Origin of the sequence: Gilliamella sp. B3783, assembly GCF_026536125.1 — a bacterium.
Classification (GTDB): Bacteria; Pseudomonadota; Gammaproteobacteria; order Enterobacterales; family Orbaceae; genus Gilliamella.
The window spans coordinates 1-57,671 of the sequence record NZ_JAFNOU010000008.1 but is presented as its reverse complement, the minus strand read 5'-3'; the positions used below and the strand labels follow the sequence as shown (position 1 = coordinate 57,671).

Annotated in this window: 49 protein-coding genes, 1 tRNA gene and 2 pseudogenes (1 of these 52 running past the window's edge); 27 read left to right on the top strand and 25 right to left on the bottom strand. The window is 35.8% G+C overall.

Annotated elements, in window-relative coordinates:
* The 3 genes in view from carA to J3U59_RS09185 are tightly spaced (at most 42 nt apart) and all read left to right on the top strand, a layout consistent with a single transcriptional unit that may run on beyond the window.
* Nucleotides 1-99 carry the 3' end of a glutamine-hydrolyzing carbamoyl-phosphate synthase small subunit gene (carA, locus tag J3U59_RS09195; RefSeq protein WP_267334011.1) on the top strand. The gene continues 1,062 nt to the left of window position 1, outside the view, so 99 of the gene's 1,161 nt are visible here — the last part of the coding sequence; the start codon falls outside the window, past its left edge; the stop codon is at nt 97-99.
* 1 nt (nt 100) lies between these two features.
* Entirely contained in the window at nt 101-3,316 is a 3,216-nt protein-coding gene (carB, locus tag J3U59_RS09190) for a carbamoyl-phosphate synthase large subunit (RefSeq protein ID WP_267334010.1), read from the top strand.
* Between the two features lie 42 nt (nt 3,317-3,358).
* Complete coding sequence (locus tag J3U59_RS09185; RefSeq protein WP_267334009.1) at nt 3,359-4,204, top strand: fumarylacetoacetate hydrolase family protein; 846 nt, start codon at nt 3,359-3,361, stop codon at nt 4,202-4,204.
* A 43-nt stretch (nt 4,205-4,247) separates the two neighbouring features.
* On the opposite strand, the gene J3U59_RS09180 is transcribed toward J3U59_RS09185, so the two are convergent.
* Nucleotides 4,248-4,745, bottom strand: coding sequence for an NADAR family protein (locus J3U59_RS09180; protein ID WP_267334008.1), 498 nt, complete (start codon nt 4,743-4,745; stop codon nt 4,248-4,250).
* 125 nt (nt 4,746-4,870) lie between these two features.
* Nucleotides 4,871-5,290 carry a GFA family protein gene (locus J3U59_RS09175; RefSeq protein WP_267334007.1) on the bottom strand — a complete coding sequence of 140 codons (420 nt, stop codon included), beginning with the start codon at nt 5,288-5,290 and terminating at the stop codon, nt 4,871-4,873.
* A gap of 219 nt (nt 5,291-5,509) precedes the next feature.
* Here J3U59_RS09175 and J3U59_RS09170 point away from each other — a divergent pair.
* Nucleotides 5,510-5,586, top strand: a tRNA-Met gene (locus J3U59_RS09170).
* Nucleotides 5,587-5,609: 23 nt separating this feature from the next.
* On the opposite strand, the gene metF is transcribed toward J3U59_RS09170, so the two are convergent.
* The 3 genes from metF to J3U59_RS09155 form a co-directional block, all read right to left on the bottom strand.
* Nucleotides 5,610-6,485, bottom strand: coding sequence for a methylenetetrahydrofolate reductase [NAD(P)H] (gene metF / locus J3U59_RS09165; protein ID WP_065633764.1), 876 nt, complete (start codon nt 6,483-6,485; stop codon nt 5,610-5,612).
* Between the two features lie 110 nt (nt 6,486-6,595).
* A complete protein-coding gene (gene metE / locus J3U59_RS09160) occupies nt 6,596-8,869 on the bottom strand; it encodes a 5-methyltetrahydropteroyltriglutamate--homocysteine S-methyltransferase (protein ID WP_267334006.1) in 2,274 nt (757 codons plus the stop codon).
* A gap of 188 nt (nt 8,870-9,057) precedes the next feature.
* Nucleotides 9,058-9,609, bottom strand: a complete 552-nt coding sequence (locus J3U59_RS09155) for a YagU family protein (protein ID WP_267334005.1) — start codon at nt 9,607-9,609, stop codon at nt 9,058-9,060.
* 407 nt (nt 9,610-10,016) lie between these two features.
* Between J3U59_RS09155 and J3U59_RS09150 the strand changes: the two genes are divergently transcribed.
* The 6 genes from J3U59_RS09150 (at nt 10,017) to J3U59_RS09125 (ending at nt 16,498) form a co-directional block, all read left to right on the top strand.
* The gene (locus J3U59_RS09150) at nt 10,017-11,369 is read left to right on the top strand and encodes an Nramp family divalent metal transporter (protein ID WP_267334004.1); all 1,353 of its coding nucleotides are present in this window, start codon (nt 10,017-10,019) and stop codon (nt 11,367-11,369) included.
* A 262-nt stretch (nt 11,370-11,631) separates the two neighbouring features.
* Entirely contained in the window at nt 11,632-13,293 is a 1,662-nt protein-coding gene (gene recN, locus J3U59_RS09145) for a DNA repair protein RecN (RefSeq protein ID WP_267334003.1), read from the top strand.
* Nucleotides 13,294-13,345: 52 nt separating this feature from the next.
* Complete coding sequence (gene coaBC, locus J3U59_RS09140; RefSeq protein ID WP_267334002.1) at nt 13,346-14,569, top strand: bifunctional phosphopantothenoylcysteine decarboxylase/phosphopantothenate--cysteine ligase CoaBC; 1,224 nt, start codon at nt 13,346-13,348, stop codon at nt 14,567-14,569.
* The gene (gene dut, locus J3U59_RS09135; protein WP_065633758.1) at nt 14,553-15,011 is read left to right on the top strand and encodes a dUTP diphosphatase; all 459 of its coding nucleotides are present in this window, start codon (nt 14,553-14,555) and stop codon (nt 15,009-15,011) included. The genes coaBC and dut overlap by 17 nt, the downstream gene beginning before the upstream one ends.
* Nucleotides 15,008-15,601 (top strand): nucleoid occlusion factor SlmA, encoded by a 594-nt coding sequence (gene slmA, locus J3U59_RS09130; protein WP_065633757.1) that lies wholly within the window; start codon nt 15,008-15,010, stop codon nt 15,599-15,601. The genes dut and slmA overlap by 4 nt, the downstream gene beginning before the upstream one ends.
* Nucleotides 15,602-15,661: 60 nt before the next feature.
* Complete coding sequence (locus tag J3U59_RS09125) at nt 15,662-16,498, top strand: mechanosensitive ion channel domain-containing protein (protein WP_267334001.1); 837 nt, start codon at nt 15,662-15,664, stop codon at nt 16,496-16,498.
* Between the two features lie 53 nt (nt 16,499-16,551).
* On the opposite strand, the gene cysE is transcribed toward J3U59_RS09125, so the two are convergent.
* Complete coding sequence (gene cysE / locus J3U59_RS09120) at nt 16,552-17,313, bottom strand: serine O-acetyltransferase (protein ID WP_065633811.1); 762 nt, start codon at nt 17,311-17,313, stop codon at nt 16,552-16,554.
* Between the two features lie 176 nt (nt 17,314-17,489).
* Nucleotides 17,490-18,731, bottom strand: a complete 1,242-nt coding sequence (locus tag J3U59_RS09115) for an oligosaccharide MFS transporter (protein ID WP_267334000.1) — start codon at nt 18,729-18,731, stop codon at nt 17,490-17,492.
* Between the two features lie 199 nt (nt 18,732-18,930).
* Between J3U59_RS09115 and J3U59_RS09110 the strand changes: the two genes are divergently transcribed.
* Entirely contained in the window at nt 18,931-19,935 is a 1,005-nt protein-coding gene (locus J3U59_RS09110; RefSeq protein ID WP_267333999.1) for a LacI family DNA-binding transcriptional regulator, read from the top strand.
* 47 nt (nt 19,936-19,982) lie between these two features.
* Here the strand turns inward: J3U59_RS09110 and J3U59_RS09105 are convergent, their stop codons facing one another.
* Nucleotides 19,983-21,452, bottom strand: coding sequence for a glycoside hydrolase family 32 protein (locus tag J3U59_RS09105; protein ID WP_267333998.1), 1,470 nt, complete (start codon nt 21,450-21,452; stop codon nt 19,983-19,985).
* 308 nt (nt 21,453-21,760) lie between these two features.
* On the opposite strand from J3U59_RS09105, the gene J3U59_RS09100 reads away from it, so the two are divergent.
* Both J3U59_RS09100 and J3U59_RS09095 read left to right on the top strand, forming a co-directional pair.
* On the top strand, nt 21,761-22,720 hold the full coding sequence (locus J3U59_RS09100; RefSeq protein ID WP_065633752.1) for an aminoimidazole riboside kinase: 960 nt from the start codon (nt 21,761-21,763) through the stop codon (nt 22,718-22,720).
* A 4-nt stretch (nt 22,721-22,724) separates the two neighbouring features.
* Entirely contained in the window at nt 22,725-23,279 is a 555-nt protein-coding gene (locus tag J3U59_RS09095; protein ID WP_267333997.1) for a sugar O-acetyltransferase, read from the top strand.
* A gap of 8 nt (nt 23,280-23,287) precedes the next feature.
* On the opposite strand, the gene ispC is transcribed toward J3U59_RS09095, so the two are convergent.
* From ispC to miaB, 12 genes are all read right to left on the bottom strand, one after another.
* Nucleotides 23,288-24,466, bottom strand: coding sequence for a 1-deoxy-D-xylulose-5-phosphate reductoisomerase (gene ispC, locus J3U59_RS09090; protein ID WP_416379603.1), 1,179 nt, complete (start codon nt 24,464-24,466; stop codon nt 23,288-23,290).
* Between the two features lie 2 nt (nt 24,467-24,468).
* The gene (gene deoR / locus J3U59_RS09085; protein ID WP_267333995.1) at nt 24,469-25,230 is read right to left on the bottom strand and encodes a DNA-binding transcriptional repressor DeoR; all 762 of its coding nucleotides are present in this window, start codon (nt 25,228-25,230) and stop codon (nt 24,469-24,471) included.
* 55 nt (nt 25,231-25,285) lie between these two features.
* On the bottom strand, nt 25,286-25,951 hold the full coding sequence (deoC, locus tag J3U59_RS09080; protein ID WP_267333994.1) for a deoxyribose-phosphate aldolase: 666 nt from the start codon (nt 25,949-25,951) through the stop codon (nt 25,286-25,288).
* Between the two features lie 599 nt (nt 25,952-26,550).
* A complete protein-coding gene (gene frr / locus J3U59_RS09075; protein ID WP_323849501.1) occupies nt 26,551-27,108 on the bottom strand; it encodes a ribosome recycling factor in 558 nt (185 codons plus the stop codon).
* A 29-nt stretch (nt 27,109-27,137) separates the two neighbouring features.
* Nucleotides 27,138-27,872, bottom strand: a complete 735-nt coding sequence (gene pyrH, locus J3U59_RS09070) for a UMP kinase (protein ID WP_065633747.1) — start codon at nt 27,870-27,872, stop codon at nt 27,138-27,140.
* Nucleotides 27,873-27,991: 119 nt separating this feature from the next.
* On the bottom strand, nt 27,992-28,852 hold the full coding sequence (tsf, locus tag J3U59_RS09065; RefSeq protein ID WP_065633746.1) for a translation elongation factor Ts: 861 nt from the start codon (nt 28,850-28,852) through the stop codon (nt 27,992-27,994).
* Between the two features lie 85 nt (nt 28,853-28,937).
* Nucleotides 28,938-29,675, bottom strand: a complete 738-nt coding sequence (rpsB, locus tag J3U59_RS09060; RefSeq protein WP_065633745.1) for a 30S ribosomal protein S2 — start codon at nt 29,673-29,675, stop codon at nt 28,938-28,940.
* A 1,058-nt stretch (nt 29,676-30,733) separates the two neighbouring features.
* Nucleotides 30,734-31,915, bottom strand: coding sequence for a serine hydrolase (locus tag J3U59_RS09055; RefSeq protein ID WP_065633743.1), 1,182 nt, complete (start codon nt 31,913-31,915; stop codon nt 30,734-30,736).
* A gap of 14 nt (nt 31,916-31,929) precedes the next feature.
* Nucleotides 31,930-33,036, bottom strand: coding sequence for a peptidoglycan glycosyltransferase MrdB (gene mrdB / locus J3U59_RS09050; protein ID WP_267333993.1), 1,107 nt, complete (start codon nt 33,034-33,036; stop codon nt 31,930-31,932).
* Between the two features lie 2 nt (nt 33,037-33,038).
* The gene (mrdA, locus tag J3U59_RS09045; protein ID WP_267333992.1) at nt 33,039-34,907 is read right to left on the bottom strand and encodes a penicillin-binding protein 2; all 1,869 of its coding nucleotides are present in this window, start codon (nt 34,905-34,907) and stop codon (nt 33,039-33,041) included.
* A gap of 87 nt (nt 34,908-34,994) precedes the next feature.
* Complete coding sequence (locus J3U59_RS09040; protein ID WP_267333991.1) at nt 34,995-36,017, bottom strand: PhoH family protein; 1,023 nt, start codon at nt 36,015-36,017, stop codon at nt 34,995-34,997.
* Between the two features lie 119 nt (nt 36,018-36,136).
* On the bottom strand, nt 36,137-37,564 hold the full coding sequence (gene miaB / locus J3U59_RS09035; RefSeq protein WP_267333990.1) for a tRNA (N6-isopentenyl adenosine(37)-C2)-methylthiotransferase MiaB: 1,428 nt from the start codon (nt 37,562-37,564) through the stop codon (nt 36,137-36,139).
* Between the two features lie 624 nt (nt 37,565-38,188).
* On the opposite strand from miaB, the gene J3U59_RS09030 reads away from it, so the two are divergent.
* Nucleotides 38,189-39,424 (top strand): N-acetylmuramoyl-L-alanine amidase, encoded by a 1,236-nt coding sequence (locus J3U59_RS09030; RefSeq protein ID WP_323849460.1) that lies wholly within the window; start codon nt 38,189-38,191, stop codon nt 39,422-39,424.
* A 21-nt stretch (nt 39,425-39,445) separates the two neighbouring features.
* Here J3U59_RS09030 and rsmG read toward each other — a convergent pair whose 3' ends face one another.
* Together rsmG and mnmG are read right to left on the bottom strand one after the other, a co-directional pair.
* Complete coding sequence (rsmG, locus tag J3U59_RS09025; protein WP_267333988.1) at nt 39,446-40,045, bottom strand: 16S rRNA (guanine(527)-N(7))-methyltransferase RsmG; 600 nt, start codon at nt 40,043-40,045, stop codon at nt 39,446-39,448.
* Nucleotides 40,023-41,915, bottom strand: coding sequence for a tRNA uridine-5-carboxymethylaminomethyl(34) synthesis enzyme MnmG (gene mnmG, locus J3U59_RS09020; RefSeq protein ID WP_267333987.1), 1,893 nt, complete (start codon nt 41,913-41,915; stop codon nt 40,023-40,025). Before mnmG ends, rsmG begins: the two co-directional genes overlap by 23 nt.
* A 576-nt stretch (nt 41,916-42,491) precedes the next feature.
* On the opposite strand from mnmG, the gene hda reads away from it, so the two are divergent.
* The 3 genes and pseudogenes from hda to J3U59_RS12055 all read left to right on the top strand — a co-directional run.
* On the top strand, nt 42,492-43,175 hold the full coding sequence (gene hda, locus J3U59_RS09015; protein ID WP_065633735.1) for a DnaA inactivator Hda: 684 nt from the start codon (nt 42,492-42,494) through the stop codon (nt 43,173-43,175).
* 1 nt (nt 43,176) lies between these two features.
* On the top strand, nt 43,177-43,956 hold the full coding sequence (locus tag J3U59_RS09010; protein ID WP_267333986.1) for a Cof-type HAD-IIB family hydrolase: 780 nt from the start codon (nt 43,177-43,179) through the stop codon (nt 43,954-43,956).
* Nucleotides 43,957-44,352: 396 nt separating this feature from the next.
* Nucleotides 44,353-44,475: pseudogene (locus tag J3U59_RS12055) on the top strand (hypothetical protein); the annotation flags it as partial.
* 87 nt (nt 44,476-44,562) lie between these two features.
* Here J3U59_RS12055 and J3U59_RS09005 read toward each other — a convergent pair.
* The 3 genes from J3U59_RS09005 to tusB all read right to left on the bottom strand — a co-directional run bounded on the left by J3U59_RS09005 (nt 44,563) and on the right by tusB (nt 46,650).
* Complete coding sequence (locus J3U59_RS09005) at nt 44,563-45,669, bottom strand: anhydro-N-acetylmuramic acid kinase (RefSeq protein ID WP_267333985.1); 1,107 nt, start codon at nt 45,667-45,669, stop codon at nt 44,563-44,565.
* Nucleotides 45,670-45,673: 4 nt separating this feature from the next.
* Nucleotides 45,674-46,237 carry a Sua5/YciO/YrdC/YwlC family protein gene (locus J3U59_RS09000; RefSeq protein ID WP_267333984.1) on the bottom strand — a complete coding sequence of 188 codons (564 nt, stop codon included), beginning with the start codon at nt 46,235-46,237 and terminating at the stop codon, nt 45,674-45,676.
* Between the two features lie 131 nt (nt 46,238-46,368).
* Nucleotides 46,369-46,650 (bottom strand): sulfurtransferase complex subunit TusB, encoded by a 282-nt coding sequence (tusB, locus tag J3U59_RS08995; RefSeq protein WP_267333983.1) that lies wholly within the window; start codon nt 46,648-46,650, stop codon nt 46,369-46,371.
* A gap of 130 nt (nt 46,651-46,780) precedes the next feature.
* On the opposite strand from tusB, the gene tsaE reads away from it, so the two are divergent.
* The 10 genes and pseudogenes from tsaE (at nt 46,781) to purT (ending at nt 57,451) form a co-directional block, all read left to right on the top strand.
* Complete coding sequence (tsaE, locus tag J3U59_RS08990) at nt 46,781-47,254, top strand: tRNA (adenosine(37)-N6)-threonylcarbamoyltransferase complex ATPase subunit type 1 TsaE (protein WP_267333982.1); 474 nt, start codon at nt 46,781-46,783, stop codon at nt 47,252-47,254.
* A gap of 60 nt (nt 47,255-47,314) precedes the next feature.
* Nucleotides 47,315-48,019, top strand: a pseudogene (locus J3U59_RS08985) (N-acetylmuramoyl-L-alanine amidase); the annotation flags it as partial.
* 20 nt (nt 48,020-48,039) lie between these two features.
* Entirely contained in the window at nt 48,040-49,875 is a 1,836-nt protein-coding gene (gene mutL, locus J3U59_RS08980; RefSeq protein WP_267333980.1) for a DNA mismatch repair endonuclease MutL, read from the top strand.
* A 2-nt stretch (nt 49,876-49,877) separates the two neighbouring features.
* Nucleotides 49,878-50,789 (top strand): tRNA (adenosine(37)-N6)-dimethylallyltransferase MiaA, encoded by a 912-nt coding sequence (miaA, locus tag J3U59_RS08975; RefSeq protein WP_267333979.1) that lies wholly within the window; start codon nt 49,878-49,880, stop codon nt 50,787-50,789.
* Between the two features lie 301 nt (nt 50,790-51,090).
* Nucleotides 51,091-51,336 (top strand): RNA chaperone Hfq, encoded by a 246-nt coding sequence (gene hfq, locus J3U59_RS08970; RefSeq protein ID WP_065633726.1) that lies wholly within the window; start codon nt 51,091-51,093, stop codon nt 51,334-51,336.
* 21 nt (nt 51,337-51,357) lie between these two features.
* Complete coding sequence (gene hflX, locus J3U59_RS08965; RefSeq protein WP_267333978.1) at nt 51,358-52,653, top strand: ribosome rescue GTPase HflX; 1,296 nt, start codon at nt 51,358-51,360, stop codon at nt 52,651-52,653.
* 23 nt (nt 52,654-52,676) lie between these two features.
* Nucleotides 52,677-53,891, top strand: coding sequence for an FtsH protease activity modulator HflK (hflK, locus tag J3U59_RS08960; RefSeq protein WP_267333977.1), 1,215 nt, complete (start codon nt 52,677-52,679; stop codon nt 53,889-53,891).
* Between the two features lie 14 nt (nt 53,892-53,905).
* Nucleotides 53,906-54,868: a protease modulator HflC gene (gene hflC, locus J3U59_RS08955; RefSeq protein ID WP_416379602.1), complete on the top strand. Its 963-nt coding sequence runs from the start codon at nt 53,906-53,908 to the stop codon at nt 54,866-54,868.
* 18 nt (nt 54,869-54,886) lie between these two features.
* On the top strand, nt 54,887-56,185 hold the full coding sequence (locus J3U59_RS08950; protein ID WP_267333975.1) for an adenylosuccinate synthase: 1,299 nt from the start codon (nt 54,887-54,889) through the stop codon (nt 56,183-56,185).
* Between the two features lie 84 nt (nt 56,186-56,269).
* A complete protein-coding gene (purT, locus tag J3U59_RS08945) occupies nt 56,270-57,451 on the top strand; it encodes a formate-dependent phosphoribosylglycinamide formyltransferase (protein WP_267333974.1) in 1,182 nt (393 codons plus the stop codon).
* Nucleotides 57,452-57,671: the final 220 nt, after the last annotated feature.

Genomic DNA, 57,671 nt, shown 5'->3' with positions numbered 1-57,671 from the left:
TTTCAAGGCCATCCTGAAGCAAGCCCAGGCCCCCATGATGCCGCCCCACTTTTTGATCACTTTATTGAATTAATAAAAATTTATAAGCAGGAGCAATAATATGGCTAAGCGAACAGATATCAAATCGATTTTAATCATTGGCGCTGGCCCAATTGTTATTGGTCAAGCATGTGAATTTGATTATTCAGGCGCCCAAGCCTGCAAAGCCCTGCGTGAAGAAGGTTACCGCGTTATTTTAGTCAATTCCAATCCGGCAACCATTATGACAGATCCAGAGATGGCTGATGCCACCTATATAGAACCTATTCACTGGTCAACTGTTGCCAAAATCATCGAACAAGAAAGACCTGACGCTATTTTACCAACTATGGGCGGGCAAACGGCACTAAATTGCGCTTTAGCGCTTGAAAAGCAAGGTATTTTAAAACAATTTAATGTTGAAATGATCGGTGCCACCGCTGATGCTATCGATAAAGCAGAAGATCGTAAGCGCTTTGACCAAGCGATGAAAAAAATTGGACTTGATACAGCACGTTCAGGTATTGCGCACTCATTAAAAGAGGCTTATGCCGTACTTGAACAAGTTGGCTTTCCTTGCATTATTCGTCCTTCATTTACGATGGGTGGAACTGGCGGTGGTATCGCCTATAACACCGAAGAGTTTGAAGAGATTTGCGTTCGAGGATTGGATCTTTCTCCCACCAATGAACTATTGATTGATGAATCTTTGATAGGTTGGAAAGAGTATGAAATGGAAGTTGTTCGAGACAAAAATGATAACTGTATTATTGTTTGTTCGATCGAAAATTTTGATCCAATGGGCATCCATACGGGTGACTCTATTACTGTTGCTCCGGCTCAAACCTTGACCGATAAAGAATACCAAATCATGCGTAATGCCTCGATTGCGGTACTGCGTGAAATCGGTGTCGAAACCGGCGGTTCCAATGTACAATTTTCGGTCGATCCTAAAACAGGGCGACTCATTGTTATCGAAATGAACCCACGAGTATCACGCTCATCTGCACTAGCATCAAAAGCAACTGGCTTTCCTATTGCCAAAATCGCCGCTAAGTTAGCGGTTGGTTATACGCTTGATGAACTTTCCAATGACATTACTGGCGGTAAAACACCTGCATCATTTGAGCCGTCTATCGATTATGTTGTGACAAAAATACCTCGCTTTAACTTCGAAAAATTTGCCGGATGTAATGACCGCTTAACCACCCAAATGAAATCAGTAGGTGAAGTGATGGCTATTGGTCGAACTTTTCAAGAATCATTACAAAAGGCACTACGAGGACTTGAAGTCGGTGCGTGTGGTTTTGATCCGAAAATTGAAAATTATGATGATGAAAAAAATCTCAGCAAAATACGGTATGAACTGCAAGAAGCGGGAGCTGAACGCATTTGGTATATCGCAGATGCTTTTCGAGCAGGCTTTAGTTTAGATGAAATCTTCACACTAACAAATATCGATCGCTGGTTTTTAGTGCAGATTGAAGAACTTATTCGCCTTGAAAACCAACTAAAATCACAATCATTAGCTAGCCTTAATTCAGAATCATTATGGCAACTTAAGCGTAAAGGTTTTTCAGATTTACGTATTGCTAAACTGTTGAATGTTAAAGAACAAGACGTTCGTGATCGACGAAACCAATACGATATTCATCCGGTTTATAAACGCGTTGATACTTGTGCCGCTGAGTTTGCAACCGACACCGCCTATCTTTACTCAACTTATGAGCAAGAGTGCGAAGCTAAGCCGCAATTTAGTCGTCCTAAAATCATGATATTAGGTGGTGGACCGAATCGAATTGGGCAAGGAATTGAGTTTGATTACTGTTGCGTGCATGCAGCGCTGGCGCTACGTGAAGATGGCTATGAAACCATTATGGTGAATTGCAATCCCGAAACGGTATCAACCGATTATGACACTTCAGATCGACTCTATTTTGAGCCTGTCACGCTTGAAGATGTATTAGAAATTGCTTATGTAGAAAAACCAAATGGGGTTATTGTGCAGTATGGCGGACAGACACCTTTAAAACTGGCTCGTGCGCTTGAAGCGGCTGGCGTACCGATTATTGGTACCTCACCGGATTCGATCGATAAAGCGGAAGACCGAAAACGCTTTCAAGCTATTGTTGAAAAATTAACATTAAAACAGCCCGTTAATGCTACTGTTACCGATATTGAAGATGCGGTGATTAAGGCCGAACAGATTGGTTATCCCTTAGTGGTTCGACCATCTTATGTTTTAGGTGGACGAGCAATGGAAATTGTTTATAACGAACAAGATCTACGGCGTTATTTTAAAACTGCGGTCAGTGAATCGAATAATGCACCGGTATTACTTGATCACTTCCTAGATGATGCCATTGAAGTTGATATTGATGTGATTGCCGACGGTGAACAAATTGTCATTGGTGGCATTATGGAACATATTGAACAAGCCGGCATTCACTCGGGGGATTCTGCTTGTTCATTACCAACGTATACTCTCAGTCCAGAAATTTTAGATAAATTACGCAAGCAAGCCAAACAATTAGCACAGGAACTTCATGTTAAAGGTTTGATGAACGGTCAATTTGCGATTAAAAATAATGATGTGTATCTGATCGAAATCAATCCTCGAGCCGCACGTACAGTACCATTTGTATCGAAAGCGACTGGTTTGCCCTTAGCAAAAATTGCAGCTAGAGTAATGACAGGACAATCACTTGCTGAACAACATATTACGAAAGAAATCATCCCGTCTTATTACTCAGTTAAAGAGGTGGTATTACCGTTTAATAAATTTAGCGGCGTTGACCCCATTTTAGGGCCTGAAATGCGATCCACAGGTGAAGTAATGGGAATTGGTAAAACCTTTGCCGAAGCCTTTGCTAAAGCACAGTTGGGTAGTTTATCGAATATGAAAAAATCGGGGAAAGCGCTCTTATCAGTTCGTGATCAAGATAAAACTCGCCTACTCCAAGTGGCTAAGCGACTTGTTGCGCATGGCTTTACAATTGATGCCACCATCGGCACAGCTAAAATATTGCAACAAGCCGGTATTGCTTGTCAAATCGTTAAAAAAGAAAACGAAGGTCGACCCAATATTCATGACCACATTAAAAATGGTGAATATAGTTATATTCTTAATACCACTTCGGGACGCGCAGCCATTGAAGCATCAAAAATCCTGCGTCGAAGTGCAATACAATATAAAGTACACTACGATACAACGATGAATGCAGCCTATGCCACCACCGCTGCACTCGATTGCGATCCGGCAAAAACCGTTATACCATTACAAGCACTGTACCAATAAGTTTCGGGCAAAATCAGCCTGTAAAATGATAGGGAGAGTAATATGCGATTACTGCGTTATGGTTTGAAAGGAAATGAGAAACCAGCCATCTTAGATGATAAAGATCAACTGCGCGATCTCAGTGCGGTAATTGCCGATATTGATGCACAAACATTAGCCGATAATGTGCTAACAAAAATTAGCCAAATGGATATTGATACGCTACCAATAGTTAATCGTCCTGAACGTATTGCCCCTTGTGTTGGTAAAGTCGGTAAATTTATCTGTATTGGTTTGAACTATATCGATCATGCAAAAGAAACTGGCGCGCCAATTCCTAACGAACCAGTTATTTTCAATAAATGGACCAGTGCCATTAGTGGTGCTAATGATAATATTGTATTACCCCGAGGCTCAACCCATACCGATTGGGAAGTAGAGCTAGGAATCATCATAGGCAAAGAAGGCAAATATATTCAAGAGCAAGATGCATTAACTTATATTGCTGGTTATTGCGTGGTGAATGATGTTTCTGAACGTGATTATCAAAAAAATCGTGGTGGAACTTGGGACAAAGGTAAAGGTTGCGATAGTTTTGGCCCTATTGGACCTTGGCTAGTCACCGCTGACGAAATTAAAGATCCACAAAATCTTGAATTATGGTTAGAAGTCGATGGCAAACGCTATCAACACAGTCATACCAGCAACATGATTTTTAATGTTAAACAGATCATAAGTTATGTCAGCCAGTTTATGAGTTTACAAGCCGGTGATATTATCGCAACCGGTACACCCGCTGGCGTTGGTCTTGGTATTAAACCTAAACCAATCTTTTTGAAAGCGGGACAAAAGGTTCGTTTAGGCATTGCCCAATTAGGTATTCAAGAGCATTTAATTGTCAGTGAATAATTGTGTTTATTGCAATAACGAGCTTAATACCAAATAAAAAACATTAAAGCTTTGATGTTTTTAATGCTTCTCTAACTTGCATTAAAACTTCACCCAATAAGTTTTGACCTCGCCATTTAGTCATATTAAAGCGCATCTCATCATCCATACTTAAACCTATTCCCCAAATTTTATCGTACGGACTTGCCTCTGCTAATACTTTACCTTTGGTCGATAATAAATAGGTTTTGAGCTCAGCATTTTGCGAAAACTTAGCTAAATTCCCTTTAAAAACTATCTCTTTTTTATGAATATTCCAAATATTATCATCAAAATTAGTTACCTTTTTACCCAGATTTTTCTGCATTTTGGCAGAAGACGTTGCTAAAATAGCATTAGCACAATCCAAATCTTGAAATAACATTGCCTTGGCATACATCATCCATTGTTCGGTACTGGTAAACTCAATATCATCAATAACAAAACGACAAGGATACCATTGTGACAAGTAATGATCTGGGCTAAAAAAGAAAATCATTTTCTTTTTTCCAACTGGTTTCATGTTTTAGCATCACTTTTTAAAAATAAGTTTATCGTCAAATTAACCAATAAAACCACACCATAATAATGCGTTTTATTGGCTAATTATTGATGATCGATAATTACGTTAACAATTAACTTTTTGTACTATTTATTAGCCGCAGCCATGGCTAAGATATCAGCCTCTGTCAATTTATGGGTAGGATTAGCAAACGCATAGCAAGTTGGTTTTTTGTCAATAAATACTTCAGTAGTAAATTGTAGATCGTTAATATCTTCAAAAATCCACGTCGCAAGATAATAGTGTTGTGTATCTTTCATATAATAATAAAGATGAGTACCACATACTTGACAAAATGCTCTTTCTGCCCATTGAGATGAATTATAAACACTAATGTTTTCTTGCCCTTCAACTGCTATTTGTCCATCATACATTAATGTCATAAATGGCCCCGCACCCCATTTAAGGCAAGTATGACAATGACAAGCACTAAATTGGGTATTTTTAAAAGGTACCGTTAATTTAACCTTTCCACATAAACATGATCCATGATATTGATTAGACATAATTCATCCTATTATTTAATTAATTGTGCAAATATTCTAACAATAAAAACAGATAATAAATTAAAAATGCAACTTATGTTGCGAATAAATTTCAGATTACAGGTGTATTTATGTAAAGAGATAGCCTATATTTACTTAATAATGTTTAAATATAGGACAGTTAAACCAAAAAGGTATTGCTTTATTATTTTATTACTATATTATAGCTCACCTCTTTGACGCGGGGTGGAGCAGCTTGGTAGCTCGTCGGGCTCATAACCCGAAGGTCGTTGGTTCAAATCCAGCCCCCGCAACCAATTTTCTGTCTAATCTATCTTTTCTAAGCCGATTTTGGCACTGCTAATAACGTTGATACCGCTTCACTGATTCTTCTAGCGATATAACTATTGTTCATAGTATATAAATGAATACCGTCAACATTTTGTGAAACTAAATCCACAATCTGATCGATAGCATAAGCAATACCAGCATCACGGAATGCATCAGGATGATGTTCATATTTTTCCATCATCTGTTTAAACTTCTTCGGTAGATTCACACCACACATTGAAACCATACGTTCAATTTGATTTTTATTCGTTACCGGCATAATGCCTGCTTCAATTGGTACGTTAATCCCCATATCACGCGCTTTATCTAAAAACGCATAGAAATAGTCATTATCAAAAAAGAGCTGTGAGATTAACTGATCGGTACCTGCATTCACCTTCTCTTTTAAATGAATCAGATCTTGTTTAAGGGTAGCAGCTTCAAGATGTCCCTCTGGATAGCATGCGCCAATAATATTAAAATCCCCATTTTCTTTAATGAACGATACTAATTCGCTGGCAAAACGAAAATCATTTTTGGGTTGTACATTCGGACTAATATCACCACGCAACGCTAAAACATTGTCAATACCTGCACATTTTAGCTCATGTAAAATTTTACTCATCTCAGCTTTATCAAAATTAATACCCGGTAAATGGGCAACACTTTCAATACCATAAGTGTGTTTAACTGAATGTGCAATATCAATGGTGGTTTGACCATTTAAACTACCGCCTGCTCCATATGTAACACTGATAAAATCAGGCTTAAAATAGCCAAGTTCACGTAATGTGCTATAGATAGTCTCTAATGGTGATGTTTTTTTGGGTGGAAAAACTTCAAAAGAGAACACCGTTTTTTTATTAAAAAGTAAATTTGTTTTCATCTGTTTCATCCATTCGTGTGACAACGATTGTCCTTACTGACATTTCCGCCACCAAAAAAGGTGGCGGAATCTGAGGTATAACCAAGAGACCTTACTTGGCAAACAGAGTATTAATTAAGTGTTTTTCGAACTTCTAAGGTTGCTTGAACTAAATGCTCTAAGCTTTCAACCACTTCTTTTTCACCTCGAGTTTTTAAGCCACAATCTGGATTGATCCAAAGTTTTTGCTTGTCAATTTTTGCAAGTAATTTTTCAATGGTTGTTTTAATTTCAGCAACAGGCGGAACACGTGGTGAATGGATATCATAGACACCCGGCCCAACTTCTGTTTTAAAGTTATTAGCTTTAAGTACATCAATCAATTGTAGATTTGAGCGTGAAGCTTCAAACGAAATCACATCGGCATCCATTGCATCAATATCTTTAATAATATCTGCAAATTCGCTATAACACATATGGGTATGAATTTGTGTATCGGCTTGCACTTTGCTGTGTACTAATCTAAATGATGGAATTGCCCAATCAAGGTATTCACTGTTCCAATCCGCTTTACGTAATGGTAATTTTTCTTTAAGTGCGGCCTCATCAATTTGAATGATTTTAATACCAGCAGCTTCAAGATCTAATACTTCATCACCTATGGCTAACGCAATTTGGAATACTGATTCTTTTTGTGAAATATCTTCACGTGGGAATGACCAGTTAAGAATTGTCACAGGTCCTGTCAACATACCTTTAACAGGTTTATCAGTAAGACTTTGCGCATATTTTGAATATTCAACCGTAATCGGTTTAGAACGTGAAATATCACCCCATACAATTGGTGGCTTAACACAACGAGTACCATAAGATTGAACCCATGCTTTTTCGGTAAAGACAAAGCCATTTAAGCTTTCACCAAAATACTCCACCATGTCATTACGTTCAAATTCACCGTGAACTAATACATCAATACCAATTTTTTCTTGAAGCTTGATACATTCTGCAATTTTTTGCTTATTAAACTCAGTATATTCATTCAAACAAATTTCACCTTTTTTGAATTTTGCACGATTTACGCGCACATCGGGTGTTTGTGGGAAAGAACCAATAGTCGTGGTTGGCAATAGTGGTAAATTAAAGGCTTTCTTCTGTGCTGCCTCACGTACTGAAAATTCCGGTAAACGGGTAAAATCAGACGCTTTTAACGCAGCCACTTTTTCACGTACAGAATGATTTGCCCCTTCACGTTCACGGGTAAATAATGTTTGATTTGCTTTATAAGCTGCACTATTTTCAGGATTAGCTTCTTTAAATAATTGACCTAACTCTGCGAGTTCTTGTAGTTTTTCTTGAGCAAAAGCAAAGTAAGCACGTTGTTGAATGGTTAGTTTGGTTTCATTCTGCAACGTATAAGGTACATGTAATAATGAGCATGAAGTATTAATAACGATGTTAGCCGCTTTTTGTTTAATCTTACCAAGTAAAGCTAACGTTTTTTGATAATTATTTTTCCAGATGTTTTTACCATTAACAACACCTGCAAATAACACTTTATTCGCTGGAAAACCATTAGCTTCAAGTAATGCTAGTGATTGTTTTCCTTCAACAAAATCAAGACCAATACCATCGAATGGCAGAGCAACTAACTCTTTATAACAATCACGTACATCACCAAAATAGGTTTGTAGAACCACTTTAGTCGCACCTTTGACAGATAAGATTGCTTGATAAAGCTCAGTAAATAAAGCGATATCATCGTGATTAAGATCAGTGACTAAAATTGGCTCATCAATTTGAATCCACTCTGCACCTAATGCCGTAAATTTTTGAATAATATCTTGATAAGCTTTAATAATATCAGCTTTAAAGTCAGTGATTTTTTTATTACCTAAATATTGGGCCAATTTAAAAAAGGTTAATGGACCAACTACAACGGGTTTAGTTTGAATACCGAGCGCTTTTGCTTCTTGATACTCATCAAATGGTTTGTTGCCAGCTAATTTAATTTGCACTGAATCTTCAATTTCAGGCACTAAATAATGATAATTGGTATTGAACCATTTTTTCATTGCTAAAGCTCGCACATCGCCTTTGTCACCTTGATAGCCACGCGCCATCGCAAAATAGCGATCAAGCTCAGGCAAACCTAAATCTTGATAACGTTTTGGAATCACATTAAGTAAACAAGCGGTATCTAAAACCGCATCATAAAATGAAAAGTCATTAGATGATATATAAGCAATGTTTTGTGCACGTTGTTGTTTTAAGTGCTCTGCACGAAGCGCTTTTGCTTCGTTTAATAATTCAGCTTGGGTTTTATTACCTTTAAAATAAGCTTCAGTTGCAAACTTAAGTTCACGAAGTTTACCAACACGAGGATAACCAATAACAGCAGTATTCATTTTTTGTTTCCTTTTCATCTTAATCACATTTCTTTAGTGGTTAAAAAGATAACAAAAAAAAATGTTATTGAATAATTCTACTTTTTTATTGGTTAATATAGTTTTTAACTATAACAAATTTAATTTTAGCAAAAAAAATCCCGCTATTTAGCACAATAGCGGGATTGGTTTTTTATTATTTTATCTAATTACTTACGCCATTCACCACGAATTGGTCTTGAAAAATGAGCAAGTACGGCAATCATACAAATTTCAATTGATACGCCCCAATAGATGTGACCTAAAATTTCACTCCAAAGTTCATAACGATTTAAATTCCATAACCAACCCACCGTTCCTTCTGGATCATAAGCAGGATGACGAAAACCGAGTAATGGAATTAAAAATCCATGCATGGCAACGGTAATAATAATGCCGTAAAACGCACCATACCATAAACGAATATTATTCCAAAAATAAGCGATAAAAACATACACAAAGGCAAACGCAAAACTAAATAACCAATGGTAAAGTGTCACCGCTCCAGATACTATTGCAGTTTGATAGACATAATCGAGAGAGTGAGAGTTAATACCTAGCCAGCCAAGCCATGCATCAATATGTGCTGCTGGTGGTGAAATTTCGCCAGGAACGCGAGGCGGCATATTGACTTCAGATCCCCATTTTACTAATGCACTAATAAACCCACCAATAAGTGTGGTCCAAATAATAATTTGCCGATTTGTTTTATTTCCAAACATTTAGATTAATTCCTAATATTATTGTTAATATGTTTTTAAATTATATTACACATTAATCCACGAAAAAATAAAATTTAGTTAGTTGGCAAACATTCTTCAACAAAAGAGAGAAATCTTATAAACCTGCATAAAATTAACCCACTAAAATTTAATGCAACTATTTGATAATTAATAAAATATAAATCAATCTTACAATAAGAGTGATAAGCATTTAAAAAATATATTAAAGGGATTATATTAGTTATTAATAAAAATTATTCGAATATAAAAATATGCATTGTGAGCTAAATCGAGTATTTATATACTATAGATAACTGGCTTAATGGAATGAAAGGTTATTTTTATTTGATAATGATTCTCATTATCAATATAATAAAAACATACACTTTACTGTAGAGATCTTAGTTATGTTAAAAACGTCGACAATAAGCCTTGAAGAAATCAATAATACAGTCCAAATTCCGGATCCTCAGTCTGGTTTTTTTCGAAAACTCTGGGCTTTTTCGGGACCCGGCGCATTAGTTGCTGTCGGTTATATGGATCCGGGTAACTGGATCACCTCTATACAAGGTGGCGCCCTTTATAGTTATCTGTTACTGTCAGTCATATTAATATCGAGTTTAATTGCTATGCTTTTGCAAGCGATGTGCGTCAAAATAGGCATAGTCACTGGTATGGATCTTGCTCAAGCAACAAAATCGATGGTAGGCAAAAAATTTTCTTTTTGTTTATGGATATCAACTGAACTGGCGATTATCGCTACAGAAATAGCAGAAGTGATTGGTAGCGCTGTCGCATTAAACCTTTTATTTGATATCCCGCTATTGATCGGTGTGTTATTAACAGTCTTCGATGTTGTCATTTTATTAATATTAATACGGTTTGGATTTAGAAAAATAGAAGCTATCGTATTTTGCTTAATTGCCACTATATTTATTATTTTTTCTTACGAAGTTTTACGGGCCTCGCCTCAATTTAGTGACATAATTAATGGATTTATTCCTAAAATAGATATTTTTACCCAATCCATTAAAGGCCATGACTCAGCATTAGTAATTGCACTAGGTATTGTTGGCGCAACGGTCATGCCACATAATTTATATCTACATTCATCTATTGTCCAAACCCGAAAATATAATAGAACAAAAACATCTAGCCTAAAAAATGCTATCAAATATGCAACTATTGACTCTAACATACAATTATCTTTTTCATTTATTATCAATTGTCTGTTATTAATTCTTGGCGCTTCGCTTTTTTATGGTAATGATCCTGACAATCTTGGTCGCTTTACTCAGCTTTATGACGCTTTAAAAAATCCGCAAATGGTTGGACCTGTCGCCAGTTCAATAATGGCAACATTATTTGCTGTTGCTTTACTTGCATCAGGTCAAAACGCCACAATAACAGGCACACTTACCGGACAAATAGTAATGGAGGGTTTTATTAATCTATCTATTCCTCTTTGGGCTCGTAGAATGATAAGCCGAGGTTTAGCGGTCGCCCCTGTTATTTTATGCATCTATATATGGGGTGAAAAAGAGAGCATTGTTGAAAATTTATTAATCTATACTCAAGTATTTCTCAGTATCGCCTTACCGATATCAATGGTTCCTTTATTGTTAGTCACTTCCAACAAAAAAATCATGGGCGAATTTGTTAATTGCAAATTAACTATCATATTAGGATGGTTAGCAGCTATTGCACTGGTTCTACTCAACCTACAGTTAATTTATGAAGTTATGAGTTCACTATTTTAAATAGATCACTTTAAAGCCATAAATAGACAACTATTCATGGCTTTTTATCTATTTTATCCCACTAATTAATAATCATTTACTTTTTACCAAATTGCATTATTAATAACATAAACAGCCCAAAAGCAATTAAAATAAAGCTTAGCACACATTATTGTTTAACGAATTAATTACACGTCTTTATTTCACCAAAAAACTGTATTTATTTACAGTGTTTTTACTGTTATACTGCCTACATTATAACTAGTCTTATGTATTCATTATTATGATAACGCAATTAACTATTAATAATTTTGCTATTGTTGATCAGCTACTGGTCGACTTTACCTTAGGTATGACAGCAATAACGGGTGAAACAGGTGCCGGTAAATCTATTGCTATTGATGCTTTAGGGTTGTGTTTAGGTAATCGTTCTGATGCTTCATCTATTCGCTATGGTGCAGAACGTGTTGATATTTCTGCTTGTTTTGTACTTGATGATACACCAGCCGCCTTTAATTGGCTTACTGAAAATCAACTTGATGAAGGTAATGAATGTATATTACGAAGAGTAATTAACCAAGATGGCCGTTCTAAAGCATTTATAAACGGACGAACTGTTCCTATTTCACAATTAAAAGATTTAGGGCAAATGTTAATTCAAATTCATGGACAGCATGAACATCAACGTTTGCTACGTAGTGACTATCAACAGCTTCTATTAAATCATTATATGAACGAGCCAATATTACTTGCACAAATGCAACAAGCTCACAAACAATGGAAAGTCGCTCGACAAGCTTATCAACAATATGAAACATCACGGCAAGAACGTGATGCTCATATGCAACTGTTACAATATCAACTTAAAGAGTTAAATGAGTTTTCGCCAATTGAAGGTGAATACCAACAAATAGACGAAGAATACAAACGATTATCTAATAGCGAGCAACTGATAAATCTAAGTCAACAATCAGTTATGCTATTAGACGAAGCCGATGATTACAATGTGAGCAATCTACTCAGTAGTGTCAAAAATAGCGTTCAGCAGTTAACTGAACTCGATCCGACGCTAAATAATATTTATACCATGTTAGAAGAGGCTTCCATTCAGATTAAAGAAGCAAGCTATGAACTGCGTCATTACAGTGAAAATCTAGATCTTGATCCAGCTCGGGTTATGCAACTCGAACAACGCCTATCAAAACAAATAGCGTTGGCTCGCAAACATCATGTGGCGCCTGAAGCACTACCAGAATTACACCAACAGTTATTGGCCGAATTCAAACAAATTAACCAACAAGATGAACAAAGTGAACAACTAAAAGCGGATATTAAAAAGTATCATCAAATCGCCATTGAACTTGCAGAAAAGTTACATCAAAAACGATTAACTGTAAGTAAAACCCTAGCTAAAAAAGTAACAGCATTGATGCATGAGTTATCTATGCCAAATGGACAATTAAGCATTGAAATTGCTTATGACGAAAATCGTTTAACTGAAGATGGTGCGGACTTAGTCACTTTTTTAGTGACGACAAATGCAGGGCAACAAGCACAACCTTTAGCTAAAGTAGCATCAGGCGGGGAGTTATCACGTATCGCACTTGCTATTCAGGTTTTAACTGCACAAAAAATGGAAACACCTGCGCTAATATTTGATGAAATTGACGTTGGGATTAGTGGACCGACTGCGGCTAAAGTGGGTCAATTATTAAGGCAACTTGGCGAGTCAACACAAGTGATAACTGTTACACATTTACCACAAGTCGCCGGACAGGCTAATCAACACTATTTTGTTACTAAGCAAACAAAGGGAAAACAGACTTCAACCGACATGCAAAAATTAGATAATAATGGCCGTGTAAATGAACTCGCTCGATTATTAGGCGGTGATAAAATCACTGATGCAACGTTAGCCAATGCGAAAGAGTTACTTATTATCTAACTGAATTGTGGTAATATAGCGATTTAGACTGAATTATGGGGAAAGCTTGAGCATGAATCTATCTGGTAAACATATTTTATTAGGGATTACAGGCGGTATTGCAGCTTATAAATGCCCTGATCTTGTTCGCCATTTAAAAAAAGCGGGAGCTGAAGTTCGAGTCATTCTTACTGAATCAGCAAGTCATTTTGTCACACCAATGACACTACAAGCTGTGAGTGCTAATCCTGTTTCCAGCGATCTATTTGACCCGTCGGCTGAGCTTTCAATGAGCCATATCGAACTGGCAAAATGGGCAGATATTGTATTAATTGCACCGGCAACAGCCAATATTATTGCCAAAATCGCCAATGGCATTGCTGATGATTTATTATCAACAGTGTGTTTAGCCACGCCGGCTCAAATTGCTATAGCACCAGCTATGAACCAACAAATGTATAAAGCTATAGCCACACAGCATAATTTATCGGTATTGAATGATAGAAACACCTTAATTCTTGGTCCTGATGAAGGGTTCCAAGCTTGTGGTGATATCGGCCCAGGTCGAATGCTTGAACCACACGTGATTGTCGAAAATCTCAATAGCTATTTTACCCACTCATCATTATTAGATGGGATATCAATTACTATTACTGCTGGTCCAACGGTTGAAGAAATCGATCCTGTCCGTTATATCAGTAACTACAGTTCAGGAAAAATGGGCTTTGCTATTGCTAAAGCTGCGGCAGAAATGGGCGCAAATGTTACACTTATTAGCGGCCCAGTTAATTTAGATACGCCAAAGCATGTCACACGAATCGATGTTAAAAGTGCAAATGAAATGTATAATCAAGCATTAACTGCAGCGCAAAAATCGTCTATTTTTATTGCTTGTGCAGCAGTTGCCGATTTCCGTGCGGCAACAATTGCCACTCAAAAAATAAAAAAAACGGACGATAATGAACTTGTGATTAAATTAGCTAAAAATCCAGACATTGTTGCAAGTGTTGCCGCATTAAAAAATTCAAGGCCTTTTGTTGTTGGTTTTGCCGCAGAAACCAATAATGTTGAAAAATATGCCTTAAAAAAATTAATCACCAAAAATTTAGATTTAATCTGTGCTAATGATGTTTCAGATAAAAAAATTGGTTTTAATTCCGATCAAAATGCATTAACCCTTTATTGGCAAAATGGCGAACAAAGGTTACCATTAAGTAGTAAACAACAATTAGCAAAACAATTACTTGAAGCTGTGATAACACGATACAAAGCGAGTGATAATGAAAAGAAAAATTGATATTAAAATATTAGATAAACGTTTAGGTAATGAGTTTCCACTCCCCACTTATGCAACTGAAGGATCAGCTGGTATTGATTTACGAGCCATGTTTGATAAAACAACCGAAATTAAACCCGGTGAAACCATCTTAACGCCTACCGGTTTATCCATGCATATTGCCGATCCAAATCTAGCGGCATTGGTCTTACCTCGTTCAGGTTTAGGATCTAAAAATGGGATTGTACTCGGTAATTTAGTCGGTTTAATTGATTCTGATTATCAAGGACAGCTTTTTGTTCCGGTATGGAACCGCAGCCAAACCCCTTTTATAATTGAAGCCGGTGATCGAATTGCACAATTGATTATCGTACCTGTGGTACAAGCCGAATTCAATATTGTTGATGAATTTACACTCTCAGCACGAGGGGAAGGTGGATTTGGGCATTCGGGTAAAAAATGATTGTGACCAGCAAAAATAAGAATCGTAAAGAAGACATCTTGCAAGCATTGGCAACTATGCTTGAGTCCAATGAAGGGACGCAACGCATTACCACGGCGAAATTAGCCGCCACTGTCGGTGTTTCAGAAGCAGCACTTTACCGACATTTTCCAAGCAAAACCAAAATGTTTGAAAGCTTGATTGTTTATATTGAAGATATATTGCTTTCACGCATCAATACCATTATGCAAGATGAGCCTAAAACATTCACCCGCTTACAGCTTATTTTAGCGCTGATATTAGGTTTTTCAGAAAAAAACCCTGGATTAACTAGGATTATGACTGGGCATGCGTTAATGTTTGAACAAGAACAATTACAAGAGCGAATCAGTCAATTATTTGAACGAATAGAAACTCAAATAAAACAAGTTTTGCGAGAACGAAAAATTCGCGAAGGGGTTGCATTTACTACTGATGAACGTATTTTATCTAGTCAATTATTAGCATTTTGTGAAGGGATGATGTCACGTTATTCTCGTTCAGGCTTTAAATATCTTCCTACCACCAATTTTGATACACGTTGGGCGTTACTAGCAAAACAGTTAGTTTAAATGCTATGTATGTATGACTTTTTAAACTAACTTTTTATCGCTCTCAAATAGGATTATGTGATGAATTTTGAAAATATTTTAACTCAAACTACCGCATTTATTGATAAATATGATGGCATTGTGCTTAGCTATATAGCGCATTTTTGTTTTGCCATTATTATTTTTATAATTGGTCGAGCAATTTCTAAGTTTATCAGTCGTCAATTAAAACGCATTTTAAGCAGCCGCCATGTTGATCCAACAGTGGTGAAATTTGTCAGCGCATTATCTTATTATGCCGTTATGGTCGTGACACTGGTTGCAGTTTTAGGACAGTTAGGCGTACAAACAGCCTCAATTGTCGCAGTTATCGGTGCTGCAGGTTTAGCTGTTGGTTTGGCACTGCAAGGTTCACTGTCTAACTTTGCCGCTGGCGTCATATTAATAATATTTCGTCCGTTTAAAGTGGGTGAAACCGTTGTTATCAACAGTCAAAGAGGCGTCATTGACTCTATACAGATTTTTTCAACAACGATTGTTACACCAACTAACGAACTTGTTGTTATTCCTAATAGTCAGGTAGTTAGTGCCAATATAATCAACTTTACCCGTTTACCAGAAAGACGTTTAGATTTGGTTATTAATGTGGGTTATGATTCAAATATTCAAAATGTTTACAAAGTGCTAAGACAAGCAGTAAACCAAACCAACAATATTTTGACAAATAAAGAATCAATTATTCGTTTAGATCTGTTAGATGCATCATCAATGAACTTTAATGTTTTGGTTTGGACATCAAACGAAAATTACCCGTCAGTGAGAGCAGAATTACTGGAAAATATTAAAAATCTACTAACTGAAAATGGTATTAATATTCCATATCCAACTATGGATGTGAATGTTAATTCTAACCACTAAATTTTGGTTTTGACCTACCGTCGACTATTGTCGACGGAAATCTTTTCACGCAATCAAATTTCTTGATCCATATTCAAAGCTGGTTTATCACAATCAGGGCAGCCGACCACTTTTGCTGGTACTCCAGCAACAGTTGTATGGGCTGGCACTGGCTCTAATACGACTGAACCGGCACCAATTTTTGCCCCTTTACCAATTTCGATATTACCTAAAATCGTTGAATGAGCACCAATCATGACGCCTTCTCGAATTTTTGGATGACGATCCCCATTCTCTTTACCTGTACCACCCAGTGTTACCGATTGTAAAATCGATACATCATTGTCTATGACGACAGTTTCACCAATGACAATACCTGTCGCATGATCGAACATCACACCACAGCCAATTTTTGCAGCAGGATGAATATCAACGCCAAACACAATAGCAATCTGACTTTGTAAAAATGTGGCGAGTGATTGACGATTTTGTTGCCAAAGCCAATGTCCAATACGATAAGCTTGCAACGATAAAAAGCCTTTATAATAAAGTAAAGGAGTTGAATAATAATTGGTGGCAGGATCACGCACATAAACCGCAATAATATCAGTAATAGCGGATTGAATAAGATGCGGATCAGCCTTATAAGCCTGCCGTGCAATTTCACGAATTTCAATTGCTGGCATGACTTGGGTAGCAAGTTTATTGGCTAAAATATAGCTTAATGCATTACCTAAATTTTCGTGATTAAGCAAAGTGGCATGGAAATAACTGGCTAGCATTGGTTCACTTTCTACTAATTTTGATGCTTCTTGCCTGATTGTTTGCCATAGCATATCAGGCGTAACTACTGTTTTGGTAATATTCACAACAACAACCTATAGACATTAATCATAGTGATTATCTATTGTTTCGCAAACTCATCATAGAAGCAAGCTTTGTATTTATTGATCATAAACTAAATAGCAAAATGGAAACTTCCGTTTCCATTTTATAAAGTAGATAACAATAACTATTGTGATTGAAGTCTATTTTTTCGATCATTGGTTAAGGTAAATATAGCAACAATTAAAATAAATAGCACAATACTAGCAAGCACATAAAACGTTGTTGAATAGCCAGTATTATCAAATAATTTACCCACCACCCATGACAGTGCAATCACACCAATATTAGATGAAATATTAAAGCCAACTAAATAGAGGGTTGATGATAATCTAGCATCAAAATTAGCTACAACATATTTAAATACCGCCAAAATAAACAGCGGCGTTTCAATGGCATGAAATAGTTTTATTAATGATATCAGATAAACATTATGTAGTGATGCAGATAAAGCAATTCGGCAAATCATCACGAGTGCAGCAATTAATAGTGACTTTTTAGCACCCACTTTATTAATAAAATAGGGTGCTAAGATCATACAGGCCGCCTCTAAAAAAACTTGAAAAGAGTTTAAATAACCATAAACGCGGTAACCATCTTCATTTTTTTCAAAAAAACTTGTGTAAAAATTTGGAAACAGTTGTTGATCATAAATGGTATAAAAACTATTTGTCCCAATAATAAAAAATACAAATAGCCAAAATTTTTTCATACCAAATAATGAGAAAATTTCACTTAATGTTGGAATGGTTGAGGTTTTTTCAATAACCCTATCCTTGTTTGCATCCACTGGATAACGTTTTGGCGTAAAGGTCAAATTAATAATAAAAAAGATAACAGCAACAGCAGATGCCATCCAAAAATTAATATGAGGATCGATACCAAATAAAATACCAGCAACAAACGTCGCGGCAGCATAACCAAACGATCCCCAAAAGCGAGCTGGACCAAACTCAAAACCAAATAAGCGGCTAATGCGCTCAATAAACGAATCAATTAAAGCACATCCAGAAATAAATCCGGCACTCAACACTGGTGCACCAATACAGACACCGATAATAAAATCACTTTTTAATAACGGCTCATAAACATAAATTAAAAACGGACCAATTAATATCATCACGATACTTTGAAAGGTAATAACAGCTTTGCCGATTTGTAATTTATCTTGAATGATGCCGTAAAATATCATAAAAAACATGGCAGCAGCCGAGTTTGCCGCATAAACCGTTCCAAGTTGCTCACCCGATAAGCCAATTTTACTTTTTAACCATATTGCATAAAAAGACCACCAAAGAGACCAAGCTGCATAAAAGGTAATAAGATAACCAGATGAAAACCAATAATTTCTATTTGCTATTATATTCATATTTATTACTCTTATATTGTGAAGTTTAACGTTAACATGTTAATGTTAACATTATTGTCACAATTGACAGAAAATAGATACAACCGGTTATCATAAATGATAACTCCCTCACACTTTTTATCATTTTTATTTGTGGTATCATCATTTGAAATAATTATTAGAAAAAGATTTTTTTAATGCTAAACAAAAGGATTTAATTATGGCTTCACTTAAGGATGTTGCAAAGTTGGCGTCGGTTTCGTTGATGACGGTATCACGCGCAATTAATAATCCTGAAAAATTAAATAAACAGACTTATAATCGGGTTCAAAAAGCAATTGAGCAACTTGACTATGTGCCGGACTTGTCAGCACGTAAAATTCGTGGCGATAACTCTGGCCCTCGTGCAATAGGTGTTTTAGCATTAGAAACAGCAATGACCCCTTTTTCTGTAGAATTATTACAAGCGATCGAAAAAACAGCACAACAACACGGTTGGAATACTTTTATTGTTAATCTATTTGATGATAAACAAGCTAATCATGCCATTAATACTCTGCTATCTTATCGACCTAATGGCATTATTTATACCACTATGGGACTAAGAAAAATTGAACTTCCGACAAAGTTACTCGGGAAAAACGTGGTATTAGCCAATTGCATCTGTGATAGTGAAGATCTAGCGTGTTATATTCCGGATGATTACACAGGTCAATACTACGCCATGCAACAAGTGATTAAAAAAGGCTATAAAAAACCATTATGTATTTATTTGTCAAATACCAGCTTAGCTGGTAAAACTCGCCGTAAAGGTGCCGAGCAAGCATGGTTAGACGCAGGTCGTAATTTAAATGACATTATCAGTTACCACACCACAACGGTAGAAAATAACCTTACCCAAGAATATATGATGACAGTTGATATATTAAAACAGCACTGTAACAAAAAACCAGACTTTGATGTGTTAATTTGTGGCAATGACCGTATTGCATTTGTTGCTTATCAATTTTTGTTAAGTCAAGGTTTTCATATTCCAACAGATATCGCAGTTGTAGGTTATGATAATATGGTCGGCACAGGGGAACTTTTTTATCCACCGCTAACCACCGTACAATTACCTCATTATCAGATAGGCGAACAAGCCGCATTACACATCATAAACAACCAAACTAACAAAAACGTAACCTATGTACCTGCGCCATTTTTGCAACGAGATTCATTATAAACAAAAACTGTTATCCCACTACACTAAAGTAGTGGGATGATTAGCAATTATTCATAAATTGATTTTAACTGCCAACTATCTAATCTTATAATTTTTGCTTGGCCATTTTCAGCAAATAAGTTAACGATTCGTTTAGCCGGTAATTTTGGATAAATACGACTCGATAGACTATATAAATCACCATTAACAAAAACCTCAACAGATGAAGCATCAACATAAATATGCAAATTTAACTTTTTAGTTTTAGGTAACCGAACACTGCGATATCCCTTTAATGCTAATCCTGAAAGACTACGATCAAGTACAATACGATTCGATTGCAGATCCACATACAATAGTGTGGCTTGCTTACCATCTGGCGTTGCCGCTAGCTGTAAACCGAAACGTTCAGCATTACTTTGGGTTAAATCAATATCGACATTAATCTCGCAACTAATTGATTCAATATCGGTATTTTTCAATTCATTATTGAGTGTTATTTCACTCAGGTTTTTAGGCTTTTCTCGTAATGCTTCAAGCTCTTTAATTGGACGGTTACGGACATTATTATTGCGATCTAAAACTAATTCGCGCGGAAGCGTAAAGGCGCCCATCCATTTATCTTGTTTACTTGGCATCATTGATTCCCACATATCCATCCAAGCAAAAATAATGCGCCGACCATCTTTTGCAACAAACGATTGTGGTGCATAAAAATCATGACCAAAATCCATTTCTTGAAATGGTTTAACTATCGAAAACGTTTTCCCAGGTTGCCAATCACCGACAATATAGCCTGATTGGAATCGGTTACGGTATTGATAACCTTTTGCTTTCATACCTTGCGGTGAAAACATCAAGATCCATTTATCACCAAGCGGGAAAAAATCAGGGCATTCAAGCATATAGACATTAGGATCGATATGACTAACCACCACGTGATCAAATTGCCACTTTTTAAAATCGTGAGAGCGATACAATAATATTTGTCCAACATCATTGTTATCCCTTTGCCCTACCACCATCCACCATTGACCTGCTTGTTGCCAAACTTTAGGATCACGAAAATGCATAATGCCATCTTCTGGAGTTAAAATAGTGCCATGTTTTTCAAAATGAATACCATCTTTACTTGTAGCAAGGCATTGAGTTTGACAAATGTGTTCATCATTCCCTTGACCTTGTAACCAAATATGACCGGTATAAACTAAACAAAGCTCACCATTTTTATCTATTGCCGATCCAGAAAAACAACCGCTTTTGTCAAACGCATCACCCGGTGCTAGCGCAATAGGTAATCTTTTCCATGTGACTAAATCATCACTCACCACATGCCCCCAATGCATCGGTCCCCAGTTTTCATCAAAAGGATGATGCTGATAAAAAGCATGGTACTGCCCTTTAAAATAGATAAGACCATTAGGATCGTTCATCCATCCAGACTGTGGTGCCAGATGAAAACGTGGATAGTACTGTTTATTCATTACCTTTTCTAACTGTTTAACAGCTTGATTTGCTTGATCGATTGCAGTAGACATAAACTCCCCTTTATACATTCCGCATTAAATATAATTTTCATCAATATGATGACTTTAATATAGCCACCTTTCTTATCAAGCTATATTACCCTAACTTAATTGTTAACGTTAACTTTTGATCAATTAACAGGCAAAATATGTGATAATAATCACACATTTTTAACGTTAACAATGAATTTTTTTGTAAATGCTTTAGTCTATTGTTAATGACTAATTATAAAACTTCGTTTAAGCTGACTTAACTGTTTAAATAAACCAGCCATAAAGTCACAACACTTAAACCTATTAACTTTAAATTGAGTAACAAAATGAATAAAACTAAAGTCTGGTCGCTTGGCGATGCTGTTATCGATCTTTTACCATTTGGTGATATGAATTACAAAGCCTGTGCAGGAGGAGCACCTGCAAATGTCGCTATTGGTGTAGCAAAATTGGGACTTCCTTCCGCATTTATAGGTCGTGTTGGTAATGATCCTTTTGGTCACTTTATGGAAAAAACATTTAATCAATACCACGTTGATTGCCAAAGTTTAGAAAAAGATGATAATCATAGAACCAGTACGGTGGTGGTTGATCTCGGTAATAATGGCGAAAGGAGTTTTACTTTTTTAGTGTCGCCGTCTGCCGATCAGTTTCTATCTCAGCAGGCGATTCCTGATTTTAACCAAGATATTTTGCATTTTTGCTCGCTAGCTTTAGTTGGGCAGACTTGCCGTCAAACATTAAAAACAGCGATTGAAAGGTTGAATGGTAAAAAGGGTTTAATCAGCTTTGATGTCAATTTACGCGAACAAATGTGGCATGATAAAAACGAAATGCGCACAATTATTACGCAATTTTGTCATGATGCCGACATACTAAAACTTTCTGATGAAGAGCTATTTTGGTTAACCGAATCTAACGATTGGAGTGCCGCTTTAAATAAGTTACAACAACATTATGATGCAACACTTAAATTAGTCACTAAAGGTAAAGATGGCAGTGTAGTTTTATGGCATGGTAAAACATTTTCGTTCGATTCCTATCATGTTAACAGTATTGATACAACCGGTGCAGGCGATGCTTTTGTTGCAGGATTACTCAGTAGTATTGCAACGTCCGGAATGCCAGACGATAAACTTATGTTAGAAAGCATGATGACTATTGCCAGTGCTTGCGGCGCGTTAGCGACAACTCAAAAAGGGGCGTTAACTGCACTTCCTGATAGCGCTTTTTTACAATCGTTTATTAGTGATAACCCTGCATTAACAGCAAAACAAATGGCGTAGCAACATGAGCGAAAAAGAGAAAATGCTAGCAGGTATGCTCTATAACCCAGAGATCGATTTACTGGCTAACGAAAGGCTTTATGCACAAGATCTTTGTTTTCAAATAAACCAATTATCGCCACTAGCCAAACAGCAACGACAACAGTTATTCCAAATCCTATTAGGCAAAACTGGGCAACAGTTTACTATCATGCCTGGTTTTCAATGTGATTATGGCTACAATATTGAAATTGGCGAAAATTTTTTTGCTAATTTCAATTGCATTATGTTAGATGCGGCTAAAATTACTTTTGGCGATAATGTACTGGTTGCACCCAATTGTGGATTTTATACCTCAGGACACCCATTAAATAGTCAAATTCGCAATAGCGGACATGAATTTGCAAAACCAATTACAATCGGCAATAACGTTTGGATCGGCGGCAATGTGATTGTATTACCTAATGTGACCATTGGCGATAACGCCGTTATTGCAGCTGGTAGCATAGTTGATCGTGATATACCAAGTAATGTCATTGCGATGGGCACACCTTGCCGCGTCTATAAAACACAGCTATAACACTTAAGTTATAGCTTACTACACTGTTGTCGAGCCCACTTATCAATTACTAACACATCCTCGATAGTCTTGGGTTCGGGTAAATTGAGTTTATCTAAGGTTGCCGCAACTTGATTTGCAATATCCATAAAACCGATTTTGCGTTGTAAAAAAGCCTCGACAGCGATTTCATTGGCGGCATTTAAAGCCGTCGTTGCCGCTTGCCCTTGATTAAAAGCATCTATCGCTAATTTTAAGCAAGGATAGCGATTAAAATCGGGGGCAGTAAACGTCAATGCCGAAACTTTTGTAAAATCTAAGGGTGGTACAGTTGACAAAATACGCTGTGGATATGACATAGCATAGGCAATAGGTGTACACATATCCGGTACTCCTAGTTCAGCGATGACACTACCATCTTGGTAACGTACCATAGAGTGAATAATCGATTGAGGATGAATAATAATTTCCATTTCATCGAAACTGGCATTAAATAGCCATCTGGCTTCAATATACTCTAAGCCTTTATTCATCATCGTTGCTGAATCAACTGAAATCTTTTTTCCCATTGACCAATTAGGATGCGCAACCGCCTGCTCGGGTGTAACTGAAATGAGCGAGTTTAAAGGTAAATCTCGAAATGGACCACCCGAGCCGGTTAGTACTATTTTAGTTATGCCATAATCGGCTAAATGAGCAAAGCCTAATTGTTCTTGAACGGCACAGGGTAAACTTTGAAAAATAGCATTATGCTCACTATCGACCGGTAGTAACTGTGAGCCATATTGCTTCACCGCTTGCATAAATAAATGACCACAAGTCACTAATGACTCTTTATTTGCCAGTAATATACGCTTACCTTTTTTAATAGCAGCAAGGGTCGGTTTTAATCCAGCCGCGCCGACAATAGCCGCCATAACGTAATCGACTTCCGGTAATTGAGCTAAGTCACAGATAGCTTGTTCACCACTCGATACCTCAATATCTAAATTCAGATTTAGCAAATTAGCCTTAAGCGCTATGGCAGCTTGCTCATCAGCCATAGCCACGTATTTAGGTTTAAATTCTTGGCACTGTTCGGTCATTTTGCTGACATTTTTACCGCCGACTAAGGCATAAGCTTTAAATTGTGACCAATTTTGCCGAATAACGGCCAACGTACTACAGCCAATTGACCCTGTTGAACCTAAAATTGTAATATTTTTCATCATCAATAAATTAAACCGATATTATTATCGTTAAAAAAAGTAAGGTACTGAGCGCTTGGCGCTTTATCCGTAATCACTTGATAGAACTGATTAAGTTCAGCAATAAAAGCCGGCTTAACCTGATTAAACTTGGTATGATCAGCAATTAAAATATTCTGACAAGACTTATTTAAGGCTTGATGCTTCATACTCAGTTCATCAAAATCATAACAAGTAACACCTTGTATAAGATCTATACCTGCAGCCGAAATAAAAGCTTTATTAGGGCATATAAAATCTAATTGATTATGTGGACTAATACTGGTAAAGATGGCATTGTTAAGCTGATAATGCCCACCGCATAAAATAATTTTGCATTTCGGTTTATGTTGTAACGCTAAAAAGGCATTAAGCGAATAACAAATTGCAGTGAAGGATATATCCTCATGAATTGCATCGATAATAAAGGGGATGGTAGTACCACAATCAAAAAAAAGAGTATCGTTTTCGTTAACTAGTTGACTAACAAGCTTACCTATGTAACGTTTTTCTTCTACCTGTTTATCTTGCTGATCGCTAACAAAGTATTGGGTAATTTGATTTTGGGACTGATTAACAATATAACCGCCTAATACCGTTAAAGGTGAAGGTTGATTGTTAATATCACGCCGAATCGTCATTTCAGATACAGCTAACATTTGAGCCGCTTCTTTTAAATGAATTTTATCGGTCGATTTTAGGTACTCAATAAGTGCGTTAACTCTTTTTTGAGGTTGTGTTTCCATTGCCATTCCATTAAATAGCAATAAGCTACTTTGCAGTAGCTTATGAAAGGATCAATTAATAGTTGCTTGATGAGGTAGAATTGCCTGAAACAATTGCAATGCCTGCACTAGCGCCTAACCGTGTAGCACCAGCTTGAACCATTTTCTCAGCAGTTTGCCGATCGCGAATACCACCTGATGCTTTAACACCCATTTTATCACCAACGGTGTCTCGCATCAATTTGACATCTTCAGCCGTTGCGCCTGATGTACTAAATCCTGTAGAAGTTTTAACAAAAGCAACGCCAATTTCCTTGCAAATTGTACAAACTTTTACGATTTCATCTTTAGTTAATAAACAAGTTTCTAAAATTACTTTCAATGGCACTGAATTACATGCTTTAAAGACCGCATCGATATCTTTTTTAACGGCATCCCAATCATTGCTTTTTAGCCAACCAACATTGATAACCATATCAATTTCTTGCGCACCTGCTTTAACCGCCATTTCAGTTTCAAATGCTTTTGCAGAAGTTAACATCGCACCAAGAGGAAAACCAACAACCGAGCAAACTTTGACGTCACTACCTTTTAATAAGCTAGCGGCTAAAGGTACATAACCAGAATTCACACACACGGAATAAAAATGGTACTGCTTTGCTTCATCACAGAGTTTACGTATTTGATCTTCTGTGGCATTCATTGCAAGTAGAGTATGATCAATATACTTTGCATAATCCATAAGCTTTCCTTTAATTATTGTTAATGATGTCTAGTAAATATTGTTAGTCATTTATAAATGTTAGTAAATGTTATAAAAACAACAAATATAGCCCTATAATGTTATTTTCATCACATTATATACTTAAATTATGATAATTAGAAACAAAACTAATCACACAATATAGACAATTTAAGCCAATAATTACTAAATAAAACCTCAGTTATAATTAACCGTTTTTAAGCTTGGTAACATCAATATCAACCAGTCGTGTTTACAGTCGCTCATCCATTTGATCGAAGATCAATGATAAATCATGCCTAAAACTCTTTTCTATTTAGGATTAGTACTTTTACCATGATTAGCACTCAAATTAACTTTTTTCCGAATTTACGGTTAATTAGGCATAATACTGAACTACCTATAATGGATTGGAATCATTAACCTGCTTTTGCGATGCTGACGGTGAATAGGAATTATCACTGCATCCAACAAATAAAATAATAAAACAGTAACTATCCATTTTTATGAAACATTAATTGAAAAAACCGATCTTAAGAAGCAAATTATTTACATAAAAAAAAGCCTAGTTGTTATAACTAGGCTTATAAACTCACAAATTAAAATTCCATTAACTCTTTTTCTTTATCGGCGAGTACCGAATCTAATTTTTTAATCGCCGCATCGGTAGCTTTTTGAATCAAATCTTGTGATTTACGTTCATCATCTTCTGAAATTTCTTTATCTTTTAACAGTGCTTTAATCTGATCATTGGCATCACGACGAATATTACGAATAGACACGCGACCTTGTTCAGCTTCATTACGCACGATTTTTGTTAAATCACGACGGCGTTCTTCAGTTAATGGTGGCAGAGGCACTCGAATTACTGTACCTGCTGATGCGGGATTAAGTCCTAAGTCTGAAGTTAAAATTGCTTTTTCAATTATTGGTGTTAATGATTTATCAAATACTGTAATAGCAAGGGTTCTTGCATCTTCTGCAACCACGTTCGCTAATTGACGTAGTGGTGTTGGACTGCCGTAATATTCAACCATAATACCATCTAATAAGCTTGGTGATGCACGGCCTGTTCTCACTTTAGAAATATGAGTTTGAAACGCATCAATACTTTTTTCCATGCGCGATTGCGCTTCTTTTTGAATCTCATTTAGCATAATAAAAACCTTATTTAAAATAACAAAGACTAACAGCTAACTGTTGCCTGATTATTAATTAATGTTCCTTCTGGTTCACCTAAAATGACACGGCGTAATGCACCAGGTTTATTCATATTAAACACACAAATAGGTAAATTGTGATCACGCGCTAATGTAAATGCGGCAAGATCCATAACTTTTAGTTCATCATCTAATACTTTTTCATAATTTAATGTTTTATAAAGCGTTGCATTTGGATCTTTAACAGGATCAGCAGAATATACACCATCAACTTTAGTCGCTTTTAGAACCACATCTGCTTCAATTTCGATACCACGTAAACAAGCAGCAGAATCGGTTGTAAAAAACGGATTACCTGTACCTGCTGAAAGGATAACCACCTTACCATGACGAAGTAAGCTAATTGCTTCAGTCCAACGATAATCATCACACACACCATTTAAAGGTATAGCAGACATTAAACGCGCATTAACTTCTATTCGATGCAGAGCATCACGCATTGCAAGACCATTCATTACCGTTGCTAGCATCCCCATGTGATCGCCAACTACTCGATTCATACCTGCTTTAGCAAGACCTGCACCACGAAATAGGTTACCGCCCCCAATAACAACAGCCACTTGAACATTCATTTCGATTAGTTCTTTTATTTCTTGTGCCATACGGTCAAGAACGGTGGGATCAATACCAAAACCTTCATCGCCTTGTAGTGCTTCACCACTGAGTTTTAGAAGAATACGTTTATAGAAAGGGGTTACCATATGAAGTCTCACTATTTCGTTATTTAATTACCTGACAAACTAGGTTAGCTAGCGGGTAATAATTTTAAAATATTTTGTAGATAAACAAAACCGCCTTTACGGCGGTTTTTATAAAACAATTAAGATTGTTTCGACATCGCAGCAACTTCGGCTGCAAAATCAACTTCGACTTTTTCGATACCTTCACCCACTTCAAAGCGGATAAATGTCGCAACTGTCGCTTTTTTCTCAGCAAGTAGATCACCTACAGTTTTACTTGGATCCATTACAAATGGTTGACCAGTAAGCGATACTTCACCCGTGAATTTACGCATACGGCCTTCAACCATTTTTTCAGCGATTTCACGTGGTTTACCTGATTGCATTGCAATATCGATTTGAATATTGCGTTCATGTTCAACCACATCAGCCGGAACATCACTTGGATTAACATATTCAGGTTTACTTGCAGCAATGTGCATAGCGATATGTTTAACTAATTCTTCATCACAGCCACTGTTAGCTGCAACTAAAACACCGATACGAGCACCATGTTGGTAACTACCAACCACATCACCAGCGATTGCTTGAACACGACGAATACCAATGTTTTCACCGATTTTAGCAACTAACGCTGTTCGCTCTTCTTCAAATTTAGCTTGTAAAGCAGCAAGATCAGTAATGTGATCATTTAATGCAGCTGTTGCTACTTTTTCGCTGAATGCGATAAAACCAGCATCTTTTGCAACAAAGTCTGTTTCACAGTTGATTTCTAAAATAATACCTGATTTTTTATCAGCAGAAATTTTAGAAATAATTACACCTTCAGCAGCAACACGGCCAGCTTTTTTAGCCGCTTTTGCTTGACCTGATTTACGCATATTGTCGATAGCAAGATCAATATCACCATTCGCTTCAACTAATGCTTTTTTACATTCCATCATGCCTGCGCCTGTTCTTTCACGCAGTTCTTTTACCATAGAAGCGGTAACTTCAGCCATTTTTTAATCCTCTATTTAACCATTGTGATGATTTTCATTAGAATGGGTCGATAGTGATTATCGACCCTGAAAATATTTGAGTTTATTACTCAGCTGCTGGCGCTTCTTCAACAAAGCTTTCTTCAGATACTGGAGATTGGTTTTGTTCACGACCAGAACGTACTGCATCAGCAACCGCATTTGCATATAATTGAATAGCACGAATTGCGTCATCATTACCTGGAACAATATAATCAATACCATCTGGATCTGAGTTTGTATCAACAACAGCAATGACTGGAATACCTAAATTGTTAGCTTCTTTGATTGCGATATGTTCATGGTCTGCACCAATAACAAAAATCACATCGGGTAAGCCACCCATATTTTTAATTCCACCCAAGCTATTTTCTAATTTAGCCATTTCGCGAGCACGCATTAGTGCTTCTTTTTTGGTTAATTTGTCAAATGTACCATCACTAGCTTGTGTTTCTAAATCTTTTAAACGTTTGATTGATTGACGTACTGTTTTCCAGTTAGTCAACATACCACCTAACCAACGGTGATTTACGTAGTATTGCCCACAGCTTTCTGCTGCTTGTTTAATCGCTTCGCTAGCTGCACGCTTTGTACCAACAAATAAAATTTTACCTTTACGAGCGGCAATCTTGTTTAATTCAGCTAACGCTTCGTTGAATAAAGGAACTGTTTTTTCAAGATTGATGATGTGAACTTTATTACGAGCACCAAAAATAAATGGTTTCATTTTTGGGTTCCAATAACGAGTTTGGTGTCCAAAATGTACACCCGCTTGTAACATATCGCGCATTGATACTGTAGTCATGATTTCCTCATTTTGACGTTGGGGTTATGCCTCCACATATCCGCTTTATCCGACCTTATGACTTAAAGTAAAAGGCACCCCGGCAAAGAGTAATGATATGTGTGTGTTATAACGTTAATTAAATTTTAAAATTTTTGCTTTACCTCACAAGGATTTTTTGAAAAATGAATGTGAAGAGTTGCGCGCGTTTTATACCATATTTAGATAAGGTTTGCTAGCGTTATTTCTATAAAAATAGCAACAATAGTGTTATGCATTAAAAAGAAAGTAACCTCAAAAAATAAAAATTTGAATAAATTTCGTGAACTTACTAAGTATTTTTTTAATCCACAAATATAAACGCTAGCTTTATTAATACTGTGTATTTACACGTTAAAAATTAGCTTTACTGTCATCTTGTTAGCTTATGTCATTAGTCTTCATTCACTTTTTAATTATGCTTCTATTCTAATCGTATTAAGAATATACAATATCAACCGATAAAAAGATGTTATAATGAGTTAAAAGAGATATTACTAAGAGTAAGTTATATTAAAAAGCTTTTGTATCCTCATGCGTTAAAGATAAATTACCGTTATTTGCCGATTGTAGTGATTAAAAATTACGTGTAACAAATGATTTTTATCCCGACTTTAGCCACGCATAAAATAGTTAATATTTAGGCTAAACCGGCCAAAATTACTTTAGAAAAACGAGAGCTTATAGTAGATGAGCTAGATGTAACATCAATAGTTGCTGATCTTAAAAGTTTTAATGCGTTACATCTGGTAGATTTTTATACCGTTTGACATCGTAACGCTCTTCTTTTCAAAACGTTGTTGGAAAGATAATTTTATAAGACCAAACAGTTATCTTTTTAAAAGCGATGAGTAATAAACAGGCAATGCTCGTAAATCAAGCAAGATAGAATAAATATTGTCGCGTGACTAACAAAGTAATAAGCGCTGTAAGAACGTTACCTTTGTGCTGTGAATAAGTTGACAAATTGTTTTATGTTATAAAAAACCATTCAATAAGTTTTGACTTATTAAATGGTTTAATAAAATTTAGTTAGATACTTAGTTAAATATTTGATTGAATTTTAAACAAATCCAATCCCATACCGATCCAAAGAATCCTGTTTCTTCAACATCTTGTAATGCAACTAATGGTTGTTCATTAATAATTTTGCCATCTAATAAAAACTGCATTTTACCTACACTGGTCCCTTTAGTAATAGGTGCGTAAATATAATCATCAATAATATATTGTACTTGTACATCAGCCGAACGCCCTTTTGGCACAGTAACATAAGCACCTTCAATTGCACCCAACTGAATTTTATTTTGATCGCCATACCAAATAGATTCTGTTGTTAATGGCGTACCTGCTTTGACTGGATTAGCTGTTTCGAAGAAACGAAATCCCCAAACTAATAACTTTTTACTCTCTTCTTCACGTCCTTTAAACGTGCGTCCACCTAATACAGCAGAAATTAAACGCGTATTACCATCAACAGCTGAGGCAACTAAATTATAACCAGCAGCATTGGTATGCCCAGTTTTAATACCATCAACATTTAAAGTGGTATCCCAAAGTAAACCATTTCGGTTTAATTGTGGTTTAGATAATGTGTAAGTAAACTCTTTTTCTTTATAAATAGCGTACTCGGAAGGTAAATCATGGATTAATGCTTTTCCTAAAAATGCCATATCTTTTGCTGTTGTATATTGCCCGGGTGCATCTAAGCCATGTACAGTTTCAAAATGCGTATGCTCTAAACCTATTTTTTTCGCATATTCATTCATTAAATTAACAAAAGCACCTTGGCTACCTGCAATATGTTCAGCCATTGCGATACAGGCATCATTACCAGATTGGATGATTATTCCTTTATTTAAATCAGAAACCGAAACCGTTTTACCCACTTCTAAAAACATCAATGATGAGCCTTTTAAAATAGGATTTCCTGTTGCCCAAGCATCTTTACTCACTACAACCATATCATCATTTTTAATACGCCCTGATTGTAATGCTTGGCCAACTACATAGCTGGTCATCATTTTCGTTAAACTTGCTGGATCGCGTTGTTGTTCAGCATTATATTGCGCTAAAATTTCACCAGATTTAGCATCAATTAAAATATAAGATTCAGCATCTAATTGAGGAATAGCAGGAATAGGAAAAGCCATTTCAGCTGATGCCGAAGAACAAATTGCAAGCGCTAACAAAGCAAAAGATAATTTAAATTTCTTTTTCATTTAATTCAATTCCGTTAAATATTTTTAGATAACATGTATCGATGAGTGTGAATAGACATCATAATGCCAAAACTTGCCATTAATACGACTAAGGAAGAGCCACCATAACTTATTAGCGGTAATGGTACACCAACTACCGGTAAGATTCCACTAACCATACCGATATTAATAAAGACATAAACAAAAAACACTAAAATTAAACCACCTGAGAGTATACGACCAAATGTGGTTTGAGCTTGCGCCGCAATAACTAATCCACGGATAATTAAGCATAAAAATAACACTAATAGTATTATCGTGCCGATAAAACCAAACTCTTCAGCAATAACGGAAAAAATAAAGTCAGTATGTCTTTCCGGTAAAAATTCTAACTGAGATTGCGTGCCTTCAAGCCAGCCTTTACCCCAGATCCCGCCAGAGCCGATAGCGGTTTTAGATTGAATAATATGATAACCTGCACCACTAGGATCGAGTTCAGGATTAAATAACATTAATACTCGAAGTCGCTGATAATCATGCATAAGAAAAAACCACATTATCGGTAAAAATATCGCAATTAAAATAATAGCAATAAAAATAAATCGCCAATTGATGCCAGCTAAAAATATGATAAAAATACCTGACATAACAATTAAAATTGCAGTACCTAAATCTGGCTGCATAGCAACAAGTAAAGCAGGAACAGCAATAATAATTAAAGTTTGAAAGGTATTTTTTAATGGTGGTGGACAACCATCACGATGAATAAATTTAGCGACCATTAATGGGACAGCTATCTTAGCAATTTCAGAGGGTTGAAAGCGTAAAATACCTAAATCCAACCATCGCTGCGCACCTTTACTTACATAACCAAAAATATCGACCAATAACAACATCAATATACAGAACAAATATAAATATGGCGCCCATTTTTCAAAGGTTCTAGGCGAAAATTGCGCAATTGCAATCATGACAACATAACCAAGTAAAATTTGAATTACCCGTTTTTGCATCATATCAAAATCTTGACCAGTAGCACTCCAAAGAATATAAAGGCTATAGCCAAGTAATAGTGTAATAAATAAAAAAAATAGTGGATCGATATGGATTTTTTGCCAAAAAGTTTTTTTAATATTATTCATAATTAATCTTCATGCCCTGCATGTGATGGAGTTTCATCTAATTCCGTTGAATTATCGCCTAATAGATAGTAATCCAATATTTTTCGCGCGACGGCTCCGCCATTTGAGCTACCACCACCACCATTTTCAAGCACAATGGCTAACGCAATAGTTGGTTTATCAAAAGGAGCATAAGCAACAAATAACGCATGATCACGTAAGTGTTCAGGAATTTTATGGGCATTATAAACTTCATCTTCTTTTAAACCATAAACTTGTGCAGTGCCCGATTTACCGGCTGCTTGGTATTTTGCATCAGCATAAACTTTTCGAGCTGTTCCTCGTGCACCAAACATTACCCGATGCATGCCTTCTTTAGCTAATGCCCAGTAATTGGGATTAACATCAACTAAGCTATTAGTTTCAATATAATTTTGTTGATTAACTGCAGGTGGATTCGAATTGGTATTTAAAATATCGCTCTTTTTATATAATAAAAAATGTGGCGTATAAGTTTTACCATTATTAATCAAAATAGTAAGTGCTTTTGCTAACTGTATAGGTGTTGCTGTCCAATAACCTTGGCCAATCCCTACCGGAATGGTGTCACCTTGTAACCAAGCTTTTTTATAACGTTGCATTTTCCATTCACGACTAGGCATAACGGCTTTATTTTCTTCATTTGGTGAAATATCAATACCGGTTCTTTCACCATAACCGAATTTAGTCATCCATTGATGTAAACGATCGATACCCATATCATAAGCAACTTGATAAAAATAGGTATCAACTGATTCTTCAATTGCTCTTAACACATCAACGCGCCCATGTCCCCATTTTAACCAGTCTCGATATCGTCTATCGGTACCAGGTAGTTGCCACCAACCCGGATCATTAATAGTCGATTTGGGTGTGACAACACCTTCACTTAAAGCGGCAATGGCAATATAGGGTTTTACTGTTGAAGCAGGCGGATAAGAGCCAAGTAATGCTCGGTTATAAAGAGGTTTATTAGGATCATTGAGTAATTCGCTATATTTAGCATTCGATATTCCACCAACAAACGGATTAGAATCGTAACTCGGACTTGAAACCAATGCTAAAATTTCACCATTATTAGGATCAATAGCAACCACTGCTGCTTTTCGGCCAGCAAGTAACTGTTCGATATAAAGTTGTAATTTAAGATTGATAGACAGGTAAATATCTTCACCAGCTTGTGGTGGATGCTGATTAAGTTGACGAACAATGCGCCCTCGGCTATTAACTTCAACTTTTTCATATCCTGGGGTACCATGTAATACATCTTCGTAGTATTTTTCGATACCCATTTTACCTATATTAAAGGTTGCCACATAATCACTGGTTTTATTTTCATCATCTAAACGTTGTTTATCAGCAGTATTAATTTTTGAAATATAACCAATAATATGCGTTAATGATGCGCCAAATGGATAATAGCGATGCTGTATACCCACAATTGAAACATAAGGGAAACGATGTTGATCAACAACAAAACGCGCAATTTGCTTTTGAGTTAAATTGTCCTTAAGTGGCACCGGTCGATGAGCTTTATAATTACGGCGTTCTTTTTGAAAATTTTCAATATCTTCGTCAGTCAAATTAACAATATTTTTTAATTCATTAAATTGCTCATTAAGATTTTTGATTTTATCAGGAATAATATTGAGTTGATAAGTTATATTGTTAATGGCTAAGGGTGTGCCATTGCGATCATAAATCATTCCACGGCTAGGTGGAATGGGAATAATTTCGATACGATTATTATTCGATTTTGTACTGTAATAACTAAAATTAGAAATCTGCAAATCAGCTAAATTACCGAGTAAAACCGATATTAATAATAAGATAATAACAAAAGCAAATAACACTCGCCGCAAAAACAGGTTTGTTTCTGCCGAGTGATCTCGAATATTGCTTCTCTTTTTTTTACTTGAGATAGGGATAATATGACTCCTCTAAATACTTCTTTCGCCAGATTGATGCTTATGTTGTTCTTCCCAATTTTCATAAGCATTGACGATTCTTGCAACCACAGGATGACGAACAACATCTTCACTATTAAAAAAATTGAAGCTAATTTCGTCAACTTGGCTTAATACTTCAATTGCATGACGTAATCCAGATTTTTGATGGCGAGGTAAATCAATTTGCGTGATATCACCAGTAATGACTGCTTTAGAATTAAAACCAATACGGGTTAAAAACATTTTCATTTGTTCAATAGTCGTATTTTGGCTTTCATCCAAAATAATAAATGCGTCATTAAGAGTACGTCCACGCATATAAGCTAGAGGCGCAACTTCAATAACACTTTTTTCAATGAGTTTTTCAACCTTTTCAAAACCTAACATTTCAAATAAAGCATCATAAAGAGGACGTAAGTAAGGATCCACTTTTTGACTTAAATCGCCGGGTAAAAACCCCAGTTTTTCACCGGCTTCAACCGCAGGGCGAGTTAATACAATTCGACGAATTTGTTGCTTTTCCAAAGCATCAACCGCTGCGGCTACCGCTAAATAGGTTTTACCTGTTCCTGCCGGACCAATACCAAACGAGATATCATAATCTAACACATGCGCAATATATTGCGCTTGATTTGCTGTTCTGGGTTTGATTACACCACGCTTAGTTTTTATCATAACAAGCTTACCTGCTTGATAATCAACATAAGCAGGTAAGTGTTCACTTGCTTTTTCAAGTGCCCCAGATTCTTTGATAGCTAAATGAATCTGTTCTGGTTCAATATCAACTATTTTATTTTTTAATTTAGTTTGCTTATAAAGTACTTTTAAAATATCGTTGGCCGCAGTAACACAAATAGGATCACCGGTAATTGAAAATAGATTACCACGATGGTTAATTTCAATACCCAATCGACGCTCTAATTGTTTTATATTGTCATTATAAGGACCACAAAGACTATTTAACCGCTGATTATCAGCCGGCTCAAGTAAAGTTTCACAAGTCAAAATATTCAATGATAAGTCCTCTAATAATTAAAATTAACTGCCAATGCGTTATTGATATAATATTTAATATTTTAACGCATTAAAAAGTGCACAGCATAGTGATAACACTTCACGATATTTTCTTATAGTTATGGATGATAAATACCCACTCCTAAATCATTTTCTTTACGCGTTCGTGAAATTACTGACATTGGCGATTGATTGACTCGTAAATCCATTTCATCTTCAGTACGAACCACTCTTCCTCGTAAAGAATTAGGATAAATATCAGTTATTTCTACATCAACAAATTTTCCAATCATATCTGGTAGACCTTCAAAATTAACAATACGATTATTTTCAGTACGTCCTGTTAATTCCATTAAGTTTTTCTTCGAAGGTCCTTCAACCAAAATACGTTGCACAGTATTTAACATGCGGCGACTAAATTGCATCGCTTGTTGATTAATGCGCTCTTGCAATATATATAAACGCTGTTTTTTCTCGTCTTCTGTGACGTTATCTTCCATTTCGGCTGCTGGCGTACCTGGTCGTGCTGAATAGACAAAGCTATAACTTAAATCAAAATTCACATCAGCAATGAGTTTCATGGTTTGTTCAAAATCTTCTTGGGTTTCACCAGGGAATCCAACAATAAAGTCTGAACTAATTTGAATGTCAGGACGAACTTTGCGTAATTTACGAATAATTGATTTATATTCAATAGCGGTATGTGTGCGTTTCATCAGATTTAACACACGATCTGAACCACTTTGTACCGGCAAATGTAAAAAGTTAACTAATTCTGGCGTATCACGATAAACATCGATAATATCATCAGTAAATTCAATTGGATGACTGGTTGTAAAACGAATACGATCAATACCATCAATAGCCGCAACTAAGCGTAGTAGTTCAGCAAAAGAACAGATATCACCATCAAATGTTGGACCGCGGTAAGCATTTACATTTTGACCGAGTAAATTGACTTCACGAACGCCTTGTTCAGCAAGTTGAGCTATTTCATAAATAACATCATCACATGGCCTACTGACTTCTTCACCTCGAGTATAAGGTACCACACAGTAAGTACAATATTTATTACATCCTTCCATAATCGATACAAAAGCTGTTGGCCCTTCACTGCGCGGCTCTGGCAAACGGTCAAATTTTTCAATTTCAGGAAAGCTGACATCAACAACATGATTACCTTTACCACTACGAACTTGCTCAATCATTTCAGGCAGACGATGGAAAGTTTGTGGTCCGAAAATAATATCAACAAATGGTGCGCGTTTACGAATATGTGCGCCTTCTTGTGAAGCAACACAACCACCTACCCCAATAATAATATTTGGATTATGTTGTTTTAAGTTTTTCCAACGACCTAATTGATGGAATACTTTTTCTTGGGCTTTTTCACGAATAGAGCAAGTATTGAGTAATAAAATATCTGCTTCTTCTGCATTTTCTGTTAAAGTTAAACCGTGGGTGGATTCAAGGAGATCTGCCATTTTAGTTGAATCATATTCATTCATTTGGCAGCCCCAAGTTTTGATATGTAGTTTTTTGCTCATCAATAACTCAGCTATATTTAATTGTTAAAATGAAAACGGGTTTAAATCCGCGATTTTAGCGTGCCATATTGTAATCCTTTGTAATAGTAGGGTCTATAATAAAAATGAAAAATAACAAAACAAAGTAACGTATTGGATTTTTTTATTGAATATAGCAATATGTTAGAAAAAATTTAACAGTAAAAAATAGGCTATTTTGCTAACTAAAAACATTACCAATCAATTTACTATTTAGCGTTTAGTCAAAATTTATCGTAAAGATAATTTTGCTATAACTGATTTATTAATAACGTAATTTTTAATTTTTCTAGTCGTGTAAAATAAGTAGGTAAACTGAAAAATGCATGATAACGCCAATTTGATTACTTCCTATTTTCATCAAAAATATAAATTTCATTATTTAAAAGTTTTAACAGACAGCACCAACAGAACCAAATTGATTAAACCTGAGTTAAATATAATCCTAACCTGAATAAAAAATATCAAGGCCGCGGCTATAACATAATCAATTGATAACTTATCACATAAAAAAGCTAATTAAAGATGAGAATCATTCTTTTTAATATCAATATATTTTATGCTATTATTCACGATCAATTTATTTAGAAAATAATGTGTTTAGATATGTCAAAAACATTTAGTCCAACAAAACGCCTACTCATTAAAGGTATTATTGCGACATGTTTATTATCTGTCACAAAAGTAGGTTTTGCAGCAAACTTAGCTCAGGTCATAGCTGTTAGAGTTTGGCCTTCATCGACCTATACTCGAATAACATTAGAATCGAATGTAAATTTAAAATTCAAACACACTTTATTGACCAATCCAGACAGACTTGCCATTGATATTGAGAATATTAATTTAGATGCTACTTTAAAAAAGATTTCATCTAAAGTATTACCTCGAGATCCCTATATCAAATCAATAAGTGTTGCCCAACTTGATTCAAAAAAAGTTCGAATCATGATCAATTTGAAGCAAGGTATTCAACCCAATACCTTTAGCTTATCGCCTGTAGCTGAATTTAAACATCGTTTAGTCATCGATCTTTATCCATCTAAACCTTCATCAGCAACAGATGATGATCCTTTGCTTGCATTATTAGAAGAGTATAAAAAAGGCGATCTTAATAAAAAACAATCTCAGATCAAAACAACAGCCAATAAAAGCAAAAACGCACCTATTATTGTTGTTCTCGATCCTGGACATGGAGGTGAAGATCCTGGTGCTATTGGTAATAATAAGACGCGTGAAAAAGATGTCGTATTACAAATTGCCCGTCGAGCTTACAGTTCTTTGAAAAAAGAACCTAATATAAAAGTCTACATGACTCGTAATGAGGATGTCTTTATACCATTAAAAGTAAGAGTAGCCAAAGCTCGATCATTACACGCTGATATTTTTATTTCTATTCATGCCGATGCCTTTGCCAGCCCATCAGTAAAAGGATCGTCAGTATTTGCCTTATCCACACGCGGCGCAAGTAGCTCAGCAGCTAGCTATTTAGCACAAACACAAAATGAAGCCGACCAAATAGGTGGCGTTAGCCGTAGTGGTGATAAATATTTAGATAATACCATTTTGGATTTAGTACAAAAAACCACACTGAGCAATGGTATATTACTCGGCAATGCAATTTTAAATCGAATGAAAAGTGTCAATAAATTACATAAACCGTCACTTGAAAAAGCCGGATTTGCTGTATTAAAAGCACCGGATATTCCTTCGGTTTTAGTCGAAACTGCTTTTATTAGTAATGCTACAGAAGAACAAAAATTAAAAACAGCTTCGTTCCAAAATCAAGTATCTAAAGCAATCGTAGATGGGATTAAAGATTACGTCAAAAGACGTAAAAACTAGTAGTAGTAATTAAATATAACACTATTGAATTATCACTAAATGTCTTTCCGCATCTAATTGAGGAATAGTCAATTTAATATTTTGTTTAAGCATAAAACCATCCGGAATGGTGTCGATCTCACTGCCTTTAAGCGCATAAAAAGCACCATGTTCATTAGGTAAATGTTTACACCAATTAAGCATATCTTGCAGGGAAGCAAAAGCACGACTAATCACACCGTCAAACTTTTTATCGCAATATTGTTCAATTCGACTTTGTACTGGATGTATATTAGTTAACTTTAATTCAAATTGAACTTGTTTTAAAAAACGAATTCGTTTACCTAAACTGTCAACGAGATCAAATTGTTTTTCAGGGTTGATAATTGCTAATGGAATGCCAGGTAAACCTGGCCCTGTTCCAACATCAATAAACGTTTTACCTTCTAAATAAGGCGATACAACAAGACTATCCATAATATGCTTAACTAACATTTCGTTAGGATCTCGCACGGCAGTTAAATTGTAAGCTTTATTCCACTTATGTAACATTTCAACATAATTAATTAACAGATCTATTTGCTGATCAGAGATCAAAAGATCGGTTTGATCAATTAGATTAGTGAGTTTCTTTTTTAACATAATTTTTCTTTTTTAAGTAAACCAGTAACATTGAAATAGCAGCAGGCGTAATACCCGAAATACGTGAAGCTTGCCCAATAGAAACAGGTTTATGTTGTTTTAATTTAGCCACCACTTCATTAGATAACCCTGATATTTCTGCATAATCAATATGCGCAGGAATCAATGTTTGTTCATTACGTTTTTGACGCTCTATTTCTTCAATTTGTAGTTTGATATAACCATCATACTTGACTTGAATTTCAACTTGTTCAGCCGCTTGCGGATCGCTTAACCCTGGCGCAAACAGTGATAGTTTTTTTAACGTTTGATAATTCATTTCAGGGCGTTTTAGTAGCTCTTCGCCATTGGCTTCTTTGGTTAAATTAGCACTTAAGACCGCATTCACTTCATCAATGGTTTCGATGTGAGGGTGAACCCAAATATCACGCAGACGTGCCCTTTCTTGTTCCACTGCTTCAAATTTTTCATTAAATTTTTGCCAACGGTAATCATCAACCATCCCTAATTTACGTCCGATTTCAGTTAAGCGAATATCGGCATTATCTTCACGTAACATCAAGCGATATTCGGCACGAGATGTAAACATGCGGTAAGGTTCGTTTGTGCCTAATGTACAAAGATCATCAACCAAAACGCCCAAATAAGCTTGATCACGTGTTGGATACCATTGATCTTGATCATATACAAATCTTGCTGCATTTAACCCAGCTAGCATTCCTTGGGCCGCGGCTTCTTCATAACCTGTTGTGCCGTTGATTTGACCGGCTAAAAATAGCCCTTTGATCACTTTACTTTCTAACGTTGGTTTAAGATCTCTTGGATCAAAATAATCATATTCGATCGCATAACCCGGTCTTACAATATTCGCATTTTCAAGCCCTTTCATACTACGTACAAATGCAAGTTGGGTATCAAAAGGTAGACTTGTTGAGATCCCATTTGGATAGATTTCATTACTATCTAATCCTTCTGGTTCCAAATAGATCTGATGGGAATTACGATCAGCAAAACGCATGATCTTATCCTCAATGGAAGGGCAGTATCTTGGTCCGACACCTTCAATAACCCCTGTGTACATAGGACTGCGATCTAAACTGTTACGAATGATCTCGTGTGTGGTTTCGTTAGTACTTGTTATATAACATGGGATCTGCCTTGGATGTTCACTAGCCTGACCTAAAAATGAGAATACCGGAACGGGATCATCGCCATATTGTGTACCAAGTTTTGAAAAATCGATGGTTCTTGCATCAATACGAGGTGGTGTACCTGTTTTTAAACGACCCATTCTAAATGGATATTGATGCAATGATTTTGATAAACCAATTGATGCTGGATCGCCGGTTCTTCCCCCGCTGTAATTGTCTAAACCTATGTGGATCTTTCCATCTAAAAAGGTGCCTGTTGTTAATACTACGGCTTTCGCTCTGAAAGATACGCCCATTTGAGTTTTTACACCTGTGATCTGATCGTTTTCGATGATCACATCTTCAACTGATTGTTGAAATAGCATTAAATTAGGTTGGTTTTCAAGTGTTGTTCGGATCACTTTTCGATAAAGCGATCGATCTGCCTGAGCGCGAGTAGCTCGCACAGCAGGTCCTTTACTACTATTTAAGATCCTAAACTGGATCCCTGCTAGATCAATAGCGTGTGCCATGAGTCCGCCCATTGCATCGATCTCTTTTACTAGATGCCCTTTACCAATACCACCAATTGCAGGGTTACAAGACATTTGACCTAACGTATTGATATTATGGGTTAATAGTAGTGTTTTTCTGCCCATTCTAGCTGATGCCATTGCTGCTTCTGTTCCTGCATGGCCGCCACCAACAATAATGACATCAAAAAGATCTGGATAAAACATAAAAGCCTCGTTGTTTTTATTTATATACTGATGATCGTCGTTTTGGATCAGGTGATTTGGGTTTATTTAGCGTTAGGAATTGTACTCATCTTTTTGATTACGTCAAATGATCTATTTTGATCGCTATTTAAATTAAATAAGATCTTTTATTTGATCTTTTTATTTTTATTGTTATTAGTTTAGATGACTTCTGTTGATAACTTAGTTTTGCCATTATTATTTAGGATCTTAGTTGTGATCTAATGCTGTTAATTGATCGGATCTTTTTGGATTTAGACTTGTTTATAACTATTGTATTTATCCACAATTGTTTTTGTCTTTAAGGTTATTAATCCGATTATAACAGCTTATTAGCCGTATTTATCACAAAGTTATCCACAAAAAATAAGTTTGTTTGCTTAAATTTTGATATATTAGTGATGATGTTTTAAACACTGCTATTTGATCTGTATTGCTCAATTTAACTTATTAAGTAAGATGGTTATTGTGCTTGATTTGTTTTATACAAAAGTGATTGATTTTTGTGGTAGCAAATTTATACTTATCATGAAATTATTTTTATTGTGAGGTTATTTTATTACTCTTTCACAGTTACCTTTACCTTTTTCTTTATCTAATAGTGAAACTTTTGATAGTTTTTATGTGGGCGATAATCAATTATTGTTCGATTCGTTACAAGCTTTATTTGATAAGCCAGGTTTCAATGTTTTTTATATGTGGTCGGCAAGTGCTTCTGGTCGGACTCATTTGTTGCATGCTTCAAATCAAAATAAGTTAGCCAGTTATATTCCTTTAAAGCAGTATTACCATCTTGTTCCCGAAATTTTACAAGGCTTGGATAATTATGATTTAGTGTGTTTAGATGATATTGATGCTATAGCAGGTCACAGAGATTGGGAAGAGGCTATTTTCGATTTATTTAATCGTTTAACTGAGAAAAATGTAAGTAAGTTATTAATTACAGCTAATGCACCGCCTAAACAGATTTGTTTTACTTTACCTGATTTGGTTTCTCGATTATCTTGGGGACAAGTTTATCAATTAAAAGAATTGAGTGATGATGATAAGCTTAAAGCTTTACAATTAAGAGCTAAATTAAGTGGTTTTGAATTATCAACCGAAGTTGGATTGTTTTTATTAAAACGTGTTAATCGTGATATGCGTACACTGTTTTCTTTATTAGAAAAGTTTGAAGTTGCAACGCTTGCTCAACAACGTAAGTTAACTATTCCTTTTATTAAATATATTTTGGATTTGTAGTATGAGTAAAAAGCCTGAAGCTATCGTTTTTTTTGATTTAGACGGAACACTATTTAATAGTCAAATTGAAGTTTTACCCAGTTCTTATCAAGCTATAAATAAGCTTAAACAAAATAATATTATTCCCATGTTGGCGACGGGACGAACGCCTTGTGAAGTCGTTGACTTGATGCATAAAACACAAATCGATTCAATTGTTGGAATGAATGGTCAAGTGGTACTTTATCAAGGTGAAACGGTCTTTACGAATAATATTGATAAAGATGTGATAGCTAGAATTTATCAATTTTCCAAACAACAAATGGATATACCTCTATCTTTTTATAATTATGAAATTATGCGTGTTTCGCAAGATAGTCAACCTGCTAAAGTATTTTATCATTATTTAAAACAACCCGTTCCTCCCGTTGATGATCAGATCTATTTAAATCAACCTATTCAAATGTTATTGCTGTTATGTGAATCAGGCGAAGAACATTATCGTGATCTATTTCCTGAATTGACCTTTATTCGTAATACCCCCTATTGTGTTGATGTTTTTAATCACGGTGGTTCTAAAGGAAATGGCATAACTCAGTTATTACAGCGAAAAGGGTTCACCGATGTACCAACTTATGCATTTGGTGATGGAATGAATGATTTCGAGATGTTCTTAACGGTTGATCATCCAATCGCCATGGCTAATGCCGTTGATGGGCTAAAAGCACATGCTGAATTTATCACTGATGATAATAATAATGATGGAATCGCTAAAGCTTTACAGAAATTTGGTTTGATTTAATTTTATTAAAAATAAAAATAATTTAATTTATCTATAATGATATTTAGATCAATATCTTTTTACTAAAGCAGTTATTATAATCATAACTAGCGGGTTATTTTACTCGTGCTCTCATTTTTGGTGTTGTGTCTTGTTTAATCTATCTGATTTTATGAATTACTTGAGTGTGAATTGATTTGTCTAGTTTTATGCAGTAAGTAAACAAGAGACTTAATGATGCTATCTCACCTATAGGGTTAAGAAAAGTATGACTTGTTTGGTTAATGATTAAAATAACAAAAATTTAGTCAATAGCATTGAATTTAGCCAATACACACCTAAAACTATAATCAGTAAAGATGCTTTTTTCGCTAAGCTTGACGAGGTTAAACGCCTAATGGGAAAGATGATGAGGAGTCAGAGCTTAGTTTAAGGTGTTTTGCTGTATCTATTTATGATCGTTTAAGTAACATTCTTGCCGCGTTAAGTTTATTAACGTCTATTTTTAGGTGTAATACGGGTGAAGATGGAGCTAATTAATTAGCGAAATTAGTCAATCAATAGCTAAAAATATCAGCATTAATTAGTTACAATAAATTAACAAAATTTGATGATTAATTATTTAAATTATTGATATATCACCCCTAAGCATACTGCTTGGCTTGCTCCTGTCACTTCAGGAATGTTGGATGGAATATGATTGATTCGACAATAAGCAAGCCATGCAAATGCAATTGCTTCCATATCATCACCGTTTATTCCTTTGTCATTTGTGGTTAATACTGCCCAGTTAGGTAATAATGTCGATAATCTTTGCATAATCAGTGGGTTTTTAGCACCACCACCACATACCAATAATTCGCAAGGTAAATTGTTACTGATGGGTAATTTTTCAATTTCATGTTTAATAGATACTGCAGTTAATGCCACTAAGGTTGCTTGAACATCTTGTGCTTTTAAATTCATGCCTGTCAGTTTTTTATGTAACCACGGTAAGTTAAATAATTCGCGCCCAGTGCTTTTAGGTGCAGGTAATTTGAAATATGCTTCATCAAGTAACTTATTTAATAAGTTTTGTTGAATGTGACCTGTTTTTGCCCACATCGCATCTTTATCATAGCTTTGATTAAGATTTTCATTTATCCAGCCATCAAGTAACACATTACCCGGCCCCGTGTCGTATCCAATGACTGTTTGATTAGGAATTAAGACAGAAATATTACTAATGCCGCCAATATTTAATATGACTCGATTGATGTGTGGATCTTGTAGTACTGCTTTATGAAAAGCAGGTACTAGTGGAGCACCTTGTCCACCATAAGCCATGTCTTTACGGCGAAAATCGGCAATGGTGATAATGCCAGTTTTAGCGGCAATAATATTGGCATCACCAATTTGCATGGTAAAAGGATTATTACCTGTTGGTTGATGGTAAATTGTTTGCCCATGACAGCCAATCGCTTTAATTTGATTTTTATTGATATGATTGTTTTGTAAAAATTGATTGATACTATTAGCAAATAATAGTCCAAGTTGATGATCAAGCTGACCTAAATCTTGTAATGTTGTCTGTTTTGTGTCGCATAGTGTTAGTAATTGTTGTTTAATTGAATTTGGCATCGGATAACAATCACTGATAATGGATGTGACTTTTCCTGCTTTGATATCAACTAGCGCGATATCAATTCCATCCATACTTGTTCCAGACATTACGCCAATATATAAATTTTGCATAACACTATCCTTGCCTAATAATTTGTCCTGTTTTGATATCTCTAATTTCAGAGGGCTGTGAGCGTTGCCCTGTTTCACCTTGTAAAATAGGCAATGTGTCACCAAATTGTTTAGTTACTTCAATTACGGTTCGACAAGGTTCATGACCAGAACGATTGGCACTGGTTGAGACTAATGGTTTTCCAAATAGATCGCAAAGTTGGCAAACTAAGGGATGATTTGTTACTCTTACTGCAATTGAATTATATTGCCCCGTTAAAAAATAAGGCGTGGTTTTATTTTTGGGCATAAGCCAAGTAATAGGACCTGGCCAACTAGCAATTGCTTTTTGTTGTTGCTCTATTGTTAACGCTGCTTCATCTATATAAGGGATAAGTTGTTTAAAATGGCTAGCAATCAAAATCAACCCTTTATCAATTGATCGTTGCTTTAGTTGTAATAGTGTCATTACTGCCGATTGACAATCAGGATCACAACCTAATCCAAAAACAGCTTCGGTTGGATAGGCAATGACTTCCCCTTTTTTTAATCGAGCACTTGCTTGTGATAAAGTTAATAAATTGGTCATTAATATCAGCTATTCATTAAAACACAGTTGAATTTATATTAAACTGCAAGATTTAGATTTGCAAATGTGCCAATTTTGTTTTGATACGTGGTTATTTAAGAATAATGAATTCTTTTAATGATATTAAAAGATTATTCCCAATTTATTTGTGGATAATACTTAGCAGTCAATTCAACTACTTGTTGCATAGTGATGATTTCAAGCCTTACATCGATGAATTGACTAATGCCACGAGCAATAATATCGTTGTCAAGTACATAACAATGCGTGGTTTTTTGTAAAATATCATTCAGTAAGGGATTATTTTGACAAGCAATCATAACGCCATTTTGCCAAAAAAGTACGGCATCTTGCGTAGATATGAGTGTTGTATCAATATTTGCTGAGTGATGAGTTGAAATTGTATGTAACATTTTTCCACTTTTTACTAAAATATCTATTTTACTTTGAATTTTTAAGAAAAAAGCAAGTTAACCTTGCTTGGTACATCTTTAATGGTTATTAGTATATAATAAGGATCATTTATTGAGCAAAGAATTCGTTATGAAACCGATTATTTTAGCTAACGAGCAAGAAACAATTTTATTGGGTAAACAGCTTGCTGAGCAATGTTTAAATTATTTATCTAATCACAATAGTGCGATAGTTATCTACTTAATTGGCGATCTTGGTGCGGGTAAAACAACGTTTAGTCGAGGATTTTTACAACAACTTGGTCATAAAGGTAATGTTAAAAGTCCTACTTATACTTTAGTTGAACCTTATCATTTTAACGATTTTTCAGTTTATCATTTTGATTTATATCGATTAGCTGATCCTGAAGAATTAGAGTTTATGGGCATACGCGAATATTTCTCTTCTCGATCAATTTGTTTAATTGAGTGGCCAAAGCAAGCACAAGGCATATTACCCATTGCCGATATTGAAATCCATTTGTCTTATTTAGCGCTTGAACGCAGTGTTTGTTTACAAGCAAATACCAAAATAGGTCAGTCAATTATTAATTTATTACATTAACAATTAGCGAAAATACTGATGAAAAAATTAATGGCTTTTTTTATGCTTTTGCTACTTTGTAGCTCAGCTAATGCCGCTAAAGTGATTATAGCTGTTGATGCTGGGCATGGCGGTAAAGATTCTGGTGCAATAGGTAAACATAATCTTTATGAAAAAACAGTGACTTTTTCTATTGCTAAAAAGCTTACCAATTTATTAAATAATGATCCTAATTTTAAAGGGGTTTTAACACGCAGTAGTGATAATTTTATTTCGGTATCGCAGCGTTCAGATATCGCGCGTAAAAACAAAGCTAATTTACTTGTGTCAATTCATGCTGATGCAGCGCCAAATCGAAGTGCTTCTGGCGCATCCGTTTGGGTATTGTCAACTAAACGTGCGGATACTGAACTGGGGCGTTGGCTAGAACAAGATGAAAAACAGTCTCAGCTATTAGGCGGAGCTGGTGATGCGCTTAGTGATGACCATAATCGTCATTTAAGCCAGGCGGTATTAGATCTACAATTTTCCTATTCTCAGCGTGTAGGATATGAATTAGCAACACAAGTTATTAAAGAGATGAGTGGATCAATCAAACTGCATAAACGTAAACCTGAACATGCTAGTTTAGGTGTATTACGGTCTCCGGATATTCCTTCTATTTTGGTTGAGGTTGGCTTTATATCTAATGAAACAGAGGAAAGTTTACTTGCTAGTAATACTCACCAAGATAAGATTGCAAGAGCAATTTATCAGGGTATAAAAAATTATGTAAAACAAAATCCTAAATTTGGAGAACGGCACTAATGGCAATACATATTCTATCACCACAATTGGCCAATCAAATTGCCGCTGGTGAGGTGGTAGAAAGGCCGGCATCTGTTATTAAAGAATTAGTCGAAAATAGTCTTGATGCAGGTAGTACGCAAATTGATATTGATCTCGAACAAGGTGGTTGTAAGTTAATCCGTGTTCGTGATAATGGTTTTGGTATTGCTAAAGAGGAATTAGCATTAGCTTTAGCCCGTCATGCCACCAGTAAAATTAGTACGCTAGATGATTTAGATTCAATTATTAGCCTTGGATTTCGTGGTGAGGCGCTGGCGAGTATCAGTTCAGTATCTCGATTGACGTTAACTTCCCGCACCGCCCAGCAATCCGAAGCTTGGCAAGTTTATGCTGAAGGTCGCGATATGAAACCGGTTATTAAACCTGCGGCTCATCCCGTGGGATCAACGGTTGAAGTCTTGGATTTATTTTATAATACACCCGCGCGTCGTCGTTTTTTGAAAACCGACAAAACCGAATTTATGCATATTGAAGAGTTTGTTCGTAGAATTGCTTTAGCGCGCCCTGATGTCTCTTTTAATTTGCAACATAATGGTAAACTGGTTAAACAATACCGATCATCCTCGCTTGAAAAAAGGGTCGAATTAGTTTGTGGTCGAGAGTTTATGCAAAAAGCAGTTAAACTCGATTGGCAGCATGATGATTTACTTATTCAAGGATGGGTTGCTAGTAACGATGTTAGTGATCTGCAATATTTTTATGTTAATGGTCGTGTTATTAAGGATAAATTACTCAATCATGCTTTGCGTCAAGCTTATATTAGTCAAACTCATGAGCAGCAAAGTTATGTTGTCTTTTTACAACTTGATCCAAAACAGGTTGATGTTAATGTACATCCTGCTAAACATGAAGTTCGTTTTCATGAAGCACGTTTAGTTCATGATTTTGTTTATCAAGCTATTATGATGGCATTGGAATCCCATTTGTCTATTACGACTCAAGCGCCAGTCATTACCCCTAATCGCCAAGCTGCGGGGGGGAATATTTTTAATCAATTGGCTCAACCTAAAAATTATCAAGCTAACAGTCAACCAACAAAAAAATCGGGTAATTTTGCTAGAGAAAATACACTATATGGTCAGCTTGTTGATGTTGCTAAATCGGGTGAAACTAAACCGGAGCCAGCAAGATTATCTCACCAAGAAGATCAAATGACTGAGGGGCAAAAAGCGGTGATTGATGCGTTGTTTCCACAGCGAAGTACATCTTTACACTCCTTACAACAGCAGCTTGATAGTTCATCATTAGTACAATTTGGTCGCGTGTTAACGGTTATTCAACCAGATATAGCATTGCTTGAAAAGTTTGAAGATAATCAGCAAAAATTTATGTTGATGAAATTGCCTGTTGCTCAACAAAAATTTTCGGCAATTAAATTATTATCTCAAGATTCTGAAAAATTATTGATTCCATTGACCATTTTAATCAATCATAAAGAACAACAAGCATTAACCAATTATCAACCTCAACTTAATTTTTTAGGATTTGATTTTTATATCGACAAAGCAAAACTACATTTGCAAAGCGTACCTAAAATGCTTAGAACGATGAATTGGCAGCAAATATTACCTGCTTTATTAGCGTTTATTTCATCGTCAAAGGAAGATGCATTAGATCCGACCAAAATTGCAGATTGGCTAGCGAGTCAATGTGATAATACTCAAGCAGTAAGTTGGAGTGTGACCAAAGTGATCCAATTACTTGCACAGCTAGAGCAAATTGATAGCAATTTATTGCAACTAGAAACATTTATACATCCTATTGATCTTCAATCTTTTATAAAATCCATGTAACTATGAATAAAGCAAAAGTTATTTCATTAATGGGGCCAACGGCTTCAGGTAAAACCGCATTTGCAATGGCCCTTTATGAACGTTATCCAATTGATATTATAAGTGTCGATTCAGCGCTGATTTATCGCGATATGGATATTGGTACGGCCAAACCAACGAAACAAGAGCAGTTAAACTACCCACATAAATTAATTGATATATGTGATCCAGCAGAAAGTTACTCTGCCGCCAATTTTAGGCATGATGCTCTAATTGAAATTGAAAAAACGCTAAAAAAAGGGCGAATTCCATTGTTAGTTGGTGGAACAATGTTGTACTTTAAAGCGTTGCTTGAAGGGTTATCACCTTTACCTGTAGCTAACAGTGAAATTCGGCAACAAATAGAAGAAAAGGCCAATAAATTTGGTTGGCAAGTGATTCATGAAGAATTAAAAAAAGTTGATCCTGTTTCTGCTCAAAGAATTCATCCAAACGATCCACAGCGTCTTAATCGTGCTTTAGAAGTGTATTTAATTTCGGGTAAGAGTTTAACCGAACTTACCCAAGAAAGTGGTGAAGCATTACCTTACGATGTGATGCAGTTTGCCATTATGCCTTCAGATCGCGCGCAGTTACATCAGCGTATTGAACAACGTTTTTTACAGATGCTCGATCAAGGATTTGAAAACGAAGTGAAAGCGCTAAAATTACGACCTGACTTGCATTTAAATTTACCTTCGATGCGTTGTGTTGGCTATCGGCAAATGTGGGAGTATTTAGAGGGTCAAAGTAGTTATGATGAAATGGTGTTTAAAGGTATTTGTGCAACACGTCAATTAGCAAAAAGGCAAATTACTTGGCTACGTGGTTGGAAACAACCTGTTACATGGTTAAATCCTGATAATATGGATAAGGTTTTCGATCAGCTTTTTTAGGTTTGAAAATATTTTTTACTTTTTATTACTTTACTTTTTACCTCGAAATTGTTTTTTCAAAATGTAAAAAAGTTTTAGGTTAACATAATATTTTAGTATTTTTTTTTGTTTGATTAGTGTAAATTTATTAAAATTTTAGTTATTTGTGCATAAATTATTGTTGACCAGTTCAAGAGCTGAGTTTTTTATGTTATTTTGGTAAATAGACATAAGTACTTTATGTTTTAGTTAAATTAAATATTTTTAAAAAGTACGATTATATTATCTTCATATTATTATTTTCATCTTAAAGGATAAACTCATGTCAAAAGGGCAGTCATTACAAGATCCTTATTTAAATTTGCTTCGTCGCGAGCATATTCCTGTATCCATTTATTTAGTTAACGGTATTAAATTACAAGGGCAAATTGAGTCATTTGATCAGTTTGTTATTTTATTAAAAAATACTGTAAGCCAAATGGTATATAAACATGCCATCTCAACAGTTGTACCATCAAGATCTATCTCTGGATTGGTGACTCAACCTGAAGAGGAAAGCGAAAGCTGATTAATTCAGTGGAGAATCTGATTGTTTGAGCGATATAAAGGCGGGGAATCTGCCTTATTAGTCCATGTATTCTTCCCTCAAGAAAGCGATATCGAGGATCTGAAAGAGTTTGAAGTACTTGTTTCTTCTGCTCAAATTGAGATTCTCGATATTGTGACAACCTCAAGAAAAGCACCACAAGCTAAATATTTTATTGGTGAAGGGAAAGCCCTTGAAATTGCCGAAAAAGTTAAAGCGCTTGACGCATCAGTTATCTTAGTTAATCACACCTTAACTCCTACCCAAGAACGAAACCTAGAAAAATTATGTGAATGCCGTGTCGTTGATCGAACTGGGCTTATTTTAGATATTTTTGCACAACGTGCTAGAACTCATGAAGGTAAGTTACAAGTAGAATTAGCGCAGTTGCAGTATTTATCAACGCGTTTAGTTCGAGGCTGGACACACTTAGAACGACAAAAAGGTGGAATTGGTTTAAGAGGGCCGGGCGAAACTCAGTTAGAAACCGATAGACGTTTAATTCGTCATCGTATTCAATTGATATTATCTAGGCTTGCTAAAGTTGAAAAACAGCGCAATCAAAATCGACAATCAAGAAATAAAGCCGATCTACCTACTGTCTCGTTAGTTGGTTATACTAATGCTGGTAAATCAACACTATTTAATTCATTAACGCATGCCGATGTTTATGCTGCCGATCAATTGTTTGCAACGCTTGATCCGACTTTAAGACGCATTAATGTTGAAGATGTTGGCGAAGTCGTATTAGCCGATACAGTCGGATTTATTCGTCATTTACCTCATGACCTTATTGCTGCTTTTAAAGCAACATTACTCGAAACCCAAGAGGCCGCACTTTTATTACATGTGATTGATGCATCCGATCCAAACCTATTAGATAATATACATGCTGTAGAAGAGGTTCTATTAGAAATAGATGCCCACGATATTCCAACATTGATGGTAATGAATAAAATAGATTTAATGGAAGGTAAACAGCCTTGTATTGATCGTGACGAAAATGGTATGCCTATTCGTGTTTGGATTTCTGCTCAAAATGGTTTAGGATTAGATCTACTATTTACTGCATTAAAAGAAAGACTTGCTAGACAGATCCAAATTTGTCAATTAAGCTTACCTGTTCATTTAGTCAGGCTAAGAAGCCGTTTTTATCAGCTAAATGCAGTAGAACATGAAATTATAAATGAAGATGGTAGCTTTCAACTTGATGTGAGAATGCCGTCAATTGAATGGAATCGCCTCTGTAAACAAGAGCCAGATCTGTTATACTTAATTAATACGCAAAATAACAACTAATTGTTAAATGGAGCATATAAAATATGGCGTGGAATCAGCCCGGAAATAACGGACAAGATAACGATCCATGGGGAAATAATAATAAAAAACCTTCTAATTCATCCGGTGGTTTTTTAGATAAAATTAAAGACCTATTAAAAAAAGGTAATTCAAGCAGTAATAATGGGGGTTCATCAAAAATTAAATTATCGATGAATAGCTCAAAAATTGTTATTGCAGTCATTGTTGTGCTTATTCTGATTTGGGGAATAAGTGGTTTTTATACTATCAACCAAAGTCAACGAGGTGTGATTACCCGTTTTGGACAGGTTCAACCAGAAATTATTCAACCAGGTTTGAATTGGAAACCTACCTTAATCGACAAAGTTTATGTCGTTGATACCCAAGGTACACGAAATTTTAATGTGCAAGGGTTCATTGTTACAACAGGTGAAAATTTAGTTTTTGTTGAAATGAATGTTCAGTATCGTATCAGCAATCCATTAAAATATTTATTTAATGTAACCAATGTTGAGGATAGTCTTCGTCAAGCTGCTGATAGTGCTTTAAGAACAGCGGTTGGAAGTTCTAATATCGATGCGATTATTTCCGATGGACGAGCTGCGCTTGAAAGCAGTACTAAAGATGAATTAGTTAATGTAATTACGCATTACGATATGGGGATTAACATTGTTGATTTGAACTTCCAAGTTGCTCGACCACCAGATGAAGTGCAAGATGCTTACGATGATGCTATTCGTGCTCAAGGTGATAGCGAACGTGAAATTAAACAAGCTGAAGCAGATAAAGTTCAGTTAGTGCAACAAGCAGAAGGTAAATCTGCAAGAATTTTAGCTGATGCTGATGCGTATAAAGTTCGTGTAGAACTTGAAGCGGCTGGTGATGTTGCACGTTTTGAAAAAATATTACCTCAATATAAGGCTGCCCCTCAAATCACTAAAGAGCGTTTATATATTGAAACAATGGAAAAAATATTAAGTAAAACTAATAAAGTTGTTGTGAATGATAAAAGTGGTAATTTAATGGTGTTACCGTTGGAGCAGTTATTAAAAAATAACAGCGAAAAAATGGCTACACCAACTACGTTGCCAAATCAAAACAGTGATTACAATTTTAATATGCCAAGCTCTTCTGATGCGATAAAAAGTGCACCTCAACCAACTAAAGAGTCACAAAATGGTGCTACAACCCGTAATAATAGTTCTACCAGCAACACTACGCGGACTATGGGACGATAAGGAGAAAAATGAATATGCGTAAATTATTGATTCCTATAGTTTTGATTTTAATCGGTGTGTTTTTTTCAAGTGTTTATGTTATTGAGGAAGGCACCCGTGGTGTTGTTTTAAGATTTAATAAAATAATTGGATTATCTGAACCTGGATTACATTTTAAAATTCCAGGTATTGATAGTGTTAAAGTTATTGATGCTAAAATACAAACCACCAATAGTTCTAATAACAGTAAAGAACAACGTTTTTTCAATGTTCAAAAGAAAGAGTTGATAGTTGATTATTTTGTTCAATGGAAAATTGTTGATTTCAATCGTTATTATGAAACAGTTGCCGGTGGTAATAATGTTGAAGACTTACTACTTGCTCGTCTTAATGGTCGTTTAAGAGCGGAAATTGGTAAACTGAGTAATAAGGACATTATTAATGACTCGAATGCGGATACTAAATCGCGTAATTCTTTAATGATTCGAGTAAAAGATGCTTTAAATGGTACACATCAAGATTCTGTTGATAACGCACCAATAGATAAATTAGTTGCAGATACAGAAAAAGATCCCGAAAGTAGTAAAACGAGTCTACGCGCTTTTGGTGTTGAAGTCGTTGATGTACGTATTAAACAGATTAATTTCCCTGCTGAAGTTTCAGGTTCTATCTATGCCAGAATGCGAGCAGAACGAGAAGTCATTGCCCGCGATAAACGTTTTGAAGGCGTAAGAAAAGCGGAAGAAACAAGAGCGGCAGCGACACTTGAGGCAACAAAAATATTATCTGAAGCTGAACGACAATCACGAATTATTCGTGGTGAAGGTGATGCTAATGCAGCTAAACTTTATGCTGATGCCTTTGGTAAAGATATGGAATTTTTTAGCTTCATTCGAAGTTTAAAAGCTTATGAACAAAGTTTTATTGGTAATGACGTTATGGTTATTAGCCCAGATAGTGAATTTTTCCAATACATGAAACTAAAATCGAATAAATAACAGAATGAGTAATAGTCTATGAGTAATAATGTTGTTGTGCTAGGTACGCAATGGGGTGATGAAGGCAAAGGTAAAGTTGTTGATTTACTCACAGAAAAAGCAAAATATGTTGTTCGTTATCAAGGTGGACATAATGCTGGCCATACGTTAGTGATCAATGGCGAAAAAACAGTATTACATCTTATCCCATCAGGTATTCTTCGTCATGATGTTATAAGTATCATTGCGAATGGTGTAGTACTTTGCCCTGATGCGCTAATGAAAGAGATGAAAGCGTTAGAAGATAAAGGTATTCCCGTTAAAGACAGATTACTGATATCTGAATCTTGCCCTTTAATTCTACCTTACCATATTGCATTAGACCAAGCCCGTGAAAAAGCACGTGGTAGTAAAGCGATAGGCACCACAGGTCGAGGTATTGGCCCTGCATATGAAGATAAAGTCGCTCGTCGTGGACTTCGAGTTGGTGATTTACGTGATCGCCAAGCTTTTGCTGAAAAACTAAAAGAAGTAATGGAATATCATAACTTCCAATTAGTCAATTACTACAAAGCTCAAGCGGTTGATTATCAAAAAGTCCTTGATGACACATTAGCGATTGCAGATATTTTAGTGGCTATGATTGCAGATATTCCGACGCTATTAGAAGACGCTCGGAAGAAAGGCGAAAGAATCATGTTTGAAGGTGCACAAGGTACATTACTTGATATTGATCATGGTACTTATCCTTTTGTTACCTCTTCAAATACTACTGCTGGCGGCGTAGCGACAGGATCAGGTTTTGGTCCACGTTATGTTGGCTATGTGCTAGGTATTGTTAAGGCTTACTCTACTCGTGTCGGTGCAGGACCATTTCCAACAGAACTCTTTGATGATGTGGGTGAATATCTTTGCAAACAAGGTAATGAATTTGGTGCAACAACGGGTCGCCGTCGTCGTACTGGATGGCTAGATGCGGTTGCTGTTCGTAAAGCCGTACAACTAAATTCAGTTTCTGGTTTTTGTTTAACTAAACTTGATGTGTTAGACGGCCTTAAAGAAGTTAAAATCTGTGTTGGTTATCAATTACCTAATGGTGATGTGATTAACAATGCACCGGCTGCTGCTGAAGATTGGAGTTTAGTCAAACCTGTATATGAGTCTATGCCAGGATGGAGCGAATCAACGTTTGGTATTAAAAGTTATGATGCGTTACCACAAGCAGCAAAAAATTATATTAAACGGATAGAAGAGTTAACTGAAACCCCAATTGATATTATTTCAACAGGTCCAGATCGTAGTGAAACCATGATTCTACGTGATCCTTATCAAGCATAATAATTAGAAAATCGGGATATTGTTCCCGATTTTTTATTTTTAGGATATTAAAATTAAAAGTAGTTAACTGAGTATGAGGACATTATGGCTACAATAGGAACGCCGTTATCACCCACTTCAACTAAAGTTATGCTTTGTGGTGCAGGTGAATTAGCGAAAGAAGTCGTGATAGAGCTACAACGGTTTGGTTGTGAAGTTATTGCTGTTGATCGCTACGCTAATGCACCAGCAATGCAAGTTGCACATCGTTATCATGTAATCAATATGTTAGATGGTCAAGCTTTAAGAAAAGTTATCGAAGCTGAAAAACCTGATTATATCGTTCCAGAAATAGAAGCAATTGCAACTGACACTTTAGTCGAATTAGAGCAGCAAGGCTTTACAGTTATTCCTACAGCAAAAGCAACACAACTAACGATGAATCGAGAAGGTATTCGTCGGCTAGCCGCTGAAGAGCTAAAACTACCAACTTCACCTTACCGATTTGCTATAAATGAACATGAATTTAAAAAAGCGGTTGAAGAGATAGGTTTTCCTTGTTTTGTTAAACCCGTTATGAGTTCTTCAGGAAAAGGACAATCACTGATACGTAATCATCAGGACATTGAATTAGCATGGACATATGCACAAGCAGGCGGGCGAGCTGGTGGGGGTAAGGTTATTATCGAAGGTTTGGTGGATTTTGATTATGAAATTACTTTATTAACTGTTCGACATATTCATGGTGTTTCATTTTGTCAACCAATTGGTCATCGACAAGAAAAAGGTGATTATCGAGAATCTTGGCAACCTCAAGCGATGTCTGATAATGCACTAAAGTTAGCAAAGGAAATTGCAACTAAAGTAACTGATGCATTAGGCGGACGCGGTTTATTTGGTGTCGAATTATTTATTAAAGGTGATCAGGTTTGGTTTAGTGAAGTTTCACCACGTCCACATGATACCGGTATGGTGACGTTAATATCACAAAATCTTTCTGAATTTGCGCTGCATGCTCGCGCAATACTTGGTTTACCTATTCCTGTTATTGAACAATATGGCCCGAGTGCATCTGCTGTTTTATTAGTAGAAGGAGATTCTAAACAAGTTACCTTTGCTAATTTAGATAAAGCATTAAGTCAGCCACAAACAGATTTACGTTTATTCGGTAAGCCAGAAGTAAAAGCAACGCGCAGAATGGGTGTTGCGCTTGCTAGAGCACTAACGGTTGAGGAAGCGATTAGTAAAGCGAAGAATGCAGTAAAACAAATCACGATAAGCTTATAAAGTTACGTTTAGCTTAAAAAGCAATCACTCGATAAGAAAAATTTGAAATTTATAAAATTGGGGGTTGACGTAGGCAAATGAAGTGAGTAACATACGCAACCCTTGAGACAGCAAACTGAAACAACAAAATGTTTGGTTAAATTTAACGCTGTCAGCTCTTTAAAAAGAAGAAACAGACAATCTGTGTGGGCACTTGCGAGACGAAAAAATTAAAAGTCTA

Bases quoted from the DNA above. Each gene is read 5' to 3' on its own strand.
- carB (WP_267334010.1), top strand. From the start codon at position 101: ATGGCTAAGCGAACAGATATCAAATCGATTTTAATCATTGGCGCTGGC.
- J3U59_RS09185 (WP_267334009.1), top strand. From the start codon at position 3,359: ATGCGATTACTGCGTTATGGTTTGAAAGGAAATGAGAAACCAGCCATC.
- J3U59_RS09180 (WP_267334008.1), bottom strand. From the start codon at position 4,745: ATGAAACCAGTTGGAAAAAAGAAAATGATTTTCTTTTTTAGCCCAGAT.
- J3U59_RS09175 (WP_267334007.1), bottom strand. From the start codon at position 5,290: ATGTCTAATCAATATCATGGATCATGTTTATGTGGAAAGGTTAAATTA.
- metF (WP_065633764.1), bottom strand. From the start codon at position 6,485: ATGAAAACAAATTTACTTTTTAATAAAAAAACGGTGTTCTCTTTTGAA.
- metE (WP_267334006.1), bottom strand. From the start codon at position 8,869: ATGAATACTGCTGTTATTGGTTATCCTCGTGTTGGTAAACTTCGTGAA.
- J3U59_RS09155 (WP_267334005.1), bottom strand. From the start codon at position 9,609: ATGTTTGGAAATAAAACAAATCGGCAAATTATTATTTGGACCACACTT.
- J3U59_RS09150 (WP_267334004.1), top strand. From the start codon at position 10,017: ATGTTAAAAACGTCGACAATAAGCCTTGAAGAAATCAATAATACAGTC.
- recN (WP_267334003.1), top strand. From the start codon at position 11,632: ATGATAACGCAATTAACTATTAATAATTTTGCTATTGTTGATCAGCTA.
- coaBC (WP_267334002.1), top strand. From the start codon at position 13,346: ATGAATCTATCTGGTAAACATATTTTATTAGGGATTACAGGCGGTATT.
- dut (WP_065633758.1), top strand. From the start codon at position 14,553: ATGAAAAGAAAAATTGATATTAAAATATTAGATAAACGTTTAGGTAAT.
- slmA (WP_065633757.1), top strand. From the start codon at position 15,008: ATGATTGTGACCAGCAAAAATAAGAATCGTAAAGAAGACATCTTGCAA.
- J3U59_RS09125 (WP_267334001.1), top strand. From the start codon at position 15,662: ATGAATTTTGAAAATATTTTAACTCAAACTACCGCATTTATTGATAAA.
- cysE (WP_065633811.1), bottom strand. From the start codon at position 17,313: ATGCTATGGCAAACAATCAGGCAAGAAGCATCAAAATTAGTAGAAAGT.
- J3U59_RS09115 (WP_267334000.1), bottom strand. From the start codon at position 18,731: ATGAATATAATAGCAAATAGAAATTATTGGTTTTCATCTGGTTATCTT.
- J3U59_RS09110 (WP_267333999.1), top strand. From the start codon at position 18,931: ATGGCTTCACTTAAGGATGTTGCAAAGTTGGCGTCGGTTTCGTTGATG.
- J3U59_RS09105 (WP_267333998.1), bottom strand. From the start codon at position 21,452: ATGTCTACTGCAATCGATCAAGCAAATCAAGCTGTTAAACAGTTAGAA.
- J3U59_RS09100 (WP_065633752.1), top strand. From the start codon at position 21,761: ATGAATAAAACTAAAGTCTGGTCGCTTGGCGATGCTGTTATCGATCTT.
- J3U59_RS09095 (WP_267333997.1), top strand. From the start codon at position 22,725: ATGAGCGAAAAAGAGAAAATGCTAGCAGGTATGCTCTATAACCCAGAG.
- ispC (WP_416379603.1), bottom strand. From the start codon at position 24,466: ATGAAAAATATTACAATTTTAGGTTCAACAGGGTCAATTGGCTGTAGT.
- deoR (WP_267333995.1), bottom strand. From the start codon at position 25,230: ATGGAAACACAACCTCAAAAAAGAGTTAACGCACTTATTGAGTACCTA.
- deoC (WP_267333994.1), bottom strand. From the start codon at position 25,951: ATGGATTATGCAAAGTATATTGATCATACTCTACTTGCAATGAATGCC.
- frr (WP_323849501.1), bottom strand. From the start codon at position 27,108: ATGCTAAATGAGATTCAAAAAGAAGCGCAATCGCGCATGGAAAAAAGT.
- pyrH (WP_065633747.1), bottom strand. From the start codon at position 27,872: ATGGTAACCCCTTTCTATAAACGTATTCTTCTAAAACTCAGTGGTGAA.
- tsf (WP_065633746.1), bottom strand. From the start codon at position 28,852: ATGGCTGAAGTTACCGCTTCTATGGTAAAAGAACTGCGTGAAAGAACA.
- rpsB (WP_065633745.1), bottom strand. From the start codon at position 29,675: ATGACTACAGTATCAATGCGCGATATGTTACAAGCGGGTGTACATTTT.
- J3U59_RS09055 (WP_065633743.1), bottom strand. From the start codon at position 31,915: ATGAAAAAGAAATTTAAATTATCTTTTGCTTTGTTAGCGCTTGCAATT.
- mrdB (WP_267333993.1), bottom strand. From the start codon at position 33,036: ATGAATAATATTAAAAAAACTTTTTGGCAAAAAATCCATATCGATCCA.
- miaB (WP_267333990.1), bottom strand. From the start codon at position 37,564: ATGAGCAAAAAACTACATATCAAAACTTGGGGCTGCCAAATGAATGAA.
- J3U59_RS09030 (WP_323849460.1), top strand. From the start codon at position 38,189: ATGTCAAAAACATTTAGTCCAACAAAACGCCTACTCATTAAAGGTATT.
- rsmG (WP_267333988.1), bottom strand. From the start codon at position 40,045: ATGTTAAAAAAGAAACTCACTAATCTAATTGATCAAACCGATCTTTTG.
- mnmG (WP_267333987.1), bottom strand. From the start codon at position 41,915: ATGTTTTATCCAGATCTTTTTGATGTCATTATTGTTGGTGGCGGCCAT.
- J3U59_RS09010 (WP_267333986.1), top strand. From the start codon at position 43,177: ATGAGTAAAAAGCCTGAAGCTATCGTTTTTTTTGATTTAGACGGAACA.
- J3U59_RS09005 (WP_267333985.1), bottom strand. From the start codon at position 45,669: ATGCAAAATTTATATATTGGCGTAATGTCTGGAACAAGTATGGATGGA.
- J3U59_RS09000 (WP_267333984.1), bottom strand. From the start codon at position 46,237: ATGACCAATTTATTAACTTTATCACAAGCAAGTGCTCGATTAAAAAAA.
- tusB (WP_267333983.1), bottom strand. From the start codon at position 46,650: ATGTTACATACAATTTCAACTCATCACTCAGCAAATATTGATACAACA.
- tsaE (WP_267333982.1), top strand. From the start codon at position 46,781: ATGAAACCGATTATTTTAGCTAACGAGCAAGAAACAATTTTATTGGGT.
- mutL (WP_267333980.1), top strand. From the start codon at position 48,040: ATGGCAATACATATTCTATCACCACAATTGGCCAATCAAATTGCCGCT.
- miaA (WP_267333979.1), top strand. From the start codon at position 49,878: ATGAATAAAGCAAAAGTTATTTCATTAATGGGGCCAACGGCTTCAGGT.
- hfq (WP_065633726.1), top strand. From the start codon at position 51,091: ATGTCAAAAGGGCAGTCATTACAAGATCCTTATTTAAATTTGCTTCGT.
- hflK (WP_267333977.1), top strand. From the start codon at position 52,677: ATGGCGTGGAATCAGCCCGGAAATAACGGACAAGATAACGATCCATGG.
- hflC (WP_416379602.1), top strand. From the start codon at position 53,906: ATGCGTAAATTATTGATTCCTATAGTTTTGATTTTAATCGGTGTGTTT.
- J3U59_RS08950 (WP_267333975.1), top strand. From the start codon at position 54,887: ATGAGTAATAATGTTGTTGTGCTAGGTACGCAATGGGGTGATGAAGGC.
- purT (WP_267333974.1), top strand. From the start codon at position 56,270: ATGGCTACAATAGGAACGCCGTTATCACCCACTTCAACTAAAGTTATG.